General features: G+C 35.6%; 50 protein-coding genes and 1 pseudogene (1 of these 51 running past the window's edge). 15 read left to right on the top strand and 36 right to left on the bottom strand.

Annotation, left to right across the window (positions count from 1 at the left end; all coding sequences use genetic code 11):
* Nucleotides 1-165 precede the first annotated feature (165 nt).
* A complete protein-coding gene (locus EG342_RS08225) occupies nucleotides 166-2781 on the top strand; it encodes an MGH1-like glycoside hydrolase domain-containing protein (RefSeq protein WP_103289231.1) in 2616 nt (871 codons plus the stop codon).
* Between the two features lie 310 nt (nucleotides 2782-3091).
* Nucleotides 3092-6808: a DUF7619 domain-containing protein gene (locus tag EG342_RS08220; RefSeq protein ID WP_103289230.1), complete on the top strand. Its 3717-nt coding sequence runs from the start codon at nucleotides 3092-3094 to the stop codon at nucleotides 6806-6808.
* Between the two features lie 65 nt (nucleotides 6809-6873).
* Here EG342_RS08220 and EG342_RS08215 read toward each other — a convergent pair whose 3' ends face one another.
* From EG342_RS08215 to EG342_RS08185, 7 genes are all read right to left on the bottom strand, one after another.
* Nucleotides 6874-7293 carry an OsmC family protein gene (locus EG342_RS08215; RefSeq protein ID WP_103289229.1) on the bottom strand — a complete coding sequence of 140 codons (420 nt, stop codon included), beginning with the start codon at nucleotides 7291-7293 and terminating at the stop codon, nucleotides 6874-6876.
* Nucleotides 7294-7317: 24 nt separating this feature from the next.
* The gene (locus EG342_RS08210) at nucleotides 7318-8640 is read right to left on the bottom strand and encodes a DUF58 domain-containing protein (RefSeq protein WP_103289228.1); all 1323 of its coding nucleotides are present in this window, start codon (nucleotides 8638-8640) and stop codon (nucleotides 7318-7320) included.
* Nucleotides 8641-8684: 44 nt separating this feature from the next.
* Nucleotides 8685-9716: an AAA family ATPase gene (locus EG342_RS08205; RefSeq protein WP_103289227.1), complete on the bottom strand. Its 1032-nt coding sequence runs from the start codon at nucleotides 9714-9716 to the stop codon at nucleotides 8685-8687.
* A 92-nt stretch (nucleotides 9717-9808) separates the two neighbouring features.
* Nucleotides 9809-10966 (bottom strand): DUF4350 domain-containing protein, encoded by a 1158-nt coding sequence (locus tag EG342_RS08200; protein WP_103289226.1) that lies wholly within the window; start codon nucleotides 10964-10966, stop codon nucleotides 9809-9811.
* 11 nt (nucleotides 10967-10977) lie between these two features.
* Nucleotides 10978-11766, bottom strand: a complete 789-nt coding sequence (locus tag EG342_RS08195; RefSeq protein WP_103289225.1) for a DUF4129 domain-containing protein — start codon at nucleotides 11764-11766, stop codon at nucleotides 10978-10980.
* Nucleotides 11759-12721 (bottom strand): DUF4013 domain-containing protein, encoded by a 963-nt coding sequence (locus tag EG342_RS08190; RefSeq protein WP_103289224.1) that lies wholly within the window; start codon nucleotides 12719-12721, stop codon nucleotides 11759-11761. Before EG342_RS08190 ends, EG342_RS08195 begins: the two co-directional genes overlap by 8 nt.
* Nucleotides 12705-13688 (bottom strand): stage II sporulation protein M, encoded by a 984-nt coding sequence (locus tag EG342_RS08185; protein ID WP_103289223.1) that lies wholly within the window; start codon nucleotides 13686-13688, stop codon nucleotides 12705-12707. The genes EG342_RS08190 and EG342_RS08185 overlap by 17 nt, the downstream gene beginning before the upstream one ends.
* Before the next feature lie 28 nt (nucleotides 13689-13716).
* Here EG342_RS08185 and EG342_RS08180 point away from each other — a divergent pair, with 28 nt between their 5' ends.
* Together EG342_RS08180 and EG342_RS08175 are read left to right on the top strand one after the other, a co-directional pair.
* A complete protein-coding gene (locus tag EG342_RS08180) occupies nucleotides 13717-14466 on the top strand; it encodes an RDD family protein (RefSeq protein ID WP_103289222.1) in 750 nt (249 codons plus the stop codon).
* A 148-nt stretch (nucleotides 14467-14614) separates the two neighbouring features.
* Complete coding sequence (locus tag EG342_RS08175) at nucleotides 14615-14905, top strand: GNAT family N-acetyltransferase (RefSeq protein WP_089692650.1); 291 nt, start codon at nucleotides 14615-14617, stop codon at nucleotides 14903-14905.
* Here EG342_RS08175 and EG342_RS08170 read toward each other — a convergent pair.
* The 5 genes from EG342_RS08170 to smpB all read right to left on the bottom strand — a co-directional run bounded on the left by EG342_RS08170 (nucleotide 14894) and on the right by smpB (nucleotide 19725).
* Nucleotides 14894-15865 carry a glycosyltransferase family protein gene (locus EG342_RS08170; protein ID WP_103289221.1) on the bottom strand — a complete coding sequence of 324 codons (972 nt, stop codon included), beginning with the start codon at nucleotides 15863-15865 and terminating at the stop codon, nucleotides 14894-14896. The genes EG342_RS08175 and EG342_RS08170 overlap by 12 nt on opposite strands.
* Nucleotides 15866-16690: a UDP-2,3-diacylglucosamine diphosphatase gene (locus EG342_RS08165; RefSeq protein WP_103289220.1), complete on the bottom strand. Its 825-nt coding sequence runs from the start codon at nucleotides 16688-16690 to the stop codon at nucleotides 15866-15868. It abuts the gene before it with no gap.
* Nucleotides 16691-16833: 143 nt separating this feature from the next.
* Entirely contained in the window at nucleotides 16834-17574 is a 741-nt protein-coding gene (locus EG342_RS08160; protein ID WP_103289219.1) for a YebC/PmpR family DNA-binding transcriptional regulator, read from the bottom strand.
* 94 nt (nucleotides 17575-17668) lie between these two features.
* Nucleotides 17669-19189, bottom strand: a complete 1521-nt coding sequence (locus tag EG342_RS08155) for an OmpA family protein (protein ID WP_103289218.1) — start codon at nucleotides 19187-19189, stop codon at nucleotides 17669-17671.
* A 77-nt stretch (nucleotides 19190-19266) separates the two neighbouring features.
* Nucleotides 19267-19725, bottom strand: a complete 459-nt coding sequence (gene smpB / locus EG342_RS08150; RefSeq protein ID WP_103289360.1) for an SsrA-binding protein SmpB — start codon at nucleotides 19723-19725, stop codon at nucleotides 19267-19269.
* A gap of 121 nt (nucleotides 19726-19846) precedes the next feature.
* Here smpB and EG342_RS08145 point away from each other — a divergent pair, with 121 nt between their 5' ends.
* A complete protein-coding gene (locus tag EG342_RS08145; RefSeq protein ID WP_103289217.1) occupies nucleotides 19847-21469 on the top strand; it encodes an ABC-F family ATP-binding cassette domain-containing protein in 1623 nt (540 codons plus the stop codon).
* 78 nt (nucleotides 21470-21547) lie between these two features.
* On the opposite strand, the gene EG342_RS08140 is transcribed toward EG342_RS08145, so the two are convergent.
* Nucleotides 21548-22360, bottom strand: coding sequence for a M48 family metallopeptidase (locus EG342_RS08140; protein WP_103289357.1), 813 nt, complete (start codon nucleotides 22358-22360; stop codon nucleotides 21548-21550).
* A gap of 108 nt (nucleotides 22361-22468) precedes the next feature.
* On the opposite strand from EG342_RS08140, the gene recJ reads away from it, so the two are divergent.
* The 7 genes from recJ (at nucleotide 22469) to EG342_RS25460 (ending at nucleotide 30966) form a co-directional block, all read left to right on the top strand.
* On the top strand, nucleotides 22469-24181 hold the full coding sequence (gene recJ, locus EG342_RS08135) for a single-stranded-DNA-specific exonuclease RecJ (protein ID WP_103289216.1): 1713 nt from the start codon (nucleotides 22469-22471) through the stop codon (nucleotides 24179-24181).
* Nucleotides 24182-24213: 32 nt separating this feature from the next.
* Complete coding sequence (gene nadD / locus EG342_RS08130) at nucleotides 24214-24798, top strand: nicotinate (nicotinamide) nucleotide adenylyltransferase (RefSeq protein WP_103289215.1); 585 nt, start codon at nucleotides 24214-24216, stop codon at nucleotides 24796-24798.
* 76 nt (nucleotides 24799-24874) lie between these two features.
* Nucleotides 24875-25216: a DUF3817 domain-containing protein gene (locus EG342_RS08125; protein ID WP_103289214.1), complete on the top strand. Its 342-nt coding sequence runs from the start codon at nucleotides 24875-24877 to the stop codon at nucleotides 25214-25216.
* Nucleotides 25217-25461: 245 nt separating this feature from the next.
* Entirely contained in the window at nucleotides 25462-27723 is a 2262-nt protein-coding gene (locus EG342_RS08120) for an outer membrane beta-barrel family protein (protein WP_103289213.1), read from the top strand.
* A gap of 43 nt (nucleotides 27724-27766) precedes the next feature.
* Nucleotides 27767-30019, top strand: coding sequence for an outer membrane beta-barrel family protein (locus EG342_RS08115; RefSeq protein WP_103289212.1), 2253 nt, complete (start codon nucleotides 27767-27769; stop codon nucleotides 30017-30019).
* Nucleotides 30020-30100: 81 nt separating this feature from the next.
* Entirely contained in the window at nucleotides 30101-30478 is a 378-nt protein-coding gene (locus tag EG342_RS25465) for an alpha/beta hydrolase family protein (RefSeq protein WP_246008758.1), read from the top strand.
* Nucleotides 30472-30966: an alpha/beta hydrolase family protein gene (locus EG342_RS25460; protein ID WP_246008757.1), complete on the top strand. Its 495-nt coding sequence runs from the start codon at nucleotides 30472-30474 to the stop codon at nucleotides 30964-30966. The genes EG342_RS25465 and EG342_RS25460 overlap by 7 nt, the downstream gene beginning before the upstream one ends.
* Before the next feature lie 30 nt (nucleotides 30967-30996).
* Here the strand turns inward: EG342_RS25460 and EG342_RS08105 are convergent, their stop codons facing one another.
* The 12 genes and pseudogenes from EG342_RS08105 to EG342_RS08050 all read right to left on the bottom strand — a co-directional run bounded on the left by EG342_RS08105 (nucleotide 30997) and on the right by EG342_RS08050 (nucleotide 42809).
* Nucleotides 30997-32220 (bottom strand): serine hydrolase domain-containing protein, encoded by a 1224-nt coding sequence (locus tag EG342_RS08105; protein WP_103289211.1) that lies wholly within the window; start codon nucleotides 32218-32220, stop codon nucleotides 30997-30999.
* A gap of 29 nt (nucleotides 32221-32249) precedes the next feature.
* On the bottom strand, nucleotides 32250-34004 hold the full coding sequence (locus EG342_RS08100; protein WP_103289210.1) for a discoidin domain-containing protein: 1755 nt from the start codon (nucleotides 34002-34004) through the stop codon (nucleotides 32250-32252).
* Nucleotides 34005-34032: 28 nt separating this feature from the next.
* Nucleotides 34033-35058 carry a hypothetical protein gene (locus tag EG342_RS08095; protein WP_103289209.1) on the bottom strand — a complete coding sequence of 342 codons (1026 nt, stop codon included), beginning with the start codon at nucleotides 35056-35058 and terminating at the stop codon, nucleotides 34033-34035.
* Nucleotides 35059-35084: 26 nt separating this feature from the next.
* The gene (locus EG342_RS08090) at nucleotides 35085-36614 is read right to left on the bottom strand and encodes an NAD(P)/FAD-dependent oxidoreductase (protein ID WP_103289208.1); all 1530 of its coding nucleotides are present in this window, start codon (nucleotides 36612-36614) and stop codon (nucleotides 35085-35087) included.
* A 34-nt stretch (nucleotides 36615-36648) separates the two neighbouring features.
* The gene (locus tag EG342_RS08085) at nucleotides 36649-38163 is read right to left on the bottom strand and encodes a polyamine aminopropyltransferase (RefSeq protein WP_103289207.1); all 1515 of its coding nucleotides are present in this window, start codon (nucleotides 38161-38163) and stop codon (nucleotides 36649-36651) included.
* Nucleotides 38156-38371 (bottom strand): DUF350 domain-containing protein, encoded by a 216-nt coding sequence (locus EG342_RS08080; protein WP_077413617.1) that lies wholly within the window; start codon nucleotides 38369-38371, stop codon nucleotides 38156-38158. The genes EG342_RS08085 and EG342_RS08080 overlap by 8 nt, the downstream gene beginning before the upstream one ends.
* Before the next feature lie 13 nt (nucleotides 38372-38384).
* Nucleotides 38385-38576, bottom strand: coding sequence for a hypothetical protein (locus EG342_RS08075; RefSeq protein ID WP_103289206.1), 192 nt, complete (start codon nucleotides 38574-38576; stop codon nucleotides 38385-38387).
* Nucleotides 38577-38579: 3 nt separating this feature from the next.
* Nucleotides 38580-40001, bottom strand: a complete 1422-nt coding sequence (locus EG342_RS08070; protein WP_246008756.1) for a DUF4178 domain-containing protein — start codon at nucleotides 39999-40001, stop codon at nucleotides 38580-38582.
* Nucleotides 40002-40044: 43 nt separating this feature from the next.
* A complete protein-coding gene (locus EG342_RS08065; protein WP_103289204.1) occupies nucleotides 40045-40404 on the bottom strand; it encodes an S-adenosylmethionine decarboxylase family protein in 360 nt (119 codons plus the stop codon).
* A gap of 20 nt (nucleotides 40405-40424) precedes the next feature.
* On the bottom strand, nucleotides 40425-41348 hold the full coding sequence (ctlX, locus tag EG342_RS08060) for a citrulline utilization hydrolase CtlX (protein WP_103289203.1): 924 nt from the start codon (nucleotides 41346-41348) through the stop codon (nucleotides 40425-40427).
* Between the two features lie 184 nt (nucleotides 41349-41532).
* Nucleotides 41533-41715, bottom strand: a pseudogene (locus EG342_RS25675) (four helix bundle protein); the annotation flags it as partial.
* 179 nt (nucleotides 41716-41894) lie between these two features.
* A complete protein-coding gene (locus EG342_RS08050; RefSeq protein ID WP_103289202.1) occupies nucleotides 41895-42809 on the bottom strand; it encodes a dimethylarginine dimethylaminohydrolase family protein in 915 nt (304 codons plus the stop codon).
* Between the two features lie 654 nt (nucleotides 42810-43463).
* Here EG342_RS08050 and EG342_RS25110 point away from each other — a divergent pair.
* Nucleotides 43464-43628 carry a hypothetical protein gene (locus EG342_RS25110; protein WP_164465136.1) on the top strand — a complete coding sequence of 55 codons (165 nt, stop codon included), beginning with the start codon at nucleotides 43464-43466 and terminating at the stop codon, nucleotides 43626-43628.
* A gap of 82 nt (nucleotides 43629-43710) precedes the next feature.
* Complete coding sequence (locus EG342_RS25105; protein ID WP_164465161.1) at nucleotides 43711-43878, top strand: hypothetical protein; 168 nt, start codon at nucleotides 43711-43713, stop codon at nucleotides 43876-43878.
* Between the two features lie 33 nt (nucleotides 43879-43911).
* Here EG342_RS25105 and EG342_RS08045 read toward each other — a convergent pair whose 3' ends face one another.
* From EG342_RS08045 to EG342_RS07995, 11 genes are all read right to left on the bottom strand, one after another.
* On the bottom strand, nucleotides 43912-46086 hold the full coding sequence (locus tag EG342_RS08045; protein ID WP_103289201.1) for a TonB-dependent receptor domain-containing protein: 2175 nt from the start codon (nucleotides 46084-46086) through the stop codon (nucleotides 43912-43914).
* An 80-nt stretch (nucleotides 46087-46166) separates the two neighbouring features.
* Nucleotides 46167-47228: a helix-turn-helix domain-containing protein gene (locus EG342_RS08040; protein ID WP_103289200.1), complete on the bottom strand. Its 1062-nt coding sequence runs from the start codon at nucleotides 47226-47228 to the stop codon at nucleotides 46167-46169.
* Nucleotides 47229-47599: 371 nt separating this feature from the next.
* Entirely contained in the window at nucleotides 47600-48886 is a 1287-nt protein-coding gene (locus EG342_RS08035; protein WP_103289199.1) for a citrate synthase, read from the bottom strand.
* Nucleotides 48887-48967: 81 nt separating this feature from the next.
* A complete protein-coding gene (gene eno, locus EG342_RS08030; RefSeq protein ID WP_103289198.1) occupies nucleotides 48968-50260 on the bottom strand; it encodes a phosphopyruvate hydratase in 1293 nt (430 codons plus the stop codon).
* Between the two features lie 183 nt (nucleotides 50261-50443).
* A complete protein-coding gene (locus EG342_RS08025; RefSeq protein ID WP_103289197.1) occupies nucleotides 50444-51682 on the bottom strand; it encodes a hypothetical protein in 1239 nt (412 codons plus the stop codon).
* 6 nt (nucleotides 51683-51688) lie between these two features.
* The gene (locus EG342_RS08020) at nucleotides 51689-52069 is read right to left on the bottom strand and encodes a hypothetical protein (protein ID WP_103289196.1); all 381 of its coding nucleotides are present in this window, start codon (nucleotides 52067-52069) and stop codon (nucleotides 51689-51691) included.
* A 21-nt stretch (nucleotides 52070-52090) separates the two neighbouring features.
* Nucleotides 52091-52417 carry a hypothetical protein gene (locus EG342_RS08015; protein ID WP_103289195.1) on the bottom strand — a complete coding sequence of 109 codons (327 nt, stop codon included), beginning with the start codon at nucleotides 52415-52417 and terminating at the stop codon, nucleotides 52091-52093.
* Between the two features lie 115 nt (nucleotides 52418-52532).
* A complete protein-coding gene (locus EG342_RS08010; protein WP_103289194.1) occupies nucleotides 52533-53321 on the bottom strand; it encodes a sensor histidine kinase in 789 nt (262 codons plus the stop codon).
* Nucleotides 53322-53925: 604 nt separating this feature from the next.
* Nucleotides 53926-54702 (bottom strand): hypothetical protein, encoded by a 777-nt coding sequence (locus EG342_RS08005; protein ID WP_103289192.1) that lies wholly within the window; start codon nucleotides 54700-54702, stop codon nucleotides 53926-53928.
* Nucleotides 54703-54708: 6 nt separating this feature from the next.
* Nucleotides 54709-55341, bottom strand: a complete 633-nt coding sequence (locus EG342_RS08000) for a response regulator (protein WP_103289191.1) — start codon at nucleotides 55339-55341, stop codon at nucleotides 54709-54711.
* A 184-nt stretch (nucleotides 55342-55525) separates the two neighbouring features.
* Complete coding sequence (locus EG342_RS07995; RefSeq protein ID WP_103289190.1) at nucleotides 55526-57385, bottom strand: glycoside hydrolase family 35 protein; 1860 nt, start codon at nucleotides 57383-57385, stop codon at nucleotides 55526-55528.
* A gap of 67 nt (nucleotides 57386-57452) precedes the next feature.
* Between EG342_RS07995 and EG342_RS07990 the strand changes: the two genes are divergently transcribed.
* Nucleotides 57453-57671, top strand: the 5' end (the start) of a protein-coding gene (locus EG342_RS07990; protein ID WP_103289189.1) for a hypothetical protein. The gene runs 219 nt beyond the window's last position; only the first 219 of its 438 coding nucleotides appear in the window; its start codon is at nucleotides 57453-57455; the stop codon falls past the right edge of the window.

Below are 57671 nucleotides of genomic sequence, written 5' to 3'. Positions count from 1 at the left end.
GGTGCAAAGGTAGTTCTTTTCTTTGAAATTCAAAAAAAAATTAATTTAATATTTAAAAAAGAGCTTAAATACAAGTATTTCAAGGGTATATTAAGAATTCTTCAGATGAAAAAAATTGGAATTACTTTTCAAAAAAACTAACTTCGTGTAGAAAAATGATGAAATATGATTGCTGAAAAAGAAAGATTACAGGATACAAAATGGAAAAACTGGGGACCTTATGTAAGCAACCGGCAATGGGGAAATGTCCGTGAAGATTACAGCCCAAACGGAAATGCGTGGAACTATACCAATCACAATAATGCAGAAAGCTATGCCTACCGTTGGGGTGAAGAAGGGATAGCCGGAATTTCTGATGTAAAGCAAATTTTCTGTTTTGCTTTTTCATTTTGGAATAAAAATGATAAGATTATAAAGGAACGTTTCTTTGGATTAAGCAATCCTCAGGGAAATCATGGTGAGGATATTAAAGAGATTTTTTATTATCTGGACAATACACCGACCCATAGTTATATGAAAATGGTGTATAAGTATCCCATAAATGCATTTCCTTATGATGATCTTGTGAGCGAAAACGGAAAACGCAGCAAAAAGGAACCTGAATATGAACTTTTTGACACAGGAATTTTCGATCACGATGAATATTTTGATATTTTTATTGAATACTGCAAAGGGGATCACAACGATATTCTGGCCAGAATAACGGTCTGCAACCGCAGTCAACGCGACGCTCCTATAGTAGTGATGCCCACTGCATGGTTCAGAAATAACTGGAAATGGGGCTACAATACTTATAAAGGTCAATTGAATGCCTCTCACAACGGATGTATTGATATTAATCACGACAGTATTTCACTTAAGAAACTATATTCAAGAAATATAAATGGACACAGTGTATTCTGCGATAACGAAACCAACAATTCCAAACTGTACGGTACTCCTCAAACTGAGGAAAATTATTACAAAGACGGGATCAATGATTTTGTCATTCATGGGACAAACACAATACATCCGGAACAGAGAGGAACAAAAGCTTCTTTCGTTATAGAGGAGCTTATTGAAGCCGGACAATGCAAAGTTTTTGACTTCAGATTATGTCCTGATGAAAGGGATGAACCTTTTGACCGGTTTGATGAAATTTTCAATACAAGAATTTCAGAGACAGAGGAATTTTACAATGAAGTTCAAAGCGATCCTATTAACGATGATGAAAAGAATGTTCAACGGCAGGCCTTTGCAGGACTTCTATGGAATAAACAGTTTTATCATTATAATGTCGGAAAATGGTTAAAGGGTGACCCCAATTTTGAAGCTCCCAGAGACTTCAACAACTATGTAAGAAATACGGAATGGAATCATCTTCACAACAAGGATATTATTTCGATGCCTGATAAGTGGGAATACCCATGGTATGCAACGTGGGATCTTGCTTTTCATTGTGTTCCGCTTTCTATTATTGATGCCGAATTTGCAAAAGGGCAGCTTTTATTACTGACGAAGGAATGGTATATGCACCCTAACGGACAGCTTCCTGCCTATGAATGGAATATGAGTGATGTAAATCCGCCGGTACATGCATGGTCTTGTTTCAGGGTTTTTAAAATTGATGAAAAAAATAATGGAAAACCGGATTTGCTTTTCCTGGAAAAAGTGTTCCAGAAACTGCTTCTGAACTTCACCTGGTGGGTGAACCGAAAGGATAAAAATGGTAAAAATATTTTTGGTGGTGGTTTCCTTGGACTTGATAACATCGGAGCTTTTGACCGGAATATGGAACTAAAAGATGGGCAGCATCTTGAGCAGGCAGACGGAACAAGCTGGATGGCAATGTATGCTCTCAATATGATGCGGATTGCGATGGAACTTGCTCAGTATTATCAGGTATATGAAGATATGGCTATCAAATTTTTTGAGCATTATTTATATATTGCTGAAGCGATGGAAAACCTGGGCGAAGGAACCAGAGGCCTCTGGAATGAGGAAGACGGCTTCTTTTATGATGTGCTGCAGCTTGGAAACGGAGATAGTGTTTCTTTAAAATTAAGAAGTATTGTCGGATTAATTCCACTTTTTGCAGTAGAGATTGTGGATCACCGATTATTGGAAAAGATGCCCAATTTTAAAACCAGAATGGAGTGGATTTTAAAAAACAAGCCAGAACTCACGAAACTGGTTTCCCACTGGGATGAGGAAGGACAAGGCAGAAAACATCTGATGAGTATCCTCCGTAAAAACAGGTTGACAAAGGTACTAAGCAGAATGCTTGATGAGAAGGAGTTTCTAAGTTCTTACGGAATTCGTGCTATGTCTAAAGTCTATGAAGAAAATCCATTTGTGTTCTCTGTTCATGGTACGGAAAACATGGTTTATTATACTCCTGCAGAAAGTGACAGTAGAATGTTTGGCGGAAACAGTAACTGGCGTGGCCCGATCTGGTTTCCGATCAACTTCCTTATTGTGGAAAGCCTGCAGCGTTTTCATTATTATTATGGAAACAGTCTTAAAGTAGAGCTACCAACGGGAAGCGGTGATAAAAGAAATCTTGATGAAGTGGCTCAGAATATCAGCAAAAGACTTTGTTCGATCTTTTTAAAAGACGAAAATGGCCAACGAGCTTTCAATGGAGGAAATCCAAAGCTTAATTATGATGAGCATTTTAAAGATTATATCACCTTCTTCGAATATTTCCATGGAGATAACGGCCGAGGCGTGGGAGCTTCTCATCAAACGGGATGGACTGCTACGGTAGCAAAACTCATTAAACCCCGATTAACATTATAAAAATGATCAAGCCTCTTTTGAAGAGGCTTTTTTTATTTTCAAATTAATTATATAAAAAAACGCTTTAACTTGTAGATATCCAATAATTTGTTACTTTTGTAAAAAACACAAACAAATGAAAACACAATATGTCTTCCCGCACTGGCATGGCGGAATCTGTACAAATCTTGTACATTATTTATTCAAGAGGATCTCTTATTTTTTCACCCGTCATTTTAGACAACCCAAATTCTTTTCCAAGTAAGCTTAAATAGCATTTGAGAGATCAGATGTGCCATTTTCATATTAAAAAAACACTAAACAATTACTCATGAAAGCAAAATTATTCTATCTGCTGGTTCTTTTCATAACCAGCTTGGGATTGAAAGGTCAGACCGTAACCTTTTCCGATTCTAATTTTAAAGCAAAATTACTTTCGGCATCATCCGGTAATACGATTGCGAAGGATCTCAATTCAAATTATTTTAAAATTGACGCCAATGGTGATGGAGAAATCCAGATCAGTGAGGCATTACAGGTAAGTGAGCTCAATATCTCATTTTACGGCGGAAACTTTTCAGGGACTACCATAAGTTCTATTAATGGGATTAAAAGTTTCTCCGCATTAAAGACTTTTCAACTTCAAATCGGAAATACAAGCTATTACTCCGGAGCTGTTGATGTATCGAATATGTCAAGTCTAGAAAATGTAAACTTGTCAATAGATTTTAAAGGCTCATCGAATCATGACATCAATCTTCAAAACTGCAGTGCTCTTAAAACTTTGGATGCAGGTTTTATATATGCTTCACCTGGTATCAGCTTCACAGGATGTACAGCATTGACTGATATAAAATTAAAAGGTTATCATGATCTATACGGTACCGCTCCTGTCAGTTTATCCAATCTTAATTTTGGCACTATTACTACATTAAAATCTCTTTATATTGAAAACATCAACATCAATACTTTATCACTTCAGGGTTGTAATGCATTGGAGGAGTTGACGCTTAAGGAATATTTTAACAATACCGTCAGTAATCCTTTAAATCTGGCTAATCTACCAGGTCTTAAAAAGCTGATACTCAACAAATACAATATAACACTGGATGCTCATAGCTGCCCCAATCTTACCTCAATTACCGGTGGAAATATTACTGATCTGAATGTACAGGACTGCGCCAATCTGGTGGATTTAAAAGTTGCATCATTCAACAACACGATGAATGTAAAGAACTGTACTCAATTAAAAACCATCTTTGGTATTGCCAATTGCAGCACCATCGATCTAAGTACGAGCAATTTGCAAAGTTTAGACAGCATTACTTTTCTTCCCATCGATTGCTATCAGCAACAAAGTACCCTTTTATCATCACTCAATGTGCAAAACTGCCCAAACTTACGGAAAATTTCAACATACGAATTAAAATTAACCGCATTGGATGTAAGCAACCTTCCCAAATTGGAAAGTCTCCAGGTTTTACAATGCGGCAGCAACAGAATAACAAGCATTAATGCATCAAATTGCCCGCTATTAAATACTTTCGATATTAAAGGATTGTATAAGGTACAATCTATTAATCTTCAGAATTGTTCTTCCTTACCTACTATTATTTTACATGATGGAAACGCTTATGAGGGTAAATATGCAATAAGCAATATTAATCTAACAGGTTGTGATCAATTCAATAATCTTGACATCAGAAACTGTAGTTTTACGTCACTGGATCTGCCCACTCTTCCTCTTTTAAAAAAGCTGGATTGCAGTAATAATTTCCTGACGGATCTTAACCTTATGAATTTGCAATCACTAGAATCTGTTGTATGTGGTAAGAATAAACTCACAACACTTGCAGTTAACAATCTTCCTAATTTAGTTAGCTTTGATTATAGTGATGGATATCTTGCTTCTGCCAATTTCCAGAATTTACCTAAGTTGAAGAATCTTTCTTTTAGCAATAATAAGTTAACAAGCATGGTATTAAACAACCTGCCTCTTATTGAAAAACTGCAATGTAATAATAACCTTTTAACTAATTTGGATCTGCAAAATCTGCCGGGTATAAAAAATCTTGACTGCAGCAAGAATCAGCTTGTGACTTTGGTAGTAGATAACTTAACCGGATTGGAAGCTTTAACATGTTCCAATAATCAATTATCGTCTTTAAACCTTACCGGTAATCCAAGCTTAGGATATTTAGATTGCAGTTATAATAATCTGACTTCTCTGGATGCAACAAATTTAAAAGTTCTTCCGGCCACCACTACTTATAATGTCGGTATTTTAAATTGCAGCCATAACCAGCTACAGTCCTTAAATATTGCAGGAATTCATATGTCCAGCATTGATTTTTCTTACAACAATCTTAGTGCTGTTAATTTGGATAATACCAGTTTTGACTTTTACTTTGATTGTTCAAATAATCAGTTAACCACATTGGATTTGAGTAAATACTACTACTCGGATTATGCACCGACACTGGAAACCTTCAATTGCAGTAATAATGCGCTTACTACAATGTTTCTTAAAAATGGGATTAATGAATTCGGGTCGTCCCCGGATTTCTCAAACAATCCCAACCTTAAATATATATGTAGTGATGATGCGGAACTTACTAAAGTTCAGTCGTTGGTTTCTCAGTATGGATATAGCAATTGTAGTGTAAGCAGCTATTGTTCTTTCACGCCCGGTGGAGCTTATAATACGATCACAGGAACAGTACGATTTGATGGAAATAACAACGGTTGTGATCCCAACGACGATGTTTTCGAAAATATGAAACTAAAAATAGATGATGGTACCACTACCGGGGAAACATTTGTAAAACGAGATGGAACTTATTCTTTTTTCACTCAATCCGGAGATTTTACCGTAACAGCAGAACCGGAGAATCCTTCCTTATTCACAGTGAATCCGGCATCTTTTACCATAAATTCTACTGCAGTTAACAATACTACATCAACTCAGGATCTCTGTGTGTCCAAAAACGCAAATGGTAAAGATCTGGAAATCGTAGTGGCTCCGGTTACCGATGCAAGACCGGGATTTGATGCAGTATATAAATTAATGTGGAGAAATAAAGGAAATACTACCTTATCGGGAACGGCAGTTCTTAATTTTGATAGCACCAAAATGACTTTTGTTTCATCATCCTTACCTCCTACTGTTTCAGGAAGCCAGATCAAATTTAATGTGACAAACCTTAAACCGTATGCCAATACTTCATCTGAAATCACCTTCAGAATCAATGCACCTACAGACGCTTCAAGCCCTGTGAATATTGGTGATGTATTAAATTTCACGGCTGATATCAGTCCGATTTCCGGAGATATTAATCCTGACGATAACAACTTCAGCTACAAACAAACCGTGGTGGGTTCTTATGATCCTAATGATATTATATGTCTTGAAGGTAAAAATATTCCATTGCCAATGGTAGGAAAATATCTTCATTATATGGTTAATTTTGAAAATACAGGAACGGCATCGGCTACAAATATTGTCGTAGAAATGGATATTAATCCGGATGATTACGAAGTAGCCTCTTTACAGCTGCAAAATACTTCTCATCTTTCTTATACAAAAATGACAGGAAACAAAGCCGAATTTATCATGAAAGACATCAATCTTCAGGCGGGAGCTCATGGAAATTTACTTTTAAAAATAAAATCTAAAAATAACCTAGTTCTGGGAGATCGTGTCATTAATAAAGCCAATATCTATTTCGACTACAATTATCCGGTTATCACCAATGAGGCAATAACTACCATTGGTGAAAATGGCACACTTTCCACCTCAGACAATATCAATAACAGAAGTACGGCCACCATATTTCCAAATCCTACTAAAGGGGATGTCAACATCAATACTGATTCTAAGATTCTGTCTGTAGAAATATATGACGGCCAGGGAAGAATTATCCAGAAGCATGCAGGAATCAATTCGTTGAGTACAAAAATTGCGATCCGCAGTACAATTTCAGGAATATACATTTTCAAGATTATTACTGAAAAAGAAACTCTGATCAAAAAAGTAATCAAGAATTAATACAATCTATAAATGCAAAAAACCGGAACTCGATGTTCCGGTTTTTTTTACGACCCAGTTCTGGATTATATTTTTTCTCCGTTTACCCAGACTTCATATCCGATTTCTACATTCGGTTCTAAAGTCTTTGACACGGAACAATATTTTTCAAAAGATAATTCTGCAGCTTTTTGAGCTTTCTTTGGATCAATTTCTCCTTCCAAAAGGAACTTCACAGTAATTGATTTGAAAGGTTTAGCATCGTCTACCTGAATTCTCTCCCCTTCTACTTCTGCCTGAAAGCTTTTTATTTCCTGGCGTTGCTTCTTTAAAATGGAAACAACATCTATTCCGCTACATCCGGCTACTGCCATCAGAACGCTTTCCATTGGAGAAACTCCTTTTGCTCCCGGCTGAGAAGTATTGTCTAAAAGAATAGAATTCCCTTGGGAATTGGTACATTCAAATAAAAAGTCGTCGTTGATTCTGTTGAGTGTTATTTTCATTATTGCTTGTTGCTTGCTACAAAATTATAAAATTCCTCTCGCTTTTATCTCCAAATATTTATTGATAACGTCGATATTTAAATTTTCAGGAAGGGTATATACCGTATAAATCCCGTATTTCCTAAGCTCCTGAATAATCAGTTTCTTTTCAAACTCAAATTTTTCAGCTACAATTTCATCGTATATTTCCTGCATATTCTCAGGATTTTTGTTGGTTAAAGTTTGCAATTCCGAATTTTTAAAGAATACAACCACCAGCAAGTGATTTTTAGCGATACCACGAAGGTATTTCAACTGACGATTAAGCCCGTCCAATGTTTCAAAGTTGGTAAAAAGTAAAATCAGACTTCTTTGGTTGATTGAATATTTTACATCCTGATATAGTCGATTGAAATCACTTTCAAAAAAGTCGGTTTTAATATTATAAAGTGCTTCGGAAATTTTCTTCAGCTGTCCGGATTTGTTGTCTGCAGCGATTTTATTTTCAGCTTTTTTAGAAAAAGTCATCATCCCGGCCCGGTCACCTTTTCGTAAAATAATATGAGACAATGCCATTGCCGCATTAATCGAATAATCAAGCAGGCTTAATCCGTTGAAAGGCATCTTCATCGTTCTGCCCTTATCGATCAGCAGAAAAATACGTTGTGACTTCTCATCCTGAAACTGATTGACCATCAGTCGGTTTGCTTTCGAGGTTGCCTTCCAGTTGATCGTTCTGATATCGTCTCCGTGAACATACTCCTTGATCTGTTCAAATTCCATGGTATGACCAAGCTTTCTGATCTTTTTAATCCCACCCAGTAAAAACTCACTTTGAAGTGCCATCAATTCATATTTTCTAAGATGAATAAAAGACGGATACGAAGGCAGCATGGCATCTTTCTGGAAGCTAAATCTTTTAGAAACAAACCCAAGCGGTGATGAAGCATAAATATTTAAACTTCCGAAGTGATATTCGCCTCTTTCCTTAGGCTCTAATGTATATTGAAAGAAAGTATTGGCTCCGGCTTCAATAGACTTTTTAATTAAAAAATCTCTCTTTTGAAACTGAAACGGAATTTCATCAATAATTTTTGTATTGATCTTAAAATTGTAATTATTCTTAATATCAATTTTCACAAAGTTTTCATCGCCGTTAGAAAGTTTTTCCGGTAATATCCTTTGGGCCTGCAAGGCATTTTTTTGATTAAAAAGCAACAGATAATCTACCATAGCTGCAAGAAAACAGACCAATAACATGATGTGAGCAACCCACATCAGAACCGGGAAGAAAAATGCAAGCACATACAGGATTCCCACTCCGATGAGTGCAAAAAAGAAACGTGTATTGATGTATAAATTTTTCATGGGATTAAATTAAAGACTATTTTCTTAACCTTAGTCTCTGTTGTCTATCGGGGAATTTCTATTCCTTCTAAGATTTGACGGATAATTTCATCTGCTGTAAGCCCTTCCATCTCTCTTTCAGGAGAAACGATGACTCTGTGTCTCAGAACAGCATAGCTGGCTTCCTTGATATCTTCAGGAGTTACGAAATCACGACCTCTTAATGCCGCAAAAGCTTTCGATGCGGTGAGAAGGGCAAGCGAAGCTCTTGGTGAGGCACCCAGATATAAAAACTGGTTTTCTCTGGTGTTGATGATAATTTTTGCAATATATTCCATCAACTGGGCTTCCACAATGATTTCTTTTACCAAATGCTGGTAGCTTTTCAGTTGTTCTGACGTAATTACTTTTTGTACTCCTTCCGTTTTATCTTCTTTCTTGCTTTCGTGTTGATTTCTGATAATGGCAATTTCCTGCTCAAGGTTCGGATAACCTACATTAATCTTGAATAAGAAACGGTCTAACTGAGCCTCCGGAAGTCTGTAAGTTCCTTCATGTTCAATCGGGTTTTGAGTAGCAACCACTAAAAACGGTTCTTCCATTACATAACGAAAGCCATCCATGGTAATCTGCCTTTCTTCCATTACCTCAAATAATGCCGCCTGGGTTTTTGCCGGCGACCTGTTGATCTCATCAATCAATATAAAGTTGGAGAAGATGGGTCCTTTTTTAAATTCAAATTCTGAATTCTTCATGCTGAAAACCGATGTCCCCAAAATATCGGAAGGCATAAGATCCGGTGTAAACTGAATTCTGCTGAAACCAACATCAATGGTCTTTGCCAGTAATTTTGCTGTAATCGTTTTTGCCACTCCCGGAACACCTTCAATTAAAACGTGACCGTTGGACAAAAGTGCTGCCAGAAGATGATCAATCATGTTCTCCTGTCCTACAATTACTTTTGCTATCTCAGCTTTTACTCTTTCAAGACTCGCCCGAAGTTCAATCATATCAATTCTTGACTGAAATTGTTCTTCCTGTTTATTAAGGTTGATGGAGCTTTGGTCTTCTATATTTGAGTTCTCAGGGTTTTCCATAATTTTTATTTTTGGCTAAATGGTACTTCGTCGTCTTGGGGCTTAATAGGGCTTCGTCCTATCTTGAGCTAAATCGTCCCGTTGGGACTCTTTTATTTTAATATATCGTCAAGGAGTTTATTTATTCTTGCAAGGTCTTCCTTCATGACACTGGCATATGGATCCTGTGCTCTCTTAATGAGGTCGATTGCTTCTACAATCATTTCCATAGGCTTTCCTGTTTTCAATTGTAATTTTTTGGCAAATTCCGTATCCAGTTCTTTGGTATCAATGAGGAGATCTATCCTTACTTTATTTAGAAAATACTGAGCTTTTTTTGCCATCATATCATGAAAATCTCCTTCCTGAAGATAAAGATTTCCTATGCTTTTCACAAAGTCCAGTGAAGTATTCCGCAAAGGTTCTATCACCGCAACGATCCTTTGTTTTCTTTTAGCATTAAAGAAAATAAACAGGACAAGCCCTCCCAGAAAGATCCACCAGGCATATTTCAGAGCCGGGTTTGCCAATACAAATCTCATAAAGAAACGGGAGGTCTTTGAATTACTTTTCACAAACCAAAGTGTTTCCCTATCCGGAAGATACGAAAAAACATCCTGTGCATATTTTATACTTCCCGGTTTCAGGAGGTAATAATTAGTAAGGAAAAGAGGCTCGCTATGAGCATAGATAGTCCCCTTTCCAAATTTCACTTTAATAAAATTTGCCTGATCGGAGTTCTTCTTTTCTACAGTCTTTCCTAATATTTCAACATTAGGTTTGATGAATGAAAAACCTCTTCCTGACGGAAATTTATCTAATTTAATAAAATCATTCTGGTATTTATTATCGGTAAGTTTCAATACATTTTCGTCTTCAAATGAGATTTCGGAGTCATAATATCCAATACTATCTGAAATATCTTTAGGCATACGGCTTACCATAAGCATGGCATCAGAACCTTTTGAAACCTGATCGAGAATCTTCTTCCATGATTCTTTATCGATATCATTTTCAATGACAATAATATTGTGTGGTTCCTTTTTAAACTGATTGTAATATTCGTAAGGTACCTGGTCAACTTTTTTCAGTTTATTTTTAAACAGATCTTTCGCTTCATGACTAAAAACGTACAGGCCAAAAGGTGATTTCTCATTAATATCAAAATTTTTGCGCCAGTCTGTGGTTTCTTTTTTGTTAACTTCAAGCAACGCCAGAATAACCATCACAATGATGAAAATTACAGCATATATTTTGAAAGTTTTATTCATGGTTAGTTGGATTATGGTTTAAAGGTCTGAAACTGATTTTTGAATTTCTGATAGCTTGGTTCGTCTATCTCGAATTCTCCGTACCAGACATACTCAAAGATGTATGATAACTCTGAAAATTCATTTTTAAGATGTGGAACCTTGAGTTCTGTGACGTAGTCCTTATTTGTTTTTTCGGGATTCCAGGTGATGATCTTTTTATCGCTTAATTTTTTCAGAACAAATAAAAACTGGTAACGGACCGCTGAACGATAATCTCCGCTGTGTTCAAATTTTGCAATACTTTCAGGAAAATTAATTTCATGAATATTTTCATGCAGTTCCTGTACGTTAAGATCCAGCTTTCTATTCTTTTTACCAAAAATAAAGTTTCCGTCTTTTCCAAGCACATACTTTATTACGAAATAAAGCAAAAATCCTACAAGAATGATAGCGAATAAACGAACAAGACTTGTCGTAAGCTCCGCAGATTTCGTAAAGACCGTTTCACCGAAAATTCCCCGTAAAACATTCTTTATTTTTTTAAATAATTTCTGCCAGAAAGATTCTCTTGGTTTTGATTCTGAATAATCAAATTCGTTGCCTTTGTATCTGGAAGGTACATTTTCTTTAAATGTTTTAGGATACACCGTATTTTCAGAAACAGGTTTTTGCTTCAATACAGAATCTGCCGGCAGCATATTGCGGTAATGCCCTGAAGTATATAATGAATCCTGCAAATCATTCATAGGAGTACCATCCTGAGCCCATACGGATCCAAAAGAAAAAATACATAATATGAAAAACAGAATCTTATTCATTGATTCCAATAGTGTCTATTTCGGCAAGTTCTACCTTCTGGTGTAAATCTGTTCTGCTGTCATAATACATTAATCCGGCATTTACATACATCAGATTCGAAAGGAAGAATGAAAGAATCATTGAGATTCCGTAGATTACAAACATCATAATTCCCATGGTTCCGGTAAAAGGGTTCTCTTCAAAACTACCATCCGGAGTAGAAGTAAGAATGGAGCCATAAAAAAATATCATCGGGATAAATGTGAAAATTGAAGTCGCAATATAAATAATGATAAACATCACAAATGAAGATGCCCAGTACTTCCAGTACGGAGACTTTTCACTTCCATTCCGGTAAGAAAACTGTGAACGGATAGAATAGCTTAAGCTTTCAAGAAATCCTCTTGTTGAATTAAAATAATCGTACATCAAAAATGTAGTCACATTGAAGATGGTAGGGTAAACAAGCAGTATTAAGAAAAAGCCGATGATAATAAGCACCAGCACATAGGAGAAACCTACGACCAATAAAACCATCGGTGCCACAATGAAAATCATTCCCAGACATAACTTCCCTATTCTGCCTGCATTTTTTTTAAAATCATCCAGAATTTCATCGGTATTTACTTTTTCTGCACCTTGTGCGATCCTTTTCAAATAAAAAACAGGATATAAATAATTGATGATTGCAATAAGTAATAGTAGAACAAACATCAGCACTGATACTACCACAAGCACTCCGGCATTGTCAGAAAAGTATCTTTCAAAATAATAAGTCTCACCACTTACATTCGACCCCACAAGCTGTCCGAAGATCTCTCTGAATCCAAAAATAACCACTACAGTCGCAAGGATCAACAGCAAGCCATTAATCAGAATATAATTTTTAAAGTAATTCTTTCCGTATAATTTGAAGAAATTGAAACTATCACCGATGAAAGTCCCAAAATCTCTTTTTTTATAAAATTGTATCATTGATGTTCTTATTAGTTTTTTTATAGACAATAGTTGGATATACAAAATAGTAAAATCCTATGATGGCAAGTGAAGAGATAATAATAGCCAGGTTCAGACCCAAAGGCATTTTTAATGCATGCCTGGTTACATATCCTTCAATAATTCCGGCACAAATCGTAAAAGGAACGGTGCTGAGAAATATTTTAAATGAATCCTGAAAACCTTTTTTAAAAGAATTAAATCTTGAAAATGTCTTCGGAAAAAGAATAGATGCCCCCAGAATCAATCCACACATGGCTTCCACCACCATTGAGAAAATTTCAAAAACCCCGTGAAGCCATATTCCTCTTGCACTGTCTTTCAATGCTCCGTAGTCATAGAAAAAATATTGAAAAGATCCCAACATCACACTATTGGAAAGAAGTGCAAACAAAGTTCCTACTCCCCCGGCAATTCCATAAATGTATAATTTTGCTCCTACCTGAATGTTATTGAAAATAATTCCGATTGTGCTTCCCCAGGTGCTTCCACTTTGATAAATCCCGACAGCATTTTTATTTTTAATGTTCTCAATCGTTTGGTTTACATAATCCTCTCCAAGGATAATATTCGCAAAATCTTTATCATAGATCGCTGAAAGAACTCCTATCGAAGTAAATAAAATAAAAAAAAGAAATGCATACATCAGATACCGTCGATACTGATACACCAGCAATGGAACCTCTGTTTTGAAAAAATAGATCAGCCTGTTTTCTTCTATTCTTTTAGTTTTATAAATCTTCTGAAAAATCTGAGAAGAAAGATGATTCAAATAAACAGTCGTATTACTTTTGGGGTAATACGTCTGGGCAAAAGAAAGATCGTTGATCAAGTTAATATACAATGAAGACAGGTCATCAGGATTTTTTTTAACTTTCCCTTCAATAACCTGTTCTATTCCCAACCATTTTTCTTTATTTTGTTTAATGAAATAAACTTCTCTCATAATTGTAAAGGCTAAAATAATAAAAAATATGTCTCAAATTGCGATAAATACTTCACAAAATGTAAATATTAGCTTTAATATTGCCGGCGTAGGAGAAAGAATGCTTGCATTTATCATTGATCTTCTGATCAGGGTTGCCTATGTCATAATCGTACTCTATCTGTTTTTTAATATTTTCGACTTAGGATATATATTAGACGGACTGGATCAATGGTCTATGATGGCAGTATACATTGTTTTGACTTTCCCGATTTACATTTACCCCGTTGTTCTTGAAAGTTTGATGGAAGGACAAACGCCCGGAAAAAGACTCATGAAAATCAGAGTCGTAAAGATTGATGGCTATCAGGCGAGTTTCGGGGATTATATGATCCGGTGGGTTTTCAGGATTATTGACATCTCTTTTGCCGGATTAGTAGGATTAATTTCAATGATTATATCTAAAAATAATCAACGTTTGGGAGACATCGCATCAGGTACGGCGGTCATTTCTCTGAAGAATAATATTAATATTTCTCACACGATTTTAGAAAATATTCACCAGGATTATGTGCCGTCTTTTCCACAAGTTATTGCGTTAAGTGATAATGACATGAGAATTATTAAAGACAATTATACAAAAGCACTAAAAATTGATGATCGTCAAATTATCAGTAAACTTTCAGATAAAATCAAAAACATCCTTAAACTCGAAATAGATGCAACGAAAATGACGGAAAGGCAATTTATTAATGTGATCATTAAAGATTACAACTACTACACAGGAAAAGACAATTAATAGTCAATATTGCTGCGAAAGTAAATTTTAAAACAAAAAAAATTTCAAACCGTCCTCATTACTTCATTACTCATTACTCATTACTCATTACTTATAATCAAAGGTCGGTGTAATTTTTGTATCTTTAATAACAGTAAAGTCTTGAATTATGAAATTTGAAAACAATAAATCCGGAAACGGCGGAGTTCTTACACTGAACAATGAAATAAAAGAAGTTGGAAGATTAACCTACACTATTTTCCCTGAAGACCACAAATTCATCATTTCTTTTGTATTGGTACATCCGGAATTTGAAGGAAGAGGAATGGGAAAATTTCTGGTAGAAGAAGCCATAAAATTTGCCAGAGAAAATAACTGGAAGGTGTATCCTCATTGTTCTTATGCCAGATCTGTGATGATGAGAATGAGTGATGTAGATGATATTTTTTTAAAAAACTAGTACTTCATTCAAAAGTATCTCTTCAATATCATTAGGATAATCGACTTTTAAATGATGATCTGAAGCCACCCACTCCATAATTTCCTGTAGATTTAAAACTTTAGAATTTGGGATTCCCATTTTATCTAAAGCACAGGCATTACATTCCTGTTCATATTGATTATGAATGGGAATGACAAATAGTTTTTTATCCATGAAAAGCGCCTCAGCAGGAGTTTCAAAACCGGCATTGCATAAAATGCCTTCACATCCTTCAAAATATTTCAGGTATTGAATCTCATCGATAGGAAAAACTTCTACATTCTTTACTTTCACCTGTACCTTGCTGTATTTTGAGAATACTTTCCACTCCACAGGAATCTTTCTTAAAACCTTAATGATATTCTCATCTGCAAAGCTCGGAAGATATACAAGATAATATCCTTTCTTATACGGATTAAGATTTCTTATTTTTTTTCTGATCACCGGCTTTTTGATCTGTGGATGATAATTTTCGAAATGAAAACCAATCTTTCTCTCACTGGGAACATAATATTTTAAAATCAGTTCTCCCAGAAAATCTTTACTTTTAGGTTTTGGTGTTTCGGCAAAACTCATGGAAGCCTGATGACTAAGCTCTATCATCGGCAGATCCTTCATTTTCGATGCCCAGCCCGTCAAAGGTTCATAATCATTGATAATTAAATCATACTTTGAAAGCTCAAGATTTTTTATCGTTTGTACAGCTTCAAGAAACTTATTCTCTGTAAACGTTTTACGATAGGATAAACCGCCTGTTTTGTTATAAAGCAGAGAAATACCCTTATATTGAAAATTAATATCGAAATCAGCCTTTAATTGCGATTGATGTCCGCTGATCAAAGTATCAACCGAAGCATATTTTTTAAGAATGGGAATTATTTCCTGCGCCCGGGCAACATGTCCGTTCCCGGTACCCTGAAATGCATATAGGATTTTCATTTAGGTAAAGTTAGTTACAATTTTTAAAAGTGCAGAGCTATCCATTTCCTGAATATCTTCTGCTTCGTCATCCTGCAATAAGTGCTTATGCTCATCGTAATAAAAAATCTTCCATTGCTGATCATGATACTCCAATGCAGAAAGATTTTCGATCCAGTCGCCGGAATTCAGATAAGTACATAAACCTTTTTTATTAACTACCTCCCGGATTTGTGGTTGATGAATATGCCCACAAACTACATAATCGTATTGATTATCGATTGCAAGTTCGGATGCTGTTAATTCAAAATCGCCTATATATTTTACCGCTTTTTTCACATTGTTTTTGATCTTTTTCGAAAAAGAGTATTTCTCTTTCCCCATTTTCTCCAAAAACCAGTTAACAACATTATTAATGATGATTAATAGATCATATCCTTTCCCTCCTAATTTGGCAATCCATTTAGAATGCTGTACTGATGCGTCGAAAACATCTCCATGAAAGATCCAGGTTTTCTTCTGATCAATAGTCAGACAGATTTTATTACAGACCTTAAGTTTACCCAATTCAAAGTCGGTAAACTTACGGAACATTTCATCATGGTTTCCTGTAATGTAATAAACATCCGCATTTTTAGTAGCGAATGAAAGAATTTTCCTGATTACCTTCAAGTGAGGTTTAGGGAAGTAAGACTTTTTGAACTGCCAGATATCAATAATATCTCCATTCAAAACTAAAGTTTTAGGCTGAATAGAATTGAGATATCTCAGCAATTCTTTAGCCTTACATCCATAAGTTCCCAAATGAACATCCGATATGACAACTAATTCAACGTTTCTTTTCATCCGTATATTTTTCAGCTAATTTTAATTCGCCGGATGGAATGCTATAGTATATTTCTATCTTTTAAAAAAATACCAAGGCGTTTCATCGTTTTATACAAAGAAACTAATTGAAAGTTAACTGTATGTGAATGCTATATTATTTTTTACAAAGAGTCCATCAGCTCTTCAGTAATCTCCATATTATGGTAGACGTTCTGAACATCATCGTCTTCTTCAAAACGCTCAAGCATTTTCATATTAGCTTTGAACTGTTCCGCAGTTACTTCTTTTGTATTATTAGGAATTCTTTGCAATTCTGCACTTTTTGCTTCAATACCAAGTTCATCCAATTTATGAGATAAAGAACCAAAATCTTCAAAAGCAGTAGTAATCATTACTTCATCTTCATCCTTTTCTACATCTTCCGCTCCACCATCAATCATTTCCATTTCGAAATCATCCCAATCCATTTTGATTTGAGCTAAATCAAGGGTGAAAATTCCTTTTCTGTCAAAGATAAATGCAAGCTCTCCGTTCTTTCCAAGATTACCATCAAACTTATTGAAAACAGCTCTTACGTTGGCCACGGTTCTTGTTGTATTGTTTGTAGTACATTCTACAAAGAAAGCAACACCACCTTGTCCGTATCCTTCGTAAGCGATTTCTTCATAATTTTCAGCATCAGCTCCACTAGCTTTTTTAATAGCTCTTTCAACATTGTCTTTAGGCATGTTGGCTCCTTTGGCATTCTGAATACATCTTCTTAGTGCCGGGTTAGATTCAGGATCAGTACCACCGGCTTTTACTGCCAGTGCAATATCTTTTCCTATTTTGGAGAATGTTTTGGCCATTTTATCCCATCTGGCCATTTTAGAAGCTTTTCTATATTCAAATGCTCTTCCCATTTTAATTTTAAATTTTCAACAAAATTAACTAAAAGTCAACAAAAAAAAAATACCTCCAATAAAATTGGAGGTATTCATTATTTAGAAAAATTAATTATTTTTTCTTTTTAGCAGCAGCTTTTTTCTTAGCTGGAGCTTTTTTAGTAGCTTTCTTCTTAGCTGTCGCTTTCTTAACTGGAGCATCAGCATAGTCTTTCTTAGCCATTGCAGTCCATTCAGATTCGTTTTCGATAGCTTTTACAACTACTTTTCTGTCAGCTTGTCTTTCAGCATCAGTAGCCGTTGCAGGAACTGTAGCTTTAGCTTTACCAACTCCTACAGACTTAAGTGCGTTCGCATCTACACCTCTAGCATCTAAAGCAGCAACTACAGAAGCAGCTCTTTCTCTAGATAATTTCAAGTTGTAAACTTCAGAACCTTTAGCATCTGTTCTACCTTCTAATAGATAGTGACCTCCATCTTTCTTAATGATTTCAGCAGCTCTATCTAATGCTGGTTTAGACTCAGCTTTGATTGACGCTTTGTTGAAGTCAAAGAATACACTTCTGAATGTTGTTTCAACTTCTTCAGCAGTTTTTGTCTTAGGCTTAGGACATCCGTTGTATTCTGGAAGACCTGGAACAGTAGGACAAGCATCATCTTTATCTAAGATACCGTCACCGTCTGTATCTGGCCAAGGACAACCATTGTTTTCAGCAGGACCTGCTACTGTAGGACAAGCATCATCTTTGTCGATAACACCATCACCATCTGTATCTGGCCAAGGACAACCGTTGTTTTCAACTGGACCAGCTACGTCTGGACATTGATCGTCTTTATCTGGAACACCATCTCCGTCTGTATCAGGACATCCTTGGAATTCTGGTAAACCTGGAGTATCTGGACAAAGGTCATCTTTATCTAGGATACCATCTTTATCTCTGTCTCTGTTTCCGAATCTAAATAAGATAGATGCAGAAGCTTGCCAGAAGTTAGCAACTGTAGATTTATCACCTGGAGTTGATACGTAATCTCCTTGGATACCAAGACCGAAGTTCTTAGTTACCCAGAAGTTAGCACCAGCACCTGTAGCTACAGTAAAGTGGTTAGCTTTACCGTTTTCGTTACCATCCTTACCGTTTGGTACGTTTTCGATTGGGTTACCATTAGCATCAACAGATGTTCTAGGGAAAGTAAGTGCAGTATAGTCATGTCTTAAGTAGTTAGCACCAACTCTTAAATATGGATCAAACCAAGATTCTTCGTTCCATAAAAGACCTGCTCCGTGAGCCTGGAAACCTAGACCTGTCATTAGGAAAAATTCTTTCCCCATGTTGAATCTTTTGTTTTCAACATTTCCAACAGAAGTTTGCCAGTCGATTACTAAACCTTTACCAACGTTTCTAGCAACTGTTAACTTAGATAATGGAGGTGTAATAGAGAAGTTGTTCATATTGAACATACTCTTCGTTAAATTTTTCGCAGAGAACGTGTTACCGAAGCTATTTCTAGCCGCTACGTGGTTTTCTGCATGAGCACCAACTCCGATTAACCACGGATTGTTGGTCGTCTGCGCGAAAACAGTAGAAGCGACAGTAAGCGCCAATGCTGAAATTCCTAATTTTAGATTTTTCATAGAATTAAATGATTAAATAATTGATAATGCAAAATAAATATAATTTTTCTTTATATACAAAGTTTTTCAAATGATTTTTAACTTTTCTTTAATATTCTGTCCAGGTTCCGTTTATTTTCTCTATCTTTAATCACCTCTCTTTTATCGTAGAGTTTTTTCCCTCTACCAAGCGCTATCAGCACTTTTGCTTTACCTCGATCGGTGATATATAATTTTAAAGGTATAATTGTGTTCCCGGCATCCTTTAACTTTTTTTCAAGTTTCTGTAATTCTTTTTTGTGCAACAGCAATTTCCGTTCCCTTTTTGTCTTATGATTGTAAAAAGTGCCCAATTTGTACTCATCAATCATCATATTAATGATGTATAATTCCCCATCAATAAACTGACAGAACGATTCTGTGATCGATGCTTTAGAAGAACGTAAAGATTTTATCTCTGTACCTGTTAAAACCATTCCCGCCTCATATTCTTCAAGAATTTCGTATTCAAAACGGGCTCTCCTATTTAATATATTAACTGTTTTTTCAATCTTCATCATTTTAGAATTTCGTTAATGAAATATATAAAAAATACCATACATTTAAAAACTTGACTATTATATTATTACAAAATACCCAAATTCTTTTCGTATTTTTGCGCCAAATTTACAAAACTATATGTTAACAGTATCTAACTTATCTTTACAATTCGGGAAAAGAATTCTTTTTGACGAGGTAAATATTATGTTTACCAAGGGAAACTGCTACGGAATCATCGGAGCAAACGGTGCGGGAAAGTCTACATTCCTTAAAATATTAACAGGAAAGCAGGATCCAACGACAGGAAATGTATCTCTTGAACCAGGAAAAAGAATGTCGGTTTTGGAGCAGGATCACTTTGCCTATGATCAGTTTACTGTTCTTGAAGCGGTTTTGAGAGGAAACAAAAAATTATACGAGATAAAAGAGGAAATGGATGCGTTATACGCAAAAGAAGATTTCTCTGATGAAGACGGAATTAAAGCAGGTGAACTAGGTGTAGTCTATGATGAAATGGGAGGATGGACTGCAGAATCTGATGCACAGACTATGCTTTCTAACGTAGGTATTTCTGATGATATGCATTGGCAATTAATGGGTGAACTTGAGAATAAGGACAAAGTAAAAGTTCTTTTGGCTCAGGCACTTTTCGGTAATCCTGATGTATTGATTCTGGATGAGCCTACCAATGACCTGGACATTGAAACAATTTCATGGTTAGAAGATTTTCTTGCTGATTATGAAAACACGGTAATCGTGGTATCTCACGACCGTCACTTCCTGGACACGGTTTGTACGCACATCGGTGACCTTGATTATTCTAAGCTTAATCTTTATACAGGTAACTACTCTTTCTGGTATCAGGCATCTCAGCTGGCAACAAGACAAAGAGCTCAGGCCAATAAGAAAGCTGAAGAGAAGAAAAAAGAACTTCAGGACTTTATTGCCCGTTTCAGTTCTAACGTAGCAAAAGCTAAACAGGCTACTGCAAGAAAGAAAATGATCGATAAATTAAATATCGATGATATTAAACCATCTTCAAGAAGATATCCGGCTATTATTTTCGAAATGGAAAGAGAAGCAGGAGATCAGATTTTAGATGTAAAAGGTCTTGAAAAAACGAAAGACGGCGAATTATTATTCTCGAACATAGATTTAAATCTTAAAAAAGGAGATAAAGTAGCTGTACTTTCTAAAAGCTCTTTGGCTATTACAGAATTTTTTGAAATCTTGGCAGGAAATGTTCAGGCTGATAAAGGAACTGTTGCCTGGGGTGTTACTACCAACCAGTCCCACATGCCTTTGGACAACACCAATTTCTTCCAGGAAGACTTAAGTCTGGTTGATTGGTTAAGACAATTCACTAAAAATGATGAAGAGCGTCACGAAGAATTCGTAAGAGGATTCTTAGGTAGAATGCTTTTCTCCGGTGATGAAGCTTTGAAATCTTGTAAAGTACTTTCAGGAGGTGAAAAAATGAGATGTATGTTCAGTAGAATGATGCTTCAAAAAGCAAACGTCCTTTTATTAGATGAGCCTACCAATCACTTAGACCTTGAGAGTATTACAACATTGAACAACTCTTTATCTAACTTTAAAGGAAATCTTTTATTGTCTTCTCATGACCACGAAATGCTATCAACGGTCTGTAACAGAATCATCGAATTAACTCCTAACGGAATTATCGACAGAGAAATGACTTATGACGAATACCTTGCAGATAAAAAGATAAAAGAATTAAGAGAAAAAATGTACTCTTAATCTGAGATCCTCATACAATATAAAAATACCTCAAAGCAGCGCTCTGAGGTATTTTTGTTTAAACAATAAATAAAATAATTATTTTGTAAGCTTCGAAGTCGGAAGAGTTATCGCTCCAGGATCTTTCCATAATCCGTCTTTTTCAGCCTTCTTTTTGATTGCCTGAGCTCTTTTTTCGCTGTCAGGATGTGAATTGAACATTTTTTCAAAATTGGTCTGTGTACTTCCTTCTGAAAGTAAAGCCAGTTTTTTGAAAGCAGTATATGCTCCTACCACATCATATTTATTCGCTTTCATGAAATCATATGAATATGTATCTGCTTCAGACTCCTGTTTCTTACTGTGAGAAGCGTCCAGAAAGGCATTAGCCATTTTTCCGACCTGACTTTCATTAAGGGTAGCTACTGCAGAAGAAGCAGAGGACGCAGCATCCAAAGCTGCTGCTTTCAGATAGGCAGATTTCATTGCATCTTTTGTATCCTGATTTTTAACGTGACCGATCTCGTGACCAATTACAGCCAACAATTCATTATCCGTCATGATGTCCATCAAAGAGGAAAATACTCTTACACTTCCATCAGCACAAGCAAAAGCGTTGATATCTTTTACTTTATAGACTTTATAATTCAAATTAAGACCATCCTGAGATTTGTGATTCCCAAATAGTTTATTTAATCTTACTGTATAAGGATCTTTGGCACCTGCAACGGTATTATTTTTATCCATCCAATCTACTGATTCTTTGGATAATTTAATAGCATCTTCGTTGGTGAATGATAAAGCTTTTGCTCCATTAGAAACAATTCCGGCAGCTTTTCCGAGATTAATTTTTTGTGCATTAATTGAATGCATTGCCCCTAGAAACATCAGGCATAGAGTAATTTTTTTCATAGTCATTTAAATTTGGACAGCGAAGATAGCCATTTTTTAACAATTATAAAGTCAAAACTTCACTCCTCATCTTTTCACAATGCTATTTTTTTTCCCTATTTTTGTGAAATGAGTCAAAAATGGATTTATAAGCCGGAGCCCGATGAGGAAGTTGTGGACAGATTAAGTTCGTCACTTGGTTTTGGTACTTTTGAATCTAAACTTCTCGTTCTGCGGGGAATTGACAATTATCAAAAGGCCAGAGAATTCTTCAAACCTAACCTTACCGATATCCATAGCCCGTTTTTAATGGCAGATATGCAAAAAGCTGTTGAGCGGATTGCAACTGCAATTGAGAACGGTGAAAAAATATTGGTATATGGTGACTATGATGTAGATGGAACTACAGCTGTGGCTCTCATGTACCTGTATCTCAGCAAAATTGTTGAGAAAAAATACTTGGATTACTACATCCCAGATAGAAATTCTGAAGGATATGGAATTTCAACTGAAGGAATTGATTTTGCCAAAGAAAATGGTTTTTCATTAATCATTGCTCTGGATTGTGGAATCAAGGCTCTTGATATGATAAGCTATGCCTCCAGCCTGGAAATAGATTTCATTATTTGTGACCATCACCTTCCCGGTGAAGAAATTCCCGATGCGGTTGCAGTTCTCGATCCTAAGAGAAACGACTGCCGGTATCCTTTTAAAGAACTATCCGGATGTGGTGTAGGCTTTAAACTTTGCCAGGGATTAAACACGATCTATAAAATTCCTGAAGCTGAATTATTTGAGCTGACGGATCTTCTTGCCATCTCTATTGCTGCCGATATCGTTTCGATGACCGGAGAAAACAGAGTTTTGGCAAAAATGGGATTAAAAATCCTGAGAAAGACGAGAAATATGGGATTGAGACTATTAATTCCCGAGGATAAGCTTTCTCATTTTGAAATTTCAAATATTGTTTTTGAAATTGCCCCAAAAATCAATGCTGCCGGAAGAATATCTCAAGGTAAAGCAGCGGTGGAACTTATGGTTTCCGACAATCTGAAACATGCGAACCAGATTGTTAATGATATCATGAATCTCAATGATGAAAGGCGTGAGCTGGATATGAATTCCACTCTTTCTGCCCTGAATCAAATTATAGAATCTCAGCAGGAAACAAAACATACCACTATTGTTTATCATCCTGAATGGAATAAGGGTGTAATTGGTATTGTTGCTTCCAGACTTATTGAAACTTACTATAAACCTACTCTGGTATTTACTGATGGTAACAACGGAGAAATGGTTGCTTCTGCACGGTCTGTTTCTGATTTTGATGTGCACGAAGCTCTTGATATGTGTTCAGAGTACTTCCTTAAATTCGGAGGACATCATGCTGCTGCAGGACTTTCTATGGAAAAGGAAAAGTTTGCGGCATTCAAGGAAAAATTTGAGAAAATTGTTTCTGAAAAAATCCAGGACCATCAGAAAGAACCTTCCATCTCTATTGATACGGAAATTAAGGTTGATGAAATAAACAGAGAGTTTATTAACTTCCACAGGAAATTAGCTCCTTTTGGTCCTCATAATATGAAACCTATTTTTACATTAACGAATCAAAGACTTTCCGGGTATGTGAAAACAATGGGTAAAGATAATAATCACCTGAAGTTTTATATTAAACAGGAATCTACAGGACGAAATATTGAATGTGTAGGCTTTAAACTCGGGCAATTTGTTGATGATTTCAAAAACAAAAGTTTCGATCTTGCTTTCACTTTAGAAGAAAATCACTGGAAAGGTAATGTAACCCACTATCTTAATATCAAGGATGTGCAGTTTAGAGATTAACTGCAGCTTTCTATTACCTACGATCTCAACAAATGAAAAAAATCGGTTTATTTTTCGGATCATTCAATCCTATACATATCGGACATCTTATTCTGGCTAATTATATTCTGGAAAATTCAGATATGGATGAATTGTGGTTTGTGGTGAGCCCACAAAATCCATTTAAGGACAAAAAATCTTTATTGAACGATCACAACAGGCTTGATATGGTTCAGCTTGCTGTAAAAAACTATCCGAATATGAGAGCTTCCAATGTAGAGTTCTCTCTTCCGAAGCCCAGCTATACTATCGATACCCTTACTTATCTTCATGAAAAGCATCCTGATTATTCTTTCAGTCTGATCATGGGAGAAGATAACCTGAACAGCCTTCATAAGTGGAAAAATTCTGATATTCTTATTAAAAATCATCACATTATTGTCTATCCAAGAGTGTTTGACGGAGAGAAGAAAGATTCGGAATATCTGCAGCACGAAAATATCTCTTTAATAAAAGCTCCTGTCATAGAACTTTCTGCCACAGAAATTCGAAATATGGTAAAAGATGGCAAAAACGTAAGGCCAATGTTGCCTCCTGAAGTCTTCGAATATTTGGACGGAAGCAGTTTTTATAAGTAATTTTGCAATCAGAGATTAGAAGCCAGAAGTTAGAGAAGAACTCTTACCTTTTAATCCTCAACTTATCCGTAAAGAAATGAACTTCATCGAAAAATTTTTCACAAAGTATCCTGAGGAGAAAATCATCAAATGGTTTAAGCAGATCTGCGTTGCAGAAGCAATTACCTGTTTCCTGCTTTACGGGATTGCGATGATCTGGAAAAGATATGATGATGAAGGTCTTCTTCCTACTATTTTCATTATTGTGGTTGGTAACATCCACGGTTTATTCTTTACCCTGTATCTTCTATTTTGTGTCCCTGCCAGAAAAATTTTCAAATGGGATGATGAAGATTTTGTATTCGCTCTACTAGCAGCATTTTTTCCTTTTGCAACCATCTGGGTGGAGAAAAAACTAGCCCGTTTCGACAGGGAATAATTTTCTTTTTTAATAAAATTTCAGTTTTCGCTGTAACAAAATTATTGTTACAGTTGTCTTATTGTACAGAAAGGTCAAGCAATCAAAATTTTTATTTAAATTTTTATCAACTGATAATCAATCAGTTAAACTGATGTAAAAATATTTTTAAGTACTTTGTATTGCATAATACTAAATTAATTATATATCTTTGTAATGTTAAATAACTAATCATACAAGCTATTAACAAATAAAAAATAATGATCATGAAAACTCAAATTCTAATAGCAGCCCTTTTTTTCAGTGGATTCGTTACTGCACAGCAGAAAAAAGATAGTCTTAAAGTGAATACAATTGAAGCCGTAAATATCAAGAAGCAGGTTTTCAAAAAACAAGGTGACCGCTTAATCTATGATGTAGCTTCATCTCCGATAGCTAAAGGAACCAATACTTTTAATCTTTTAAAACAAACTCCGATGATCTCCAGTATTGACGGAAAAACATTAAAGATTCTTGGAAAATCGGATGCTATAATTTACATCAACAATAAAAAAACAAATATGGATTCTGAGGCATTGATCGAAATGCTGAAGTCTACTCCCTCTGAAGATATTCAGAAAATTGAAGTTATTACTGTTCCCGGAAGTGAATTCCAGGTTGAATCTACTGAAGGAGTGATCAATATTGTGATGAAGAAGAGTAAAAATAACGGTTACAACGGAACGATTAAAATGCAGAATGAACAGGGATATTACAACAATCCAAATGCAGGAGCCTCGTTTAATTTCAGACAGGGAAAGTGGTCCGGAAATTCTAATTTCAGAACCGGAAGCTGGACAGAGAGACAGAAATACTCTTTATCGAACGGAGATCCTACTTTTAGAAATGAATCTTACGGATTCAATAATGATCCAAACAATAACTATGGCGGAGGGTTTAATGTTGATTACGAGATCAGTAAAAAGCAGAGTCTGGGATTCTCTTATAACATGAGATACAACAAGAGTTTCAACTCTATCCTTGACATCACAAACTGGCAAAATGGAATTTTAACAAACAGAACTGTTAATAACGAAGATGCCCAGACAAGAAACCATTCGTTTAATTTAAACTATGAAATCAAAACAGATTCTCTGGGTAGTAAGCTTACTTCTAATGTTTCATATTTGTGGTTCAACAGAAATAAAGTAAGCTTCAACGAAAGTTTTCCTTTAACTAATGATACGATCAATAAATATTCTGCCCTTCACCAATCTGTTCCACAAATCATTAACAACTACGCAGCCAATATTGATTATCTGAAGAAAACAGCAAAAGGAGCTACATGGTTAATGGGGATCAGCTACAACCATACCAATACAGACAATGATACCAGACAGGATAAGCTACAAAGCGGGGAATTTGTTCCGGACTCAAAACAAACCAATCATTTTATATACAAGGAAAGTATTTTAGGGATTTACCTCAACTACGAAAGAAAGTTAACGGAGAAAATATCAGGAAAAGCCGGCGCCCGTTATGAAATGACCAGAAGTACCGGAGACATTGTTGACAAAACAGGTTTTGAAAGAAATTATAATAATCTGTTACCTTATTTGAACCTTAACTATGCTATTAATTCTGACCATAATCTAAGTTATACTTTTTCCAGCAGAATCAGAAGACCAAGATTTTGGGAGTTAAATCCTTCAAGAACATACTTCACCCCTACCAATTATACGCAGAACAATCCTTTCATATTGGCTTCTAAGTTTTATAATCAGGAACTTAATTATATGTACAAAAATGCATACTATGCCAATCTTAGCTTTACTATGGTAGAAGATGCCTCTGCTTCTGATATGCTTCCCTTACAAGGAAAGTCAACAGGACCAAAAGTGGATGAAAATGGAAATTTCATATATGATGCTGATGGTAATATGATTATGGAAACAACAAAATTCCTGAGATACATCAGAACCAATTATGGTAAAAACAGAGAACTTAACTTAACTCTTGGGATGAACAAGTCCTGGTTTAAGGAAATCTGGACTACAAATTATTCTGTTAATTTAAAATATTCAATCTACAAAGGTGCTGTAACGGAAGATCCTACTTCCAGACCCGGTCCGTTTGAAACTGAGGAACTGGAGCCCTATATTATTGATGTTAAAAATTACAATATGTCTCTTACCCTTAATAATGTTGTACGCCTTTCTTCTAAAAAGGACTGGTACTTAGGTGTAAATTACTTTTTCGCCAGTAGAGAAGCAATGGAAGGAGGAGTCGTGGGTGTAAGACAAAGTCTGGACATCAACCTGAAAAAAATTATTGGAGACTGGACTATTCTGGCTGAAGTAAATGATTTATTTAATCAAGGTTTTTACAGAGTTGAAGGAATACAGCCTAACGGAAAATATAACAATATTACCAATTTCAACTATCCGCGATTATTCAGCATTGGTGTTACCTATAATTTTGGAAACCAGAAACTTAAAAAAGCAAGGGAAATGAAATCAGCGAATGATGCTGTAAAATCAAGAACCTAATCTATACCACTCACATTCTACAACCACTCTTAAAAAAAATAACATGAAATGTATAATTTTGTCAATGGCTATCATATTCGGAACCTGCACTTTTGCTCAGGAAAAGAAATCTGATACGGCAAAAACTAAAAATATTGAAGGAGTTGTCATCACCAAACAGGTCTTCAAAAAGCAAAGCGACCGTTTTGTATATGATGTTGCAGCATCTCCTGTTGCAAAGGGAAATACAACTTTTGACCTTCTGAAGCAGACGCCACTATTATCTTCCACAGATGATAAAACATTAAAAATTACAGGAAAAAATAATGCCCTGATCTACATCAACGGAAGAAAAACAAATATGGACGCAGAATCTTTGGTTCAGTTCCTGAAAAACACACCGGCGGAAAATATTCAGAAAATCGAAGTGATTACTGTTCCCGGAAGCGAATATCAGGTGGAATCTTCAGATGGGATTATCAATATTGTTTTAAAGAAAAAGATGAGTGATGGTCTCAACGGAAATATGAGATTCTCGAATACTCAAAGTAAATATAACGCGAGCCAGGCTAGTTTCTCTGCCAATTACAGAAAAGGTAAACTGGGAATAAGTGCTAACCTCAACGGTGGTGAAAATATTCAGGCTCAAAGGTATGTACTAAGAAACGGAACTTCAGACACTTCCAACGAATCTGTAGGGGACATTGATGATCCAAACAAAAATCTTGGTGGTTATCTGAATATCGATTATCAGCTGAATGATAACAGTAATCTTGCTCTTTCGTGGAATACATGGGCAAATAAAAGCTACAACTCCACAGTAAGCCTTTTTAATACGATTACAAGTGGAAACAAAACCAATTACTCCTGGTCAAAAAATAAGGAAGATGCCCGATCATATAACAATTCTTTAAACTTAAACTATGAATTGAAAACTGATTCTCTGGGCAGTAAATTAAATGTGAATGCGGCCTATTTGAATTATAAAAGGTTTCAGTTTACAGACAACAGGACGTATGCCTCGAACGTAAATGGAGATATTAAAAAAATGACCACACAGGTATTTCAGGATCTTCCTCAAGTGATTAATAATTTCTCAGGAATGGTGGATTATATTCAAAAGTTTAAAAATGATCTGACTATTTCAGTAGGAGGAAATTATAACAAAACCAAAACAGACAACGATTCTAAAAACATTACTTATTTTTTTGATCCGGTAAAGGATCCGGATTCAAAACCGAATCATTTTATTTATGATGAAAACATTTACGGATTTTATGTAACGGCAGAAAAGAAATTTTCAGATAAGTTCTCCGGGAAAATAGGAACGAGATATGAGATCACAAACAGCTTGGGAACTTCTGATAATGCACCTACCGACGATCTTAAAAGAATAGAAAGAAACTACAACAATTTACTTCCTTATCTGAGTTTCAACTATGCAATTAATGATAAAAATAATATCTCCTATTCCTTCTCGAGCAGAATGAGAAGACCGAGCTTCTGGGAAATAAATCCTGTAAAAAATATTCTGACCGACTACAACTATACACAGAATAACCCTTTTGTAAAAGCTTCTTCTACCTATAACCAGGAACTGACTTATATGTACAAAAGTTCATACTTCCTGATTCTAAGTCATTCTTATTTTAAAGATGCTATAACTCAGGTACCATTGCAAGGATACCCTGTAGCCCCAGATGGATCAGTCGGAGCCAATCCTGTATTGAGATATATCAGAACAAATTTTGGAGATAAGCAGGAGATGTCTGCCATGGTAGGAATTCAAAAATCGTTCTTCAAACAATATTGGACGACTAACTTCAATATCGGAGTTCAGCACAATATTAATAATGGAAGTCTGGATACGGATCCTACAACAGGAGATCGATTCAAAAATAAGGAAGGAGAATTTATTGTATATACCAATAAAACGAATTCCACCAGTATTTTGATCCAAACGAATAACACTATTCGCCTGGACAAAAAGAAAACCTGGTTCCTGGGAGTCAATTATTTCTTTATCAACAAGCAACAGATTGAACTTGGTTCATTGAAGAGCTTAATGAGCCTTGACCTCAGCATCAAAAAAACATGGAATGACTGGACTTTTGCGGTGAATCTAAATGATATTTTAAGAACAAATATTGTTAAAATCGAAGACTATCAGGAAAACGGAAATTACAATTATATCCACCAGAACCAATATCCAAGAAATATCATGGTGAGTCTCACATACAACTTCGGAAATCAGAAAGTGAAAAAAGTGAGAGATATAGAAGGAGCATCCGATTCTATCAAAAGCAGAACAAGATAAAAACTATCTTTCTTCATATTCAATTAATTATTTTGTACAATAACCCGTTGACTTGTCAGCGGGTTTTTTATCTTTAATGGTATGAAAAAAGAAGTTGCTCTTATATTTTTTTATCTTATTTTCTTTTTTTTCTTCAGCAGTTGCAAAGAAAAAAAGATTGACCTGGGTAAGGATATCATTTTCAAAAAAGAAAAAAACATTTCATATGGTACTGATCCTGAACAAATAATGGATCTTTATATTCCTCAAAGCCGGTCAAATGAAAAAAGACAGGTTTTTATCATTATTCATGGTGGCGGCTGGCGTGGAGGAGACAAATCCCAGCTTACTTTTTTCACACTTTCCATGATGAAGAAATTTCCGGAGTATATTTTTGCAAATATTAATTACAGACTTGCTTCGGCAACAAACTATGCTTTGCCCTACCCAATCAAACTGAAGATATCAGTGAGGTGGTAAGATTTTTAGAGAACAGATTTCATTACACTCCTCACTTTATTTTATTAGGCAATAGTGCCGGAGGACATTTGTCAATGTTATACGCTTATCAGCCTGATTCTTTGAAAAAAATAAAGGCTGTCATCAATATTGTGGGACCTGCGGATCTTTCCGATCCCGGATTCAAAAATTACCAGGACTATTCATTTGTAGAGAAAAGGCTTGTTGATCCCAGTCAGTCCAAACCAGAAACTTCCCCAATAGATTTCGTAAGCCCTGTCAAATGGATTGATAAAACCTCACCACCTACACTTTCCTACTATGGAAATACTGATCACGTTATTCCATCAACACAAGGTAAAATATTGGATTCAATTCTGAACCAAAATCATGTGATTCATGAAAGCTACAATTTCAATGGAGGCCATCTGGATTGGGACCAATCTCCAACTGATACTTTTCTGATAGACAAAATTGATCTTTTCCTGAAACTTATAGACAAAAAATAACGTTCTGAAAATGATCAAAGCAGTTTTTTTTTAGTATCCAACGGCCTTTTTTGCTTCTGCAGCTGTGGTATTCAGAGCATTGATACATTTAGGAAAATCTTCCATATTATTTCTAAGATCCCAGAATGGCATGAGTACAACGACTGAAAAGTCAGTTTCCGGATCATAAAGCATCATGGAAAGATATCCTTGGGTGGCACCATTATGTCCATATCCTACTCCCGGAATGTAGAAACACCCCAAAGAATAATTATTTTGTTCAGGAGTAGTTGCAGGACCTTTATTGGTTCTCATTAACTTAACACTCGAAGCATTAAGTACGTTCTCTGCTTTCATTATGCTTCTGATGTATTCGGAAAGCATTTTCATGGTTCCGATCCCATTTCCTTCTCCTACATTAGCACTTGTATTTTTAAGATTGGTAAACTCATCATGATTATCATATTTAATGAATCCTTTCACATAAGGCACAGGAAGTTGCTGTTCTGAAGCGAGTTCCGGAAATCGGATTTTTAGTGGAACCTTTGTACCAGGACCAACAATATAATCATACATATAATTACTGTATGTTTTGTTCATTCCTGCTTTTTGTGAATAAATCCTGGATATAATTTCACTCAGAATCGAATATCCTGTATTTGAATAGTGATACACTGTATTGGGTTCACCATACGTAAGGTTGTTTTTTGTTAAAATTTTCACGTATTCCGGAGTAGAAAACTGGTGATCCGGAAAATTCTGAAGCATATAGTCTGTATAGGTCTGTCCATTTATATTATACTTTGAAGCGTCATTCGTAATATCATATACTCCCGCATTATGTTGCAGAAGCTGTCGGATCGTTATCTGGCTCTTGTTGGGGAAATTCCAATCTGCTCCGTCGGGAGTATAAGGAATATTCGTTCCAGGGATCATCTCCGTAATATCATCATCCAGGTGCAGCCATTCATCCTGCATCATTTTTAAAATAGCTGTAGAAGTAAAATTCTTTGTATTGCTTGCAAAACGGAAATAGGTATTCTCGTTAACCACTGTGCCATTTGCTCCGGTTATGCTACTGAAAAGAGTTCCTTTTGGAGAAACTACGTAAACACTCAGTGAGGGAATAGAAGTCTTCAACTCTTTCTGAAGACTGTTGTGAATATTCCGAACAGCTTTATCCAGATTCGACTGGTAGTCCTTATTTTCATTTTTCCCGCAACCTAAGGAAGCAAGCAGAAAAAGTGAAAATGAAATGATTCTAAGTTTTTTCATGGTATGTAGTTTGGTTTATTGTTTTAAAATTATTCAGATTTTACAATCTCTGTCCTTTCTGAAATACCATTGGCACTAAAGGCTTCAATCTGGAAATAATAAGCATCCGCTCTGTCGGCTCCGGTAAAGAAATATTCGTTCTTTCCATATACCATAATACTTCCGTACATTTTATCCGGTGATTTTCCCCAATAGATGACGTACCCGTCTGCATCAGGATTTTGTTGCCATTTCATCCAGATACTTCTTCTTTCTCCATATTTTTTAGGATCGGCTCTCAAAGGGACGAAGCCTTGTACTTTCGCCGGTTTTTCTCCACTTCCTTTACCAAATACCCTGAAACCACTCAACGCAAATTTTCCGGTAGGCATTTTAAGGTTCTCCATTTTAAGAAATCTCACTTTTGCAGGTTTTTCCAGTTCAACATAATCATGGGGAACATCTTTTATATTTTTGCTTTTATCCACAATTACCTTCCATTTTTTACCATCGTCCGATCCATAGATCTTGTACTGATGCATTTTCCCAAGGGTTTTCCCCATAAATTCCGCATCCTGATCGGCATAATTGATTTGAAGCGCATTAATTGTAGATACTTCACCAAGATCTGTCTGGAACCATTCGCCTGAATTGCCGGTCTTTGCACTCCAATAAGTTTTAATATCTTCATCCACGGCATAATTTGGTTGATAACTACCTAGGGTGGAAGAAACCTGAACCGGTTTATTATAATTCAGCAACATCCATCCGGCAAATAGACCTTTTGTAAAATCTTTACCTTGTGCATATTGAGGAAGATAAGTTGGATAATCTCCATAAGCAGTATTGCAGAACATTACATCATCTTTATCAAAACCTGCCGGCCAGATCCCGAGTCTTCTTTCAAAATTATTTTTAGTAGAAATAAAAATGGTTGAAACATGCCACCAGTTTTTGTAATTATCTTCAAAAGTTGCTCCGTGGCCTGCTCCTCTTGCAAAACCTCCGGGTTTATACGAAAATGGGTTATGCTGCTGATATTCGAAACCTTCCAAAGGGCTTTTGCTAACATATACTCCATCTGAATATCCACTGAATTCTGTTGCCGGAGCTCCATATTGCATATAATATTTTCCGTTATGCTTGGTCATCCACGCTCCTTCTACAAAAGGTTGCAGAAACACATTATCATTATATTCTCCAAATCTTTCCCAGCCATGGTCTTCCGGTTTTAATTTTATAATAGGCTTTACGAAGCCTTCTGATTGAAGATTTTTAACTTTAACTTCCGTTCCCAGCAGAGGCCATTCATTGCTGGAACCCCAATACAGGTAGAGTTTATTTTTATCTTCATCATAATGAAATGCAGGATCCCATGCCCCTACTTTTAGAGTATCCACGGCAATCTTCCAGTCATCTTTGGTTGGATTGGTACTTTTCCAGATCGGAAAGTCCTGCTCCCATGTAGAACCATACACATAGAGCGTATCTTTCATTGCCCATACTGCCGGAGCATTAAGGTCGTGGATGTATTTATTATCTCTGAGGAATTTCCTTTTTACAAATTTCCAGTCCAACATGTCATCACTATACCAATACCCTTCCTGATTGGTTGAGAAAAGGAAAAGTTTATTTTTAAAATTGACAATCACCGGATCGGCTGTAGCACGGTGTTTTCCTTGTTTGGAAAAAACTTCAAAAGGTGTATATCCGTAATCAATGTTGATAGGATTACAGAATGTTTTTTGCTGAGCTCCCAGCAGTATTCCAAGAAATATTGCCCCTAATAAAAAGTATTGCCGCATCTTAATATTTTTTACATTAAAGACAAAGTTAGTTAACTTTTTTTGGTTTCCTCCAGATAAAGCCGTCCAGAAGGTAATGGGTAAGCTGTGGAACAACCAGTAATGGGACTACAAACTGAAGTAAGGATTCCGAAAGTATAAGATCCAATGAAAAGTGTTCGTTCCAGACCAGCGATTCCCACAAGAGCTCTTCCAGCAGAGCAAAACATAAGATGACTCCGAAAAATAAAAAGATTCCGAAAAAAGATTTAAAAGCAAGCATCCATTTCACTTGATTATTTTCTTTTTGCCTGATTTCACGGATATAAATCAGAGCTATATAGGGAATTCCGTGGGATATAACATTCAATAGAGTAAAAAGAAGATCATTATTAAAGTAAACAATCCCAAAGTACCATGACAGATAGGTTCCAATGATAAGCATTGTCTTTGGGATATTCAAAACTTTTGTTTTAAAAGCCTCAAAAACTGTTTTTAATCCCCATATAATCAATATAGCAAAGTATAATGGTGTAATAAAACTGAGATAATCCGGAAGATTATTGAGCCAGGTAAACTCATTATTTACAAACCAGGTAAAAGCTCGTGGAGTTTTAAACCAATATAACATCGGATAGATTGTGGCAGCATACACTGCAACTTCATCTATTCTTTTGCTCCAGTTACCGGGTTCAAACCTGGCATAAATCCTCATAAAACCATACTGTTGACGGATAAAATGAAAGACGGCAACGAGGGCCAGCACCGACCAGAATGTCAGGCTTCCCAATTGAAATAGAATAATTCCCAGCCCCCAACTTATGATGGGAATTCCGATATACAACCATTTCCTCTTCTGTATTTCAGATTTTACAAAATATGTTTTAAACAAGGTTGAATATACGTGTGCCACATCTACAAAAACAATCAGAAATAGCCAGGTATAGAAGGAATAATGATCTTCAAGCCTCTGAATCTGTTTATGAAAAAGAAAAATAATGAGCAATATCAGGAAGGGTGGTGATAAAATAAACCACCAATCTGTTTTTGCATTATGTATCCAGGGCTGTTTCATAGTGTCATTTGTATTTTAAAAGAACTTTACAGCATTTGCTTTGCCGTTTTTATTCCCTGATAGAAGGCTTCTTCAAAAATTGAGATTCCGGAAAGGTCAGAATGAGCAAAGAAAATCTTACCATCTACAGGCTCTTTTGCTTCTTTTGTTCTATTTCCAAAAATCTGATCAGGAATAGGAGCTATCATAGCATGTCCTATTTTATGAAATTGCATTTCCAGAATAAAATCTTCTATAAGTGGGTGCGCTTTTTTTAAATCATCTAAAACCAGAACCTTTAATTCGTTTTCTTTCATAGAAAATAGTTTCTTACGTGCTTTCCTGCAATCACTTGTTGAAAAACTTCTGTAATAGGTAATTACTTTTTCACCTGTGATCTGATTAATATTCTGATGCTGATCATAAATATACCCCAAGCCGGCAGATCCGTAGATCACATTATCCCAAGCCAGTTCTTCGTCTCCTCCGAATTCATTTTTCAATGTAATAGTGGTGAGTAGCCATGGCACATATTGAAATGAAAAAGTCTTTCTGTGGCTTAAAATTCTCTCATTAATAAATTGTGGAGTAGCCAGCAAAACTTTTTCAGCAATGATCTTTTTCGTTTTATTCTTAGCATTGTCAAAACATAGCACTTCTACTTTTTCATTTGCTTTAATATCAAAAACCAAATGCTCTTTCAATTGTTTTCCTTCAGTATATTTTGATAAATAAGTTGCCAGCCTCGCATTTCCTTCCGGCCATGTGAAAACCTGATCTTTGTAAAGTTTGCTCCAATTATTTTTTCTTCCTGCAAAATAGTGAATACCGGCCCAGGCAGAAACATAATCTATTCCCAACCCATAATCGTCTCTGCAGGAGTAGTCCAGCAGCCACAATAATTCTTCGGACTTGAAGTTATTCTGCCCCAGCCAATCTTTGAAAAGAACTTTTTCAAGCCGGATCACCTCATCTTCTTTGCTGGAATCATGAACCGGGATAGCAAACCAATAGTTCCCCTGTTGATCTTTCTTCTGCCTGAAATCATCCATCATCGTGAAAAACCGTTCAAGTTCTTTCTGTGTTGCCTGAGATATTCCTTTTTGTGGAACAATATCATTCTGCCATGAGTTTTTGAAGAATAGTCTTTCCTGCTGTGGAAAAGTCATCTGATATTCATCTAAAACCGGTTCTCCGTTTTCATCATCCCCCTGGTAGATCCCGCATTCCTTTAAAAAATCAATGATCTCCGTATTTTCTTTATTGGGTAATGGCAGATAATGTGCTCCTAAGGGAAATTTTGAGAATTGGTTTTGTCCATTTGAAGAGTTTCCTCCCAGATGATTTTCCATTTCCAATACCAAATAATCGTTTTCATTATGTTGATTTAAAAATCTACAGGCAGAAAGTCCTGAAATTCCACCGCCCACAATAAGATATTTTTTGTGGATAACTTCTGATACTTGTGGAAAATTTTTAGCCCAAAGCCGATGTCCAAGAATATGATTGGTCCCTGAGATTTTAAGCAACAGCAGTTTGCCCTTCTTTCCACAATATTGTAAAAAAAGAAGGATCATGCTGCCTAATAGCACTGTTTTAAGAAAATCTTTTCTACTGAACTTTTCCCCACTCTTCATCAAAATATCGGACTAGTATCTGGTTATCCAGACGGTTAACTTCTACATCTTTCACCTTCATATCTTTATTAAAATAAGACAATTGTGAAAAGTTATAATCGTAGAATTTTAAATTGGGTAGCTTTCTATAGATCTTGTTATTGACAGGCTCATATGAAGCCATTGAAAATCCCCATTCTCCAAATGAAGGAACGTAGGTATGATATGCCGAGGTGAAAGGAAAAATCTGATTCATCGTTTTTTCTATACACCAGAAAGATTTTGGAGCAAAATAGGGTGAAGTTGTCTGAACTACAATTTTAGTTTCAGGAGTTGTGATCTTTTCAAGCTCTTTATAAAACTGCAGTGAATAGAGTTTTCCCAAACTATAATTGGATGGATCAGGAAAGTCTATGATAATGACATCAAATTTCTTTTTATTCTCTTTTACCCAAATGTAGGCATCCTTATTTACGATTTCAACCTTTGGGTTAGAGAAAGACCTTTGGTTGAGTCTTTTCATGGTCTCATTATTTTTAAAAAACTGAGTCATATCACCATCCAGATCTACCAGTGTGATTTTTTTCACCTCTTTATATTTGAGGATCTCCCGCACAGCAAAACCGTCTCCTCCTCCTAGTACCAAAACGTTATCAATATTTTTTGCCATAGACATCACCGGATGTACAAGTGCCTCATGATAGCGGTATTCATCAGTGGAAGAAAATTGCAAATTATTATTTAAATATAATCGAAACTCTCTGTTGTTCCTGGTAAGTACAATTCGCTGATAGGGTGAGCTTTTGGTAAAAACAACATTCTCACCATATAATTTTTCTTCTGAATAGGATAAAATCTTATCTGAAAAAACAAAAAGCCCCAGAAGAAAGATAAAGGCTCCTATTGCTTTTACCTTTAAAGATATCGGTTTTGAGAGCTCTTTTTTAAGGTAAAAACATAAAAATATGGCAATAGAAATATTGATCAATCCAAAGAATAAGGGTGTTTTTACAATTCCAAGATGGGGTATAAGAACCAGCGGAAATAATATGGATGCTAAAAGAGCACCGATATAGTCAAAAGCAAAAACATTTGACACCAGATCCTTGAATCCTATTCTGTCTTTAAGGATATTCATCAGAAGAGGAATTTCCACCCCGACCAGGCATCCCGTAAAGAAAACAAATAGATACAGCACTGCTTCAAAATGAGCCATGGTATTGAATAGTATAAATAACACCACAGAACTTATTCCGCCAACAATTCCCACAAGAATTTCAATCTCTACGAATTTATCAATGAGATTTCCTTTAATAAATTTGGCCAGATAAGAACCGACCCCCATCGAAAAAAGATAGACACCGATGATGAAGGAAAACTGCTTTACAGAATCTCCTAACAGATAACTCGCCAAAGCTCCGGCTACCAACTCATAAATCAATCCGCATGTCGCAATGACAAATACTGAGAACATCAAAAGCAGCTCAAGAGGAATCCTCTTCTTATCCATGAATTGCCGCGCTAATGATCATTGAAATTCCGATAATAAACGCCCCGAAAACAATAGCCAGTGCTATATTTTTGTTTTGAGCGATCTCATGCCATGTCTTTTCGGGAGTTAACTTTTCAATGATGAAATAACACACCAACAGAATAGCGATTCCCAGAAATGAGTAGAGAACCGAGTTGAATATGGGTAATAGATTAATGTTGTCCATAGTTTTTATATTTTTATTTGTGGTAAAATCTGTAATATCCTGCCCTGGAGTGGCTTTTAGTAGTTCCGTCACGGTAACTTTCTGTTTTGGCGCAGTCACAAAAATGGTTCCCGGAAAAAGTAAGATAGAGAAACCAGCCCAGAAAAGCTCCTCCTATAGCAAATAACTGCCAGTTATTCCTGATGTAATTAATGAGTCTTTCCATAGCTTAATTGGTAGGATAAGGAGAGTTTGAACTATTTTTCCATTTGCTGGTTTCGAAGATACGTCGTGCTATATAGCTTAATACTGTAAATACTATTAAACATACAAGTACAATTCCGAAATTCCAGAAAGACACTGGCAGCCATGTCGCTTTTATGCTAACGGTTGTATGTTCTTCATATTTCTCCGGATAGCCATAATCCGGCACCATATTGATGAGAACAGAATCCATCTTTTTGATTTCTTTTTGATTATTAAGGATACCGGTTCTTCTTAGTATTTCTCTTTCTAATTCTTCTTTTCCGACATATGTATTGATGGTTTTATCTTTATCATTTTGCAGAAAGAAAGACCCACTTTCATTCTGAATAACAGAAAAATCACTATTTGGCGGACGGTATCCGGATTTAAAAGGGTCTACTACTCCACCTTCTTTTTCTGCCGAGATCTGAAAATGATAAGTTCCGGGAGCAACTCCACATATATTGAAATCTTCGTTCTGACTTCCTTCACTCCAGCTTTCACCACCTTCAAAACCGGAATACTGTTCAATATCTTTAGAAGCATAGATTACTTCATTGGTTTTTTCATTCACAAGGCTTATTCCTACATTGGCCCAGGAGTTATCCACATCAGCAAAGGCATTTACCTTTAACGGTGCTGATCCTCCGGAAAGACTGAAACTATTACTGATCAATTCTTTATCGGTAACATCAGTAAACTTAATAGTTTGTTCAAAGACCGTTTGGTTGGTTCTTGATGTTACTACATATAACTGAAGTAAACATATCAGCAACGCGACAATAGCCATAATGTTCGTGCATTGTCTTAAATTATAGGGAAATGGCTGAACAATACCTATTCCAAGGCTGGAGGGTAAATCTTTTACACCAAATGCTTTTCTGATAGCTGATCTTGAAATGTAATGTCCTTTGAAATATTGGGGTGAATTTCCATATTGTTCTCTGGAAATCATTTCTGTACCGTTTACATATTCCTTGTAGCTGACAAGTGCAAAATTGGCTTTCTCCTCAAAAAAACCTGTTGCTGCATAGGTGCTGCATGGAGTGGTTTCATACCAGCGGTATTTTCGTCCTTCATGTTCAGCATAAAATTTGGATTCTTTGAAAGCAAACTCCAGTTGTTGAAGGAAAACCCAGTTTCCGTCACTTTCACTGAGAAAGGCATCGTTCCCGGCTTTATCTTTCAAAGCATATTCTCTCCAATAGACATCTGAACCATATTTTTTGATGACAATATTGATCACCCAATATTCGGTATCATCGATGATTCCTTTTCTTCCTACTTCCAGAACAACATTTTCCAAAGGTTTCTTAACGAGTTTCTTCGGTGTAATTTTTCCGACTTCAATAAGGTTGTCACAATGGCTGCATATAAACTCTTTAACAGTAAAATCTATAGCCAAGTTGTTATTGTTTGTTTGACAAACAGGGCAAATATGATCCATCTTACCGGTGAATTTTATGTTCCTGAATAATAGTAGCATTGAAATATCCTACCACCTCATCAGCAATTTGTTCTGTTTTTGAAGTATTATCCTGTGAGTAATTGCATAGAAAAACATCAAAGGTAAGTTGCTTAAATTCCGGCCAGGTATGAATGCAGAGATGGGATTCTTTAAGGCATACGGCAGCAGTAAAACTATGATTGTCGAAAATATGATTAGTAATTCCTACAATCTCCACCTCTTTAGTTTTCAGGATACTTTCTGTAAATTCCAGAAACCTGCTGCTGTCTAATAACAAATCTTCTGACTCTGTTTCCAAAGTCAGAAGAATATGTAAACCTTTACTTGATAATGGTTTCAATTAATTTTTTCGTAAATATATTATTTTTTTGGAAGAAAAACCTCAGCAAGCATACATCTTGCACTTCCGCCTCCATTCACTTCGATAGTATTCAGGTCTGAATAGATAATTTCACAGTATTTTTCAATAGCTGTCACCTGATCAGTTGTTAAAGACAGGTAAGCAGTCTGGCTCATTACAAGGAACTTTTCACCTTCTTTGTTTTGTACCTGTAACATATTTCCTGCAAACTGCTGCATTTGCTCTTCGGAAATTTCAACGATTTCTTTTCCTGAATTTTTGATGGTTTCAATCACCTTTTCTCTTTCCAGTTCATCATCGATACAATCAAGGCAGATCACCACAAATTTATCTGCCACACACATCATTACGTTGGTATGATAAATCGGAAGCCTTTCTAAGCCTACAGTCTGGTAAGAGTGGAAAACAACCGGAGTAAATCCGTATTTTGCACAGAACTCTCTGAATAACTTTTCATCCAGTCTTAAAGAAACTGAACCATACGCGATCTTATTATCATGATCAAAAATCATACTTCCTGTACCTTCCAGGAAATGACCTTGCGTTTCTGAGAATGACCAGTCATCAATCTCAGACACTTCAAATCCTTGATCCTGGATACTTTCAATAATATCCTCTCTTCTTTCTACTCTTCTGTTGGAAGCAAACATCGGATATAAAACCACTTTTCCATCTTTATGGAAGCTTACCCAATTGTTTGGGAAAATGGAATCCGGTGTATGAGGGTCTAACGTATCTTTTATTGTAATTACATTGATTCCTTTTCCTCTCAGTTTTCCAACAAAAGTATTGAATTCAGCCAAAGCTTTTAACTGGATATCAGAACCTGTCTGTTCCACCTGAAAGTAATTATTTTTCGCAGTCTCTGCGTTATAACCGAATGCGATCGGCTCTATCATTAATACAGTATCTGTTGTTTGCATCTTTTTAAAGTTTGAGGGTGCTAGTGTATGAGAGTTTGAGAGTCAGATCAAGTAATTAATTCTCCTCTTCTTTTTCAATGGAATTGAATGTACACCACTTTTCTGATTGATTCATCATATTTACCAGCATTCCAATTATTTGGTTATATTGATTATGTAAATTGTAATATTGCTCTTCATTAATTTAGCAGCAAGCATATGCAAATTGAAGCCACGTTTGTGTTTCTCTTGCTTCCCCTTCAGAATCTGTCAGCTTAGCAATAAAGGATTTTTCATATTTTCTTTTTCCCCAAGCTTCACTGATATTAGCCGAAACTGACCTCGAAGATCTTCGTATCTGGTCTGTTAATGAATAAAGTTCTTCTTTCGGAAAAAATTTCTAGAGTTCGTAAATCTGCTGCGCGGTTTCAAAAGATCTTTGATAGACTCTTAGATCCTGATGAAATTTAATCGTCGGCATAATTAATTTATTTAAGATTAAAAAATCGTATTCAAACCGCCCTGCGACACTAAAACTCTCCCTCTCTAATACTCTCCTACCTATAATTACTCTCTCACAAGTGGCATCGTAGAACACCTCAGCAATCCACCCATTTTGGAAATCTCTCTGTAAGGAATCTCTTCAACAGTCATTCCCCATTCGTCTCTTAAGTGGTTGTTCATTCTGGTAAATGTTTTGTCCGAAACAACAACATCAGGAGAAATAGAAAAGATATTCGGGAACATTTCAAACATTTCTTCATCATTGATGTGGAAACAGTTTTCTTCTCCGAAAATATCGATGATTAAACGGTAATCGCTTTCGTCAACAAATCCTTCCTTGTAAATGATACATTTGTCTTTACCAATTGGATTAAATGTACAGTCCAGGTGCAAAATTCCCTCGAACGGAATCTTATCATTTTTCTTTAATTCAAGATCGATAATTCTTTTCTTTGGAAAGTATTCTTTTAAAATTTCAATGGCATACTCGTTGGTTCTCGCCGTTTTATAGTTTCTGTAATCTTCGCTGAAACATGTCCCGATGAAAATGAAATCGTTCCATACGATAACATCACCTCCTTCGATATGCGCCGTTTCCGGAAGATTAATAATTTTTCTCCAGGCTACTTTTTCAAAAACGCTTTTGTACGCTTCCTGTTCATCCGCTCTGTCAGCAATCACGTTGGAAATAATCATTTTATCATCAATGACAAAGGCTACATCTCGCGAAAAAACCTGGTTATAATCCTGAATAATGCTTGGTCGAAGTACTTCAACGTCATATTTTTTTAAAACGGCTTCGAAAGCGTTCATCTCATTGATGATATCCACTTCCTTAGGATAAATATTGTGTTCGATTGAGTAATATGACTTAGCGTCATAACTTTCCTCTAGCGTGGGAACCGGTCCCAGTGAATTAGGTTGGCCTAGCACTACTGACTTTAGCCTTCCCGTTTCGTTTTTAATGTTTAGTCTCATAAAGATTTATGCAATACTACAAATATAAGTAAAGGTCTCTATCTATAAAACTTTTGGATTATTTTATGCCTGAAATTCAGGCTCTGTAATCAAGCCCTTTTAGCGAAATTCTCCCCCCATTTAACAAACTACAGTATAAAGCATACAAAAACATCTACAACCTACTATATTTCATCTACATAAGAACGAAAAAACAGATTTTTTTATAATTTAATATCCTATATTAGTGATATAATTTTCGCGAAATTATATGTATTAAAACCTAACTATTAACATCAAAAACAAAGTTATGAACAAGAACAATCAAGTGCTGAAAAAGGCACAAAAATTAGGAAGAGACCAACAAAAATCTGTCATGGGAGGAGCAATACCTGGCAGAAGATGCTGTGAGTGGGATGACGTCACTGGAAAATGTTTCATCTGGACATGTGACAGATGTATGTGTCCATAAAACTTTCAAGGCCGTTTCCACAAGTTGTGAAACGGCTTTTTATTATAAATCGTTTTACCTCATTTCTATACAACTTACTATATTTCATTCATATAAGATAAAAAAATCATTAAAAAATGAGTTAAAATTCCTATATTAGGGATATAATTTTGCAAGATTATAAAAAATTAAAACTTAACTATTAACATCAAAACAACAAAGTTATGAACAAGAACAATTCTGTGCTGAAAAATGCACAAAAACTAGGAAGAGATCAACAAAAATCAATTACCGGAGGAGCACCCATCTCAGCCGGCAGAAGATGCTGTGAATGGGATAACAATGGGAAATGCTATATATGGACATGTGACAGATGCCAATGTCCATAATAAACTAAACTATCCTCGCCTTAAAGGCGGGGATTTTCCAACCCAACGGAAACATTAAAACTAAATATAAAAAATCAAAGTTATGAACAACAACAAATCTGTGCTTAAAAATGCACAAAAATTAGGAAGAGATCAACAAAAATCAATTACCGGAGGAATCAAATCATCCAGACCAGAAGACTATTGCTGTGAGTGGAATGAAGATGGCAGCTGCAGAATCTGGACATGCGGTAACTGTGTTTGCCCATAAAAATACTCAACCTGCTTTTTCAAGCAGGTTTTTTTATCTTGCTCTGTTTTCTTCTTCTGTTCTCTGAACTTCCTTTGCCTGATACTTTGAATCTCCAAAGCTATAACTAAGTGAGAAGAAAAACCTACTGCTATCCCACCAATGTCGCAACCGATTATCCATAATCTGTTTATGTCTGAATTCCAGGCTCTGATCATTAGAATCGAAGATATTATTATACCCCAGCTTTGTATTCAGTTTATTATCAAGCCATGATTTCTGAATGGATAGATCTATGCTATAACGTGGTTTGATGATGTAAAGACTGTTTCCAGTTTTTGATTCATAATTAGCAAATAGATTAATAATGTATCCTTTGGGTAAAGTAAAGACCTGATTTAGTCTTATTTCATAATTATAAATGCTCAATGCAAAAACGTCGCCAAGGTAAGGTCGGAATTCGTAGTTGTAATATCCGGCAAACTGGCTGGTAATATTCCACCACTTTGTCATTTTTATGGGAAAACTTGTCTCCAAAGAAGCAAAATTCCTGTATGGTAAATTCGTCCCCAGATATTCTAATACATTTGTTTCGGGATTGTAAATGAGATAACGTGTCATTACATCTTTTTCCTTTCCAAAGGTGATACTTGTAATCCAGTTTTTATAACGATAAGTTGCTTTGATCTGCGTGGTAAAAGAGGGCAACAGATAGGGGTTTCCTATCCAATAGTTTAGGGGACTGAAATAAAACCGGAACGGATTAAGTTGAGAGAAAACCGGTCTTGTTATCTTCCTGCTGTAGGAAAGCGACAATTCATTGGACTTATTAAAAGAATAGCTTGCACTGAAAGACGGCAACCATTCAAGATAGTTTCGTGAAACAATAGAATCTACAGTGACGGCATTGGAAATACTTTTTGTATTTTCAAATCTTAAGCCCGCATTCACCTGAAGTTTACCAAATGTTTGCTTGTAGGCCAGATAACCGGCAAATACTTTTTCTTTGTACGAGAATATATTGCTTCTCGTGGCGTCAAATACAAACTGATTCCCCGTTGACAGCGTATCGTACCGGATATTGTTATTGGTATCTGAGTGGCTGTATTTTATTCCCCCTTCAAGATCTGCAGTTCCTATTTTTTGAGAAACATCAATCTGAGCTGTATAAATATCAATTTTATTAAAAAGATCAGATTTCCAGTAAGACAGTAATTTAGAAGAGGGCTGATCTCTATTTATAAATTCATCCTGCTGTTTATTTTTTACAGACAGATAATTGCCTAAAAAGCTTATTCTAAATCCCTTGTTCTGAAAAGAATAATCAGTAGTTACTCCATAATTATTCTGTGAATAATCAATCGGGTTTTCACTTCTGGTGTTAGAAACAACCTCTGTTTCACTCTTATCAGTGGTATACAATGATCCTGTACGGGTACGGTCATTTTCTCTTAAACTACTTCTCAGATTCAAACTGAATCTATTTTTAGCATTTAACCGGAAATCTGCACCTGCCTGAATACTGTAAACCGATCCTTTATCTTTCTGATTGGTGTTAGTCCGCATGACATTGGTATTGGCCAATCGTTGCAGAGCATTATACCGATAGGTGGAAATCCCATCATTCAATCCCATCGACAAACTGTAGGCTACTTTTTCGGTATTATAGGATAGATTTAATGCGTTTTCCCTGTAATTAAACTTATTAACATATATATTTCCATTATAATTTCCTTTCAAGCCGAGATGGGTATTCCTTTTTAATCTAATATCAATAATTCCTTTAAATTCCGCATCATATTTTGAAGAAGGATTGGCATTAACTTCCAAAGATTCTACCATTTCAGGAGATAAAGACCGTAAATACGCCTGAAGTTCCTGGCTACTCATCACAACAGGTTTTCCGTCGATAAATATAGCCGATGTTATTCTTCCGCCAATAAAAATTCCATCTTCCTGATCGACGGTCACCCCCGGAGTTTTTTTTAATACTTCGAAGAGATTGGTTGAAGTTTTAAAATCTTTATTCCCCGAAACACTCATGACCAGATTTCCATTATTCAATTTTACAGTTCTCGGAACAGATTGAATAATGACTTCTGAAATATTTGTTGTAGACGGCTTCGATTTAGTAAGCGAATCTGATACTTTTTCTGTTGCAACTTCCTGGGCTTTCCCAAAAACTGACAGAAATAACAACATGAGGAGAAACCATAATTTGAACATCATAAATTTTATTTTTTATGAGATCAAAAGTATCAGCTACCAATAAGAATTGGGTTTTGAAGTTTAAATTCCGCAGTACGAAATTATAAATTGAGACTATGAAACTCAGTCTCAGAAGGCATTTGCATCTGCTTATATAAAAGAGGTGTTGTATTCTTTATTTTCTTGAACGTTGAAAAGAACGTTGATTTTGAGTTGAATCCTACCTCATAACCAATTTCTTCAATTTTTAAATAGGAACCATTTTCAATTTTCTCACAAGCTTCCCCGATCCTATATTCATTGATATAAATGGAAAAACTTTTACCCAAATTATCATTCAGCAATTGAGAAAGCTGATGGGCAGACATATTCATTCTGGACGCGAGATCACTTAATTTTAAATTTGGATTCTTATACAATTCTTCAGCATCCATTAATCGTTCTAATTTCGAAGCAAAACTATCCGCCTGTACTCCTGAAATTTTCTTGTTGGAATATTTGTGAGCCTCTTTAGTTGCTATCTGCTTATTTTTTTTGTTGAATAAAATAAGGAAATTAGCATACAGCACAAATGAAAATACCAGACTTCCTCCTGCACAGTATATTTGTACCCAACCCGTGGAAATTAATTGATAGGTTAAAAAGATGATGACGTTACTTATTAAAACCGGAAGAACAAATTGATTGGGACTTTTACTATTTTGTTTTGAAAATTGATAATACTGATATACTGCAAGAAATACAAATACAGACCATGCTGTATAAATGAAAGTTCCGAAATAATGATCCCAGGTAATCGGAAAAAATAAGTAAAGCAATCCGACAGCTCCTAAAATAAAGGTTACTATTCCAAACATTTTCCGACAGCTCCTTTGATCAAATTCTTCCTGCTGAAAAGAAGATTTAATGTAATAATATAAAGCTGGTCCTGTAAAGAATAATGCAGACAAACCAAGATGTGGAATAACCCTGGGTAATTCAGGATAAAAGTACATACAAACCGCAATCCCAACTCTTATACTTAACATTAAAAGCAAAACCCCCAAAAAGAAATCCTGTAAATTTTTCAGCCTTTTAACGAACAACAGATAAATACCAAGCAAAATCCCATTGAAAGCTCCCAAGGCACTGAAAAAAAATAATATATGCTGTCCGAAGGTCATGATTTATTCATTTTTATTTTTTAAACACAAATTGCACAAATAATTTCACAAGGTGCACTAATTTATGATCACTGAACAGATCTATAATCATTTTATCAATAGATATCAACTTTTTGACTTCGAAGCTGCTCATTGTAAATTTAATAAATTATTGAATTCAATTTCAATAACATATAAAAAGATTCATTTTAATTGGATGTTTGGGCGGGCTAAAGCCCGCCCCTATTGAATATCAAAATGCCATTTAAGGAAAAATCACATTAATTTCCGATCAATAGAAACGGACTTTAGTCCGTTTAATCATATAGGGCCCTAAAAACAAAAAAAATCCCAAAGCAAGCCTTGGGATTTTGATATGGTAGAAGCAAATATTATCTGCTTGCGATATCGATATAGTTTCTTTCCTGAGCACCTTGGTACACCTGTCTTGGTCTTCCGATTGGGTCTCCTTTCAATCTCATTTCTTTCCATTGAGAAATCCATCCCGGTAATCTTCCTAATGCAAACATTACGGTAAACATTTCTGTAGGAATTCCTAATGCTCTGTAGATAATCCCTGAATAGAAGTCTACGTTTGGATATAGTTTTCTTTCGATGAAATATTCATCTTCAAGAGCTACTCTTTCCAACTGCATAGCAATATCAAGAGCTTTATCCTGAATTCCTAATGCGCTAAGAATATCGTCAGCAGCTTTCTTGATAATTTTTGCTCTTGGGTCGAAGTTTTTGTACACTCTGTGTCCGAATCCCATTAGACGGAAGTTATCATTCTTATCTTTCGCTTTAGCAACATATTTAGATACGTCACCACCATCTTTCTCGATTAGCTCAAGCATTTCGATTACTGCCTGGTTAGCTCCACCGTGAAGTGGTCCCCAAAGTGCAGATACTCCAGCAGAGATAGAAGCAAAAAGACCTGTATGAGCAGAACCTACCATTCTCACTGTAGAAGTAGAACAGTTTTGCTCGTGGTCAGCGTGAAGGATTAATAATTTATCTAAAGCACTTACAACTACCGGATCGATTTCGAAATCTGCGTTTGGTAATCTGAATGCCATTTTGTAGAAGTTTTCTACATAGCTTAGGTTGTTGTCTCCGTGGTTTAATGGTAAACCTTGAGTTTTTCTGTACGTCCAAGCACAAAGGTGAGAGAATTTAGCGATCATCAGCTCAGCTGCATGATCCATTTCTTCTTTAGAGTTTACGTTAACGGCTTTCGGGTTGAAAGCAGTCAATGCAGAAGTCATAGAAGATAAAACTCCCATAGGGTGAGCAGAACGAGGAAAAACATCAATGATCTTTTTCATCTCATCTGCGATGAAGTTATATTTTTTAATATTGTTGTCGAAAGAAGTAAATTGGTCCTGAGTAGGTAATTCTCCATGTAATAAAAGATACATTACTTCTGTGAAGTTAGATTTTTCAGCAATCTGTTCGATTGGATAACCTCTGTAGAATAATTCCCCTTTATCTCCGTCTAAGTAAGTGATGTCGCTAATAGTAGCTCCTGTATTTTTGTAACCTAAATCCAGAGTGATTAAACCTGTCTGGTCTCTTAATTTTGAAATATCAATCCCTCTGTCTCCGATAGTACTATCCACGATAGGATATTCATATGAATTACCGTCGTAATTCAATATTACTTTGTTGTCTGACATTATTTATTTTTTTTTAAATATACTACTTTCCATAAAATACGGCAAACAAAAATTATCGCTTGCCGTTATTTATAAATTCAATTATCTTTTAATTTTAAATGCTTCTAAACCTGGGAAAATTGCAGTTTCACCTAACGCTTCCTCGATTCTCAACAGCTGGTTGTATTTTGCCATTCTGTCTGATCTTGAAGCTGAACCTGTTTTGATTTGTCCACAGTTCATTGCTACTGCTAAATCAGCAATGGTAGCATCTTCAGTTTCTCCTGATCTGTGAGACATTACTGAAGTGAATTTGTTGTTCTGAGCCATTTGTACAGCTGCCATTGTTTCAGAAAGAGAACCAATCTGGTTTACTTTTACAAGGATTGAATTCGCAATACCTTCTTTTACTCCTCTTGATAATCTTTCTACGTTGGTTACGAATAAATCGTCACCTACCAATTGAACTCTGTCACCGATTTTATCCGTCAACATTTTCCAACCTTCCCAGTCATCTTCCTGCATACCGTCTTCGATAGAGATGATTGGATATTTAGCAGCTAATTCTGCAAGGTAAGAAACCTGTTCTTCTCTTGATCTGTGAGCACCTTTGTCTCCTTCAAATTTTCTGTAATCGTAAGTTCCGTCTTTGTAGAATTCTGAAGCAGCACAGTCTAACGCCAACATAATGTCGTCGCCAGGCTTATATCCTGCTTTTTCGATAGCCTGAAGTAAAGTATCCAAAGCATCTTCAGTTCCATTGAACGTTGGTGCAAAACCACCTTCGTCACCTACAGCCGTAGAAAGACCTCTTCCTTTAAGGATAGACTTTAAGTTGTGGAAAATTTCAGTTCCTTTTCTCAAAGCATGAGAGAAAGAATCTGCTTTTACCGGCATGATCATAAATTCCTGGAATGCGATAGGAGCATCTGAGTGAGATCCACCATTAATTACATTCATCATTGGAACAGGAAGTGTGTTTGCATTTACACCACCAACATATTTGTATAAAGGCATTCCTAATTCTGCCGCAGCAGCTTTTGCTACAGCTAAAGAAACCCCTAGAATTGCATTAGCACCTAAATTTCCTTTATTAGCCGTCCCGTCAAGATCAATCATAATCTGATCAATATAATTTTGTTCGAAAACCGGCTGGCCAACTAAATTCTCTGCAATTATTTCTTTTACATTTTCAACAGCTTTCAAAACCCCTTTCCCTTGGTATTCTGAACCTCCGTCACGTAATTCTACGGCTTCATGTTCTCCTGTAGATGCTCCTGAAGGAACAGCAGCACGGCCCATTGCTCCGCTTTCTGTGAATACATCCACTTCGATTGTAGGATTACCTCTGGAATCTAAAATCTGTCTTGCTTCTATATAAGAAATTGCACTCATTTTTTATTTTTTTTAGTTTAGACAAATTTAATTAAAATTTAACTTTTAAGGGCATTCCAGCGGGATTTTTTTGATATAATTCGAAGTTAAATTTTAGTTAATTTATATTATGATAAGTCTAAGTTTGAAACAATAAAAAAACCTATTTCGATGTGATCTCAAAACAGGTTTTCTAAAAAATATCTATTGAATCTTCTTTTCATCGGGAGTATTTACAAAAACACTCTTCTTTTCTGAGTCTATCCCCCAGTTAAGACCTAAAAAGGAAATCAGATTATCTTTTTCGCCGTAATTTTTCCCAAATGCGGCATTGATATATACTTTGTCCGAAACCTTATAGGCAATCAAACCACTGGATCGAAATGTTTTATCAAGATCATTAATACGATAGATATACTCATAAGAGATAGAAAATCTTTTGTAAGTAAATTCAGCTTTCCCACCGAAATCATAATTTTTAGATCTCAAGAACTGCCGATTGTCATCTAAATTTGTTCCGTCATCTAAGAATCTTACAATTCCATAGAAATTCAGGGTCTTTTCAGCATCCGGTTTATCTTTTTTTGTAAAATCAAATCCGGTATTAAGCGTTAACCAAAATCCCAGTTTTCCGAAATGGTTATTTGAAAATTTATTGTCAGAGAAAAAAGTACTGTAACCACCGGCAAAATCGACAGAAAAAAGGGGTGGCGCTTCCAGTAAATTTCTGTAATAATCTACTTTGTTCGCTTCTTTTACGTTTTCATCATACTTTTTCAATAATTTTTTTGAAAGTTCTGTTAGTAATTTCTCACAATCAGCATCATTCAAATGATCATCAATGCATTTTTGTTCAATCTTTTTACCTTCTTCTTTTCTTTCTTCCCCACTTAAATACATGCTTATCAATTTTAATCTGGCTTTTTTTGCAGAATCCTCTTTTACTATATTTTTAAGATTATCCTGAGTTCTGATCCTGATAAAAGTACCTCTTGCACTGATTGAAAATGCAGGATTTTTGATATCATCATCCGCATTTAATACAAGGTCTCTAACAAATCCTAATGAAACTGAACTCTTTTTAATTTCTGTAAAAATATTTTGTTTATATATTTTTCCATTATATTCTTTAAACCCGGCATATTTTAGTGAATTCATATTTTTTGAAGGAAGCAACCAGTACGGAGTGATTTCAAAAGCATAAGCATCAGGAATTCCTTCACTTTTTTTAAATGAGTTTACTAAGCTTAAAACAATAGCCTTTTTTGATTTTGGAGTTTCTAATTCCGAAGGAGAAATTCCAAGCAAAATAACTGATGGCGGGTTTGAAATAGCAAGTTCTTTAAGTTCAACTGCTACCTCTTTTTCTTTGGCAGTGCTGGCTTGTGATCTATAACCATGTAGAGCAATAAAAGTCAACAGCACAAAAAATATTTTTTTCATGATATTTTATTTTATAGTGATTACTTTCACGATGACAATTCTTCCCATAGAATCCAAATCAGCCTGTGTATTATTAGCAAAAGGAAACACCTTACTTTTCTGTCCCATCAAAGTATATGTTATATTAGTATGCTGCATTGCATTATCTAAAACATTTGCATTAATACCGTTAAAATCAAAGAGATGACGAATTCGGAGCCTTCTGCCCTTCATGACGTTTACTTGTATTTCATTCTCAGATCCGTCATACAAATCATTATCATCTAAAAAATATCTCACATTCGTATTTAGCTGAGCTTCGGAAGATATATTGATTACCAAAACATAATCGATATTCTCTTCAGTTAACTTAAACGTTTTAACTGATCTTTTGGTTAAAGTTTTCATGATTATATGTTTAAAGGTTATTTATTTTCTAGGTGAAGGCGATAACAGGCCGGCCAGGGCACCTATCGCTCCTGAGGAAATGGTGGCAAAAATTGTTACCAGCTGGCTATCTGGTTTTTCTTTGCTATGAACAGAAAGAAGGATCAAGCCGGCAATGATGGCAATAATGGCCAGACCAAGCATAAGTACAATGATCCTGTAGATCCAGTAATCGGTATCTTTGGGATTTCTAATTTCCACTTGTCTTATAGCATCTACAGGATTTATTTTAAATTTTTCCTGAAGATCGATATTGCTTTTTATGGCAGCTTCCAGATCTTCGATACTATCGTTAATTAAAGTTTTCATGGCTATTTGTTTTTTATATATCAAATTTCCCACTAAAAAACACGCCGGTCAATTACACAAAAGGGTGATTATAAAAACGACAAAACAGCACCATGAATGATACTGTCTTGTAGTTTTATAATCTTACTTCGAATTCCAGAACTGTTGAAGAATCCTGCGATAGGACCCTGCATTCACCATTCAATTCCTTCATCCTTCTTTTCATATTCCGGAGACCGTTCCCTTCCGGTTGACCATCTGGAATTCCAATTCCATTATCTGAAATGATCATCGAAAAGGTATTTTTTTCTTGAGAAAAAGATAGTTTCGTGGTATTGGCCCGACTGTGTTTGTACACATTATTCACTGCTTCTTTTAAACATAAAAAAAGATTACGCCGGAGTTCCGTGGAAATCGGAGTTTCATCAACAATATCTTCACATTCTGAATGCAGGATTATCTGTGTCTTTTTTAAAAAATTTCCTGTATACACTATGGCATACTCGATAAAACTACCTAAGGAATCATTACCGGAATTCAGGCTCCAAAGCATTTCCCGCATGGATATATTCATTTCTTCTGAAGTTTTCAGAAGTTCATCAATATCGCTCTGTAAATCGTCATCTTCTGCTTTTTGTTTTAAAAATTCTGCCTGAAGTTTCAATGCGGAAATACCCGCTCCCAGATCGTCATGCATATCATGAGATATCCTTTGTCTTTCAAGTTCTATAGATTTCTGTGTTTCAAGTTCTTTCTGGAGAAGTTGATTGTGGTATTCGGCTTCCTTGAGTTGCTGTTCTTTCTGATATAAGACCTGTTTCCTGTTATACATTAATACAACGAAAATAATAAAGCCCACAAAAAACATCATTATAAATATTGCAATAATGTAAGTAAGTTTTATTTCATTGGGAATAGCATTCATACCTTACAAAATAATGATTTTAATAGAATGAAATAAAAAATAATATTGACGTATTGAAATATTAAATCTATTTCCAGAAGAAATCTACGATCTTCGGTATACAAAAAATACAGCGGAATCATTTTAAAAATAAAGAAAGTAACCCACATAATCATTCCGGAACTTACCCAGAATAAATTCTTGTCTGTAATCTTATTTTGGTTGATCTCTTTTATTTCCTTGTGAAACCATAAAAGGGGTAATGAAATAAACGATGATATCAGCAAACCTATTATTTTAATATCATAAGGATTAGAAATTGAAAAAAGACAAATAACTGATATCAGGACGCCTATCGAAAAGACCATTTTAAATACCCGCCTGCTGAAAACCTCTCTGTAATACCAAAGAAAAAACAAGCTGTAAAAAGCCATAGCGATTGCATGAATATTATACTGTACATATGGATATCCATAATACATATATACATCCGTGACAAAAACTGCCAGAAAATAGATCCAAAGTTTTTTCGGATAATTTCTGGCAGTTAATGAAATGACTAAACATATCAAGGCTAAAGATATGTAGACATGATATAAAATATTCACATCAGTCATTATGCATTTTAATAAGGAGGCCGTGTCGGGTTTACATCCTGATTGAGGTCAATCGTCAGGTTAGAAAAAATTATTTTCCCACTGTCATCCGTCACTTTTTCAAAGAAAGAAAACTGTCCGCAGTTGAAAAAATTATAAGGAGAAACTCCGGTTATAAGATCGATCAGGTCGAAAGAGACGATACATGTTTCCAGGAACAGCTCGTTATTTTTACCATTCAATGCAGATTCGCATAATTTTGTAAAAGATTCATCATTCTGGACGTAAACTGTTCTTGTATTTTTTTTGGAGAAACCATTTTGTACAAAGCACTCATCAAATATTATTGCTGAAGACTCTTCAAAATTTTGTTGATACCTCGGAAAATCTTTAGTGATATCTTCTGTCTGATCCACATCCAGCACAAGAATTCTTTCATCACTTCCCTCAGCTCCGAGCGCAAAGGTAATGATGGAGTTTCCTTTTTTGTCCGCCGGAAGTTCAATAATATCCCATACAAGTTTACGTTCTGTCTTAAACTTAGCCAGTATTTCCGGGATCACACTTTTCCTGATCTGAAAGTCATAATGGAAATCCGCCATTCTTTTATGATTCTTTAAATTCCCTCTCAATTTCGCAGCTCTTGCATTGGTAATGGGGCCAGAATAGATCTTATTATACGTTTCAAAGAAATTACTAAAATCCAGCTCAGTCAATGATGATCTGATGTGATCTACCCGATCCGGTGTTTCTGCGTCGAGATAGGCTTGCAATGCTGCCAACAGCTTGTTTAAATTTTCATTCATGATTTCTTAGTTTTTAGATTGGTTAAGTTTATTTATTGCCTCCACTTTGTTACTGACGTGAAGTTTTCTGTAGATATTTCCGACATGTTTTTTTACGGTGTCGATGCTGATGAATTTTTTATCGGCAATTTCTTTGTACAGCAGTCCCTGCGCAAGAAGTTCTAGGATTTCCTTTTCGCGTTCTGTCAGTTCATCAAAACCTTTGATTTCGGGGATTTTTTTTTCAAAGTGCTGGAGGACTTTTCGGGCAATAGAAAAGCTCATTGGTGCACCGCCGTTATAAACGTCACGGATGGAGGAAAGGATCTTTTCCATACTTTCTCCTTTAACGAGATAGCCCATAGCACCGGCTTTTAAAGAGTTAAAAATTTTATCATCATCTTCAAAGCTGGTACACATGATAAATTGTGTATCCGGCATCTCTTTTCGCAACTTTTCTATAATTTCGATGCCCAGCATATCCTGCAGCTGAATATCCATCATTACAACATCCGGAGCCATAGCGGAAAGATTGTCCATAGCATCCTTCCCATCAAAGAACTGAGCAATTACTTTCATATCCTTTTGGTAATTGATCACTTTCTTCAACGCATTGTTGTAGTTTTTTTCGTCTTCTACTATGGCAATGGAAATGCTCATGTCTTTTTTGTTTGAAGCAAATTTCAACAGAAAACACGTCGAAAACAATTACACTTTTGTGTAATATTGAGGTTTAAGTTTCAGGTTATGGTTTGCGTTTTAACTCTATTAAATTTAATCAATTTATTATTTCAAAATCATGTTTATTTTAAATAAATTTTAACATATTAATTAAAATCCCTGCCTATTTACTCACCAGTTGATCCAAAATAGGATGATCAATACTGTTGACAGAAGTTTTCCCTTCAAAAATCTGTTCAAAAATCTGGATGGTATTCTTTCCTTTTTTTAACCACACACCCGGAACATATAATGTTTGCTGAGGGCCTGCCTTGCTCCAGTATCTTCCGAGATTTTTACCATTGATAAAAACAATTCCTTTTCCGAAATTTCTCATATCAAGAAAAGTATCTCCCGTTTCTCCGAGATTAAATTCTGCTTCCTGGATTACCGGTGAATGGTTGGCAATATTCTTTGAGGTGTAATTATGTTTTGGAAACTCATCAAAAGTCATTGGAAACATTTGCCAGTTCCCGGAAATTTCATCCCCATTGATTTTTACCGGGCTGATAATTCCTTTTAAATTGTGGATAATGTCTGCCCCATAATTAATTCTTCCCATATTCTCCACCAGAATATCCAGTTGGTCTCCGGATTTGATCTCAATTTCAAGATTGTATTTCTTGTTGATTCTGTTAAGTTCTCCTTTCCAGTTTCCATTTACATAAATATTGGCATAATCTCTCAGTCCTTTTATTTCTAATGTTCCTTTTTGCGCTTTGTCAAACTTTCTTCTGTACAATACGTATCCGTTTCCGATATTCAGATCTTCAAATGTGAGAGGTTGAACATTCATGATCGGTTTTTTCTGTTCAAGCCAATCAAACAAACTATTCATTTTCGAGAATTTAATATCAGGAATAGTAATTACTTTCGTCGGTTTCGGCACCTCCGGAAGTTGATTTTGGTTAATCTTCAGGAAGACATTCCTTAACGCATTGTATTTGGGTGTTGCCCATCCTGCCTCACTAATCGGAGCATCGTAATCATAACTGGTAATATCTGGCTGGATATCGTGGTCTTTATCATAATTGGCTCCACTGGTAAATCCGAAGTTGGTTCCTCCGTGGATCATATAATAATTAAATGACACTCCATTCTTGATATAGATTTCAGTTTGTTTCACCACATCTTCAGCGGAAACTTTCACAAAGGGTTCTGCCCAATGATCCAGCCATCCCGGATAATATTCTGCAACCATATAAGGTCCCTTTCCTCCATTGTATTCATTGACACTTTTCTTTAATGTTTCAATATTTCCTTCTCCATTTGCTGTCGGCAATACTCCGTCGATAGCTCCTCCTTTAAAAAGATAGCTCCCGTCTGAAGTGAAAAACGGGACAGAAATCCCGGATTTTACAAGAAGGTCTTTGATTTTATGACTATATTTTCTATGTTGTTCTAAAGGAATATCCGGCCGTTGACTTACATAAGACCCAAATTCATTTTCAGCCTGAACCATAATAACCGGACCTCCATTATTAATTTCCAGTGGAACAATTTGCCGAGCCAATTGATTGATGTAGTTTTCACATTGCTTTAGAAAGGCCTCATTATCTGTTCTGATCACTACACTTTTATCTTTTTGCAACCACCATGGATAACCGCCAAATTCCCACTCGGCACATACGTAAGGCCCGGGACGGATGATTACATATAAACCTACCTCCTGAGCCGTTTTTATAAACCTTTTTAAATCTTTTTCACCGGAAAAATTCCATTTACCGGGTGACTCTTCATGATAATTCCAGAACACATAAGTAGTCACCGTATTTAACCCCATTGCTTTCATCATCTGCAGCCGGTGTTTCCAATATTGAGAAGGAATTCTTGGGTAATGCATTTCTCCGGAATAAATGGTAAAGGCTTTTCCATTTAACAAAAACTGGCCGTCCTTAATTGCAAAATTTCCTTTTTGTGAAAACATCAGATTAATTGACGAAATAAAAAGGATTACGAATACATATTTACTAATTTTTCTCATATTACAAGGCATGATTTTTGTAAATGTAAAGAATAAAAATTAAGCATAATATCAAACTTAAAGAATCATGAAAAAAAGTCTCTTAATGCTAAATGCCATACTTCTTTTAACGGCAGTTAGCTGTAAAAAATCAACTGAAGGTGGAAATACTGGCATCATAAAAACAGACAGTTCAACAACGATTGTTACTGATAAAAACGGAAAAGTTGATTCACTAAGTGAAAGTTCAACCATTGTAGACGTCAATGGTAAAAAATACGAAAAAACTGATTTCGTTTATAAAGCA

It is taken from the genome of Chryseobacterium lactis, from assembly GCF_003815875.1.
In the GTDB taxonomy this organism is placed as follows: Bacteria; Bacteroidota; Bacteroidia; order Flavobacteriales; family Weeksellaceae; genus Chryseobacterium; species Chryseobacterium lactis.
The sequence above is the reverse complement of the archived record's forward strand: the minus strand, read 5'-3'. Positions and strand labels throughout refer to the sequence as shown.

Coding starts and splice junctions, on each gene's coding strand:
- EG342_RS08105 (WP_103289211.1), bottom strand. CDS start 32,220: ATGAAAAAACTTAGAATCATTTCATTTTCACTTTTTCTGCTTGCTTCC.
- EG342_RS07995 (WP_103289190.1), bottom strand. CDS start 57,385: ATGAGAAAAATTAGTAAATATGTATTCGTAATCCTTTTTATTTCGTCA.
- EG342_RS08190 (WP_103289224.1), bottom strand. CDS start 12,721: ATGATACAATTTTATAAAAAAAGAGATTTTGGGACTTTCATCGGTGAT.
- EG342_RS08080 (WP_077413617.1), bottom strand. CDS start 38,371: ATGGACAACATTAATCTATTACCCATATTCAACTCGGTTCTCTACTCA.
- EG342_RS08125 (WP_103289214.1), top strand. CDS start 24,875: ATGAACTTCATCGAAAAATTTTTCACAAAGTATCCTGAGGAGAAAATC.
- EG342_RS08115 (WP_103289212.1), top strand. CDS start 27,767: ATGAAATGTATAATTTTGTCAATGGCTATCATATTCGGAACCTGCACT.
- EG342_RS08120 (WP_103289213.1), top strand. CDS start 25,462: ATGAAAACTCAAATTCTAATAGCAGCCCTTTTTTTCAGTGGATTCGTT.
- EG342_RS08145 (WP_103289217.1), top strand. CDS start 19,847: ATGTTAACAGTATCTAACTTATCTTTACAATTCGGGAAAAGAATTCTT.
- EG342_RS08170 (WP_103289221.1), bottom strand. CDS start 15,865: ATGAAAATCCTATATGCATTTCAGGGTACCGGGAACGGACATGTTGCC.
- ctlX (WP_103289203.1), bottom strand. CDS start 41,348: ATGCAAACAACAGATACTGTATTAATGATAGAGCCGATCGCATTCGGT.
- EG342_RS08020 (WP_103289196.1), bottom strand. CDS start 52,069: ATGAAAACTTTAACCAAAAGATCAGTTAAAACGTTTAAGTTAACTGAA.
- EG342_RS08175 (WP_089692650.1), top strand. CDS start 14,615: ATGAAATTTGAAAACAATAAATCCGGAAACGGCGGAGTTCTTACACTG.
- EG342_RS08025 (WP_103289197.1), bottom strand. CDS start 51,682: ATGAAAAAAATATTTTTTGTGCTGTTGACTTTTATTGCTCTACATGGT.
- EG342_RS08220 (WP_103289230.1), top strand. CDS start 3,092: ATGAAAGCAAAATTATTCTATCTGCTGGTTCTTTTCATAACCAGCTTG.
- EG342_RS08100 (WP_103289210.1), bottom strand. CDS start 34,004: ATGCGGCAATACTTTTTATTAGGGGCAATATTTCTTGGAATACTGCTG.
- EG342_RS25105 (WP_164465161.1), top strand. CDS start 43,711: ATGAACAACAACAAATCTGTGCTTAAAAATGCACAAAAATTAGGAAGA.
- EG342_RS08165 (WP_103289220.1), bottom strand. CDS start 16,690: ATGAAAAGAAACGTTGAATTAGTTGTCATATCGGATGTTCATTTGGGA.
- EG342_RS08045 (WP_103289201.1), bottom strand. CDS start 46,086: ATGATGTTCAAATTATGGTTTCTCCTCATGTTGTTATTTCTGTCAGTT.
- nadD (WP_103289215.1), top strand. CDS start 24,214: ATGAAAAAAATCGGTTTATTTTTCGGATCATTCAATCCTATACATATC.
- EG342_RS08005 (WP_103289192.1), bottom strand. CDS start 54,702: ATGAATGAAAATTTAAACAAGCTGTTGGCAGCATTGCAAGCCTATCTC.
- recJ (WP_103289216.1), top strand. CDS start 22,469: ATGAGTCAAAAATGGATTTATAAGCCGGAGCCCGATGAGGAAGTTGTG.
- EG342_RS08035 (WP_103289199.1), bottom strand. CDS start 48,886: ATGTCAGACAACAAAGTAATATTGAATTACGACGGTAATTCATATGAA.
- EG342_RS08010 (WP_103289194.1), bottom strand. CDS start 53,321: ATGAATGCTATTCCCAATGAAATAAAACTTACTTACATTATTGCAATA.
- EG342_RS08225 (WP_103289231.1), top strand. CDS start 166: ATGATTGCTGAAAAAGAAAGATTACAGGATACAAAATGGAAAAACTGG.
- EG342_RS08210 (WP_103289228.1), bottom strand. CDS start 8,640: ATGAAAAATTTATACATCAATACACGTTTCTTTTTTGCACTCATCGGA.
- EG342_RS08095 (WP_103289209.1), bottom strand. CDS start 35,058: ATGAAACAGCCCTGGATACATAATGCAAAAACAGATTGGTGGTTTATT.
- EG342_RS08000 (WP_103289191.1), bottom strand. CDS start 55,341: ATGAGCATTTCCATTGCCATAGTAGAAGACGAAAAAAACTACAACAAT.
- EG342_RS08185 (WP_103289223.1), bottom strand. CDS start 13,688: ATGAGAGAAGTTTATTTCATTAAACAAAATAAAGAAAAATGGTTGGGA.
- EG342_RS08085 (WP_103289207.1), bottom strand. CDS start 38,163: ATGGATAAGAAGAGGATTCCTCTTGAGCTGCTTTTGATGTTCTCAGTA.
- eno (WP_103289198.1), bottom strand. CDS start 50,260: ATGAGTGCAATTTCTTATATAGAAGCAAGACAGATTTTAGATTCCAGA.
- EG342_RS08195 (WP_103289225.1), bottom strand. CDS start 11,766: ATGAATAAGATTCTGTTTTTCATATTATGTATTTTTTCTTTTGGATCC.
- EG342_RS08215 (WP_103289229.1), bottom strand. CDS start 7,293: ATGAAAATAACACTCAACAGAATCAACGACGACTTTTTATTTGAATGT.
- EG342_RS08205 (WP_103289227.1), bottom strand. CDS start 9,716: ATGGAAAACCCTGAGAACTCAAATATAGAAGACCAAAGCTCCATCAAC.
- EG342_RS08155 (WP_103289218.1), bottom strand. CDS start 19,189: ATGAAAAATCTAAAATTAGGAATTTCAGCATTGGCGCTTACTGTCGCT.
- EG342_RS08015 (WP_103289195.1), bottom strand. CDS start 52,417: ATGAAAACTTTAATTAACGATAGTATCGAAGATCTGGAAGCTGCCATA.
- EG342_RS25110 (WP_164465136.1), top strand. CDS start 43,464: ATGAACAAGAACAATTCTGTGCTGAAAAATGCACAAAAACTAGGAAGA.
- EG342_RS08160 (WP_103289219.1), bottom strand. CDS start 17,574: ATGGGAAGAGCATTTGAATATAGAAAAGCTTCTAAAATGGCCAGATGG.
- EG342_RS08180 (WP_103289222.1), top strand. CDS start 13,717: ATGTCTCAAATTGCGATAAATACTTCACAAAATGTAAATATTAGCTTT.
- smpB (WP_103289360.1), bottom strand. CDS start 19,725: ATGAAGATTGAAAAAACAGTTAATATATTAAATAGGAGAGCCCGTTTT.
- EG342_RS08050 (WP_103289202.1), bottom strand. CDS start 42,809: ATGAGACTAAACATTAAAAACGAAACGGGAAGGCTAAAGTCAGTAGTG.
- EG342_RS25465 (WP_246008758.1), top strand. CDS start 30,101: ATGAAAAAAGAAGTTGCTCTTATATTTTTTTATCTTATTTTCTTTTTT.
- EG342_RS08090 (WP_103289208.1), bottom strand. CDS start 36,614: ATGATCCTTCTTTTTTTACAATATTGTGGAAAGAAGGGCAAACTGCTG.
- EG342_RS08140 (WP_103289357.1), bottom strand. CDS start 22,360: ATGAAAAAAATTACTCTATGCCTGATGTTTCTAGGGGCAATGCATTCA.
- EG342_RS08040 (WP_103289200.1), bottom strand. CDS start 47,228: ATGACCTTCGGACAGCATATATTATTTTTTTTCAGTGCCTTGGGAGCT.
- EG342_RS08200 (WP_103289226.1), bottom strand. CDS start 10,966: ATGAATAAAACTTTCAAAATATATGCTGTAATTTTCATCATTGTGATG.
- EG342_RS08075 (WP_103289206.1), bottom strand. CDS start 38,576: ATGGAAAGACTCATTAATTACATCAGGAATAACTGGCAGTTATTTGCT.